48 protein-coding genes and 1 tRNA gene (2 of these 49 cut by a window edge) are annotated in these 57671 nt (G+C 64.5%); 35 read left to right on the forward strand and 14 right to left on the reverse strand.

Annotation, left to right across the window (positions count from 1 at the left end):
• From E3T50_RS04700 to E3T50_RS04710, 3 genes are all read left to right on the forward strand, one after another.
• Window positions 1–1882 carry the 3' portion of an FAD-dependent oxidoreductase gene (locus E3T50_RS04700; protein ID WP_134550812.1) on the forward strand. The gene continues 155 nt to the left of window position 1, outside the view, so only the last 1882 of its 2037 coding nucleotides appear in the window; its start codon lies beyond the left edge, outside the window; its stop codon occupies window positions 1880–1882.
• A gap of 48 nt (window positions 1883–1930) precedes the next feature.
• Complete coding sequence (tatC, locus tag E3T50_RS04705; protein WP_134550918.1) at window positions 1931–2686, forward strand: twin-arginine translocase subunit TatC; 756 nt, start codon at window positions 1931–1933, stop codon at window positions 2684–2686.
• A 217-nt stretch (window positions 2687–2903) separates the two neighbouring features.
• Window positions 2904–3860, forward strand: a complete 957-nt coding sequence (locus E3T50_RS04710) for a ferritin-like domain-containing protein (protein WP_134550813.1) — start codon at window positions 2904–2906, stop codon at window positions 3858–3860.
• Window positions 3861–4061: 201 nt separating this feature from the next.
• Here the strand turns inward: E3T50_RS04710 and E3T50_RS04715 are convergent, their stop codons facing one another.
• Window positions 4062–5648: a molybdopterin-dependent oxidoreductase gene (locus tag E3T50_RS04715; RefSeq protein ID WP_134550814.1), complete on the reverse strand. Its 1587-nt coding sequence runs from the start codon at window positions 5646–5648 to the stop codon at window positions 4062–4064.
• A 111-nt stretch (window positions 5649–5759) separates the two neighbouring features.
• Between E3T50_RS04715 and E3T50_RS04720 the strand changes: the two genes are divergently transcribed.
• Window positions 5760–8258 (forward strand): DEAD/DEAH box helicase, encoded by a 2499-nt coding sequence (locus E3T50_RS04720; protein WP_134550815.1) that lies wholly within the window; start codon window positions 5760–5762, stop codon window positions 8256–8258.
• Between the two features lie 166 nt (window positions 8259–8424).
• On the opposite strand, the gene E3T50_RS04725 is transcribed toward E3T50_RS04720, so the two are convergent.
• The 3 genes from E3T50_RS04725 to E3T50_RS16800 all read right to left on the reverse strand — a co-directional run bounded on the left by E3T50_RS04725 (window position 8425) and on the right by E3T50_RS16800 (window position 10190).
• Window positions 8425–9324, reverse strand: a complete 900-nt coding sequence (locus tag E3T50_RS04725) for a sulfurtransferase (RefSeq protein WP_134550816.1) — start codon at window positions 9322–9324, stop codon at window positions 8425–8427.
• A gap of 103 nt (window positions 9325–9427) precedes the next feature.
• Window positions 9428–9919 carry a LysM peptidoglycan-binding domain-containing protein gene (locus tag E3T50_RS04730; RefSeq protein ID WP_134550817.1) on the reverse strand — a complete coding sequence of 164 codons (492 nt, stop codon included), beginning with the start codon at window positions 9917–9919 and terminating at the stop codon, window positions 9428–9430.
• Between the two features lie 97 nt (window positions 9920–10016).
• Window positions 10017–10190 carry an L-serine ammonia-lyase, iron-sulfur-dependent, subunit alpha gene (locus E3T50_RS16800; RefSeq protein WP_338145341.1) on the reverse strand — a complete coding sequence of 58 codons (174 nt, stop codon included), beginning with the start codon at window positions 10188–10190 and terminating at the stop codon, window positions 10017–10019.
• On the opposite strand from E3T50_RS16800, the gene E3T50_RS16805 reads away from it, so the two are divergent.
• Window positions 10179–10490: a hypothetical protein gene (locus E3T50_RS16805; RefSeq protein ID WP_338145342.1), complete on the forward strand. Its 312-nt coding sequence runs from the start codon at window positions 10179–10181 to the stop codon at window positions 10488–10490. The genes E3T50_RS16800 and E3T50_RS16805 overlap by 12 nt on opposite strands.
• A gap of 358 nt (window positions 10491–10848) precedes the next feature.
• On the opposite strand, the gene E3T50_RS04740 is transcribed toward E3T50_RS16805, so the two are convergent.
• The 6 genes from E3T50_RS04740 to E3T50_RS04765 all read right to left on the reverse strand — a co-directional run bounded on the left by E3T50_RS04740 (window position 10849) and on the right by E3T50_RS04765 (window position 18981).
• Complete coding sequence (locus E3T50_RS04740) at window positions 10849–11430, reverse strand: WxL domain-containing protein (protein ID WP_134550818.1); 582 nt, start codon at window positions 11428–11430, stop codon at window positions 10849–10851.
• Window positions 11431–11678: 248 nt separating this feature from the next.
• Window positions 11679–14111: an ice-binding family protein gene (locus E3T50_RS04745; RefSeq protein WP_134550819.1), complete on the reverse strand. Its 2433-nt coding sequence runs from the start codon at window positions 14109–14111 to the stop codon at window positions 11679–11681.
• A complete protein-coding gene (locus tag E3T50_RS04750) occupies window positions 14108–15253 on the reverse strand; it encodes a WxL protein peptidoglycan domain-containing protein (protein ID WP_134550820.1) in 1146 nt (381 codons plus the stop codon). The genes E3T50_RS04745 and E3T50_RS04750 overlap by 4 nt, the downstream gene beginning before the upstream one ends.
• 126 nt (window positions 15254–15379) lie before the next feature.
• Window positions 15380–15985, reverse strand: coding sequence for a hypothetical protein (locus E3T50_RS04755; RefSeq protein ID WP_134550821.1), 606 nt, complete (start codon window positions 15983–15985; stop codon window positions 15380–15382).
• A 181-nt stretch (window positions 15986–16166) separates the two neighbouring features.
• Window positions 16167–17267: a fatty acid desaturase family protein gene (locus tag E3T50_RS04760; RefSeq protein ID WP_134550822.1), complete on the reverse strand. Its 1101-nt coding sequence runs from the start codon at window positions 17265–17267 to the stop codon at window positions 16167–16169.
• Between the two features lie 157 nt (window positions 17268–17424).
• Window positions 17425–18981 (reverse strand): dolichyl-phosphate-mannose--protein mannosyltransferase, encoded by a 1557-nt coding sequence (locus E3T50_RS04765; protein ID WP_241990759.1) that lies wholly within the window; start codon window positions 18979–18981, stop codon window positions 17425–17427.
• 52 nt (window positions 18982–19033) lie between these two features.
• Here E3T50_RS04765 and rsmI point away from each other — a divergent pair, with 52 nt between their 5' ends.
• From rsmI to E3T50_RS04885, 24 genes are all read left to right on the forward strand, one after another.
• Window positions 19034–19912, forward strand: a complete 879-nt coding sequence (gene rsmI, locus E3T50_RS04770) for a 16S rRNA (cytidine(1402)-2'-O)-methyltransferase (RefSeq protein ID WP_134464300.1) — start codon at window positions 19034–19036, stop codon at window positions 19910–19912.
• Window positions 19913–20028: 116 nt separating this feature from the next.
• Window positions 20029–20976, forward strand: coding sequence for an NADP-dependent oxidoreductase (locus E3T50_RS04775; RefSeq protein ID WP_241990760.1), 948 nt, complete (start codon window positions 20029–20031; stop codon window positions 20974–20976).
• A 39-nt stretch (window positions 20977–21015) separates the two neighbouring features.
• A complete protein-coding gene (metG, locus tag E3T50_RS04780) occupies window positions 21016–22590 on the forward strand; it encodes a methionine--tRNA ligase (RefSeq protein ID WP_134550825.1) in 1575 nt (524 codons plus the stop codon).
• Window positions 22580–23581 (forward strand): TatD family hydrolase, encoded by a 1002-nt coding sequence (locus E3T50_RS04785; protein ID WP_134550826.1) that lies wholly within the window; start codon window positions 22580–22582, stop codon window positions 23579–23581. The genes metG and E3T50_RS04785 overlap by 11 nt, the downstream gene beginning before the upstream one ends.
• Window positions 23582–23790: 209 nt before the next feature.
• Window positions 23791–24588 carry a 16S rRNA (adenine(1518)-N(6)/adenine(1519)-N(6))-dimethyltransferase RsmA gene (rsmA, locus tag E3T50_RS04790; protein ID WP_241990773.1) on the forward strand — a complete coding sequence of 266 codons (798 nt, stop codon included), beginning with the start codon at window positions 23791–23793 and terminating at the stop codon, window positions 24586–24588.
• Between the two features lie 51 nt (window positions 24589–24639).
• On the forward strand, window positions 24640–25566 hold the full coding sequence (locus E3T50_RS04795) for a 4-(cytidine 5'-diphospho)-2-C-methyl-D-erythritol kinase (RefSeq protein ID WP_134464580.1): 927 nt from the start codon (window positions 24640–24642) through the stop codon (window positions 25564–25566).
• A 41-nt stretch (window positions 25567–25607) separates the two neighbouring features.
• Entirely contained in the window at window positions 25608–27401 is a 1794-nt protein-coding gene (locus E3T50_RS04800) for an ABC-F family ATP-binding cassette domain-containing protein (RefSeq protein ID WP_134464292.1), read from the forward strand.
• A gap of 199 nt (window positions 27402–27600) precedes the next feature.
• Window positions 27601–28491 carry a MetQ/NlpA family ABC transporter substrate-binding protein gene (locus E3T50_RS04805; protein ID WP_134550828.1) on the forward strand — a complete coding sequence of 297 codons (891 nt, stop codon included), beginning with the start codon at window positions 27601–27603 and terminating at the stop codon, window positions 28489–28491.
• Between the two features lie 131 nt (window positions 28492–28622).
• Window positions 28623–29651 carry a methionine ABC transporter ATP-binding protein gene (locus E3T50_RS04810; RefSeq protein ID WP_134550829.1) on the forward strand — a complete coding sequence of 343 codons (1029 nt, stop codon included), beginning with the start codon at window positions 28623–28625 and terminating at the stop codon, window positions 29649–29651.
• 1 nt (window position 29652) lies between these two features.
• The gene (locus E3T50_RS04815) at window positions 29653–30312 is read left to right on the forward strand and encodes a methionine ABC transporter permease (RefSeq protein WP_092340641.1); all 660 of its coding nucleotides are present in this window, start codon (window positions 29653–29655) and stop codon (window positions 30310–30312) included.
• Between the two features lie 180 nt (window positions 30313–30492).
• Window positions 30493–31047 (forward strand): hypothetical protein, encoded by a 555-nt coding sequence (locus E3T50_RS04820; RefSeq protein ID WP_134550830.1) that lies wholly within the window; start codon window positions 30493–30495, stop codon window positions 31045–31047.
• 26 nt (window positions 31048–31073) lie between these two features.
• The gene (locus E3T50_RS04825; protein ID WP_134550831.1) at window positions 31074–31841 is read left to right on the forward strand and encodes a lytic transglycosylase domain-containing protein; all 768 of its coding nucleotides are present in this window, start codon (window positions 31074–31076) and stop codon (window positions 31839–31841) included.
• Window positions 31838–33616 carry a protein kinase domain-containing protein gene (locus E3T50_RS04830; RefSeq protein ID WP_134550832.1) on the forward strand — a complete coding sequence of 593 codons (1779 nt, stop codon included), beginning with the start codon at window positions 31838–31840 and terminating at the stop codon, window positions 33614–33616. The genes E3T50_RS04825 and E3T50_RS04830 overlap by 4 nt, the downstream gene beginning before the upstream one ends.
• A 162-nt stretch (window positions 33617–33778) precedes the next feature.
• Window positions 33779–34819 (forward strand): phosphate ABC transporter permease subunit PstC, encoded by a 1041-nt coding sequence (gene pstC / locus E3T50_RS04835; RefSeq protein ID WP_241990761.1) that lies wholly within the window; start codon window positions 33779–33781, stop codon window positions 34817–34819.
• Window positions 34819–36108, forward strand: coding sequence for a phosphate ABC transporter permease PstA (gene pstA, locus E3T50_RS04840; RefSeq protein WP_241990762.1), 1290 nt, complete (start codon window positions 34819–34821; stop codon window positions 36106–36108). Before pstC ends, pstA begins: the two co-directional genes overlap by 1 nt.
• Complete coding sequence (gene pstS / locus E3T50_RS04845) at window positions 36105–37769, forward strand: phosphate ABC transporter substrate-binding protein PstS (protein WP_241990763.1); 1665 nt, start codon at window positions 36105–36107, stop codon at window positions 37767–37769. The genes pstA and pstS overlap by 4 nt, the downstream gene beginning before the upstream one ends.
• Window positions 37766–40480 (forward strand): hypothetical protein, encoded by a 2715-nt coding sequence (locus E3T50_RS04850; protein ID WP_134550833.1) that lies wholly within the window; start codon window positions 37766–37768, stop codon window positions 40478–40480. The genes pstS and E3T50_RS04850 overlap by 4 nt, the downstream gene beginning before the upstream one ends.
• A gap of 113 nt (window positions 40481–40593) precedes the next feature.
• Window positions 40594–41700 (forward strand): hypothetical protein, encoded by a 1107-nt coding sequence (locus tag E3T50_RS04855; protein WP_134550834.1) that lies wholly within the window; start codon window positions 40594–40596, stop codon window positions 41698–41700.
• 38 nt (window positions 41701–41738) lie between these two features.
• Window positions 41739–42824: a hypothetical protein gene (locus E3T50_RS04860; protein WP_134550835.1), complete on the forward strand. Its 1086-nt coding sequence runs from the start codon at window positions 41739–41741 to the stop codon at window positions 42822–42824.
• A gap of 144 nt (window positions 42825–42968) precedes the next feature.
• Complete coding sequence (locus tag E3T50_RS04865) at window positions 42969–44033, forward strand: COG1361 family protein (protein ID WP_166784203.1); 1065 nt, start codon at window positions 42969–42971, stop codon at window positions 44031–44033.
• 64 nt (window positions 44034–44097) lie between these two features.
• Window positions 44098–45078: a hypothetical protein gene (locus E3T50_RS04870; protein WP_134550837.1), complete on the forward strand. Its 981-nt coding sequence runs from the start codon at window positions 44098–44100 to the stop codon at window positions 45076–45078.
• A 380-nt stretch (window positions 45079–45458) separates the two neighbouring features.
• A complete protein-coding gene (locus E3T50_RS04875) occupies window positions 45459–45998 on the forward strand; it encodes a hypothetical protein (RefSeq protein ID WP_134550838.1) in 540 nt (179 codons plus the stop codon).
• Window positions 45995–47026 (forward strand): sortase, encoded by a 1032-nt coding sequence (locus tag E3T50_RS04880; protein ID WP_241990764.1) that lies wholly within the window; start codon window positions 45995–45997, stop codon window positions 47024–47026. Before E3T50_RS04875 ends, E3T50_RS04880 begins: the two co-directional genes overlap by 4 nt.
• A 46-nt stretch (window positions 47027–47072) precedes the next feature.
• Window positions 47073–48056, forward strand: a complete 984-nt coding sequence (locus tag E3T50_RS04885; protein WP_420898715.1) for a phosphate ABC transporter ATP-binding protein — start codon at window positions 47073–47075, stop codon at window positions 48054–48056.
• A 35-nt stretch (window positions 48057–48091) separates the two neighbouring features.
• Here E3T50_RS04885 and E3T50_RS04890 read toward each other — a convergent pair whose 3' ends face one another.
• A complete protein-coding gene (locus E3T50_RS04890; protein WP_134464286.1) occupies window positions 48092–48583 on the reverse strand; it encodes a MarR family winged helix-turn-helix transcriptional regulator in 492 nt (163 codons plus the stop codon).
• A gap of 121 nt (window positions 48584–48704) precedes the next feature.
• Between E3T50_RS04890 and E3T50_RS04895 the strand changes: the two genes are divergently transcribed.
• The 3 genes from E3T50_RS04895 (at window position 48705) to E3T50_RS04905 (ending at window position 51232) form a co-directional block, all read left to right on the forward strand.
• Window positions 48705–48776, forward strand: a tRNA-Gln gene (locus E3T50_RS04895).
• A 35-nt stretch (window positions 48777–48811) separates the two neighbouring features.
• On the forward strand, window positions 48812–50254 hold the full coding sequence (glmU, locus tag E3T50_RS04900; RefSeq protein WP_134550839.1) for a bifunctional UDP-N-acetylglucosamine diphosphorylase/glucosamine-1-phosphate N-acetyltransferase GlmU: 1443 nt from the start codon (window positions 48812–48814) through the stop codon (window positions 50252–50254).
• Window positions 50255–51232 carry a ribose-phosphate diphosphokinase gene (locus E3T50_RS04905; protein WP_134550840.1) on the forward strand — a complete coding sequence of 326 codons (978 nt, stop codon included), beginning with the start codon at window positions 50255–50257 and terminating at the stop codon, window positions 51230–51232.
• A gap of 321 nt (window positions 51233–51553) precedes the next feature.
• Here E3T50_RS04905 and E3T50_RS04910 read toward each other — a convergent pair whose 3' ends face one another.
• The 3 genes from E3T50_RS04910 to E3T50_RS04920 form a co-directional block, all read right to left on the reverse strand.
• Window positions 51554–51919 carry a hypothetical protein gene (locus tag E3T50_RS04910; protein ID WP_134550841.1) on the reverse strand — a complete coding sequence of 122 codons (366 nt, stop codon included), beginning with the start codon at window positions 51917–51919 and terminating at the stop codon, window positions 51554–51556.
• 118 nt (window positions 51920–52037) lie between these two features.
• Window positions 52038–53495, reverse strand: coding sequence for an NADP-dependent phosphogluconate dehydrogenase (gene gndA / locus E3T50_RS04915; protein WP_134550842.1), 1458 nt, complete (start codon window positions 53493–53495; stop codon window positions 52038–52040).
• Between the two features lie 99 nt (window positions 53496–53594).
• Complete coding sequence (locus E3T50_RS04920) at window positions 53595–54377, reverse strand: FadR/GntR family transcriptional regulator (protein WP_134550843.1); 783 nt, start codon at window positions 54375–54377, stop codon at window positions 53595–53597.
• Between the two features lie 138 nt (window positions 54378–54515).
• Between E3T50_RS04920 and E3T50_RS04925 the strand changes: the two genes are divergently transcribed.
• The 3 genes from E3T50_RS04925 to E3T50_RS04935 all read left to right on the forward strand — a co-directional run.
• Window positions 54516–55808: an ABC transporter substrate-binding protein gene (locus E3T50_RS04925; RefSeq protein WP_241990765.1), complete on the forward strand. Its 1293-nt coding sequence runs from the start codon at window positions 54516–54518 to the stop codon at window positions 55806–55808.
• 96 nt (window positions 55809–55904) lie between these two features.
• Window positions 55905–56828, forward strand: coding sequence for a carbohydrate ABC transporter permease (locus E3T50_RS04930; RefSeq protein ID WP_241990766.1), 924 nt, complete (start codon window positions 55905–55907; stop codon window positions 56826–56828).
• Window positions 56825–57671, forward strand: partial view of a carbohydrate ABC transporter permease gene (locus E3T50_RS04935; protein WP_134550845.1) — the 5' portion only. Its footprint extends 35 nt past the window's final position; only the first 847 of its 882 coding nucleotides appear in the window; it begins with the start codon at window positions 56825–56827; its stop codon lies off the right edge, out of view. The genes E3T50_RS04930 and E3T50_RS04935 overlap by 4 nt, the downstream gene beginning before the upstream one ends.

The raw sequence follows: 57671 nt of genomic DNA on the forward strand, positions 1-57671 counted from the left end.
GATCGCCGACTACGCCGTCGGCAACACCGACCGGGAGAGCCTCGAAATCACCGACACGTTCGCCGCCCGCGAGGCCGGCGTGCACCTGCACCGCGGCGTGAGCGTCACGGCCATTCTGCGCAGCCGCCGCGCGGTGTCACTCAGCGACGGCACGCTGCTTTCCTACGACCGGCTCGTGCTCGCCACCGGTGCCCGCGCCAACGTTCCCACGCTCGACGGTGTCACCCGGATGCGCCGCGATCGACAGCTGCCAGCCAGGGACGCCGCCACTCTCGACAGCAACGGCGCCCCGCTTCCGCGCGGGGTCACCGTGCTGCGCGACCTCGACGACGCGAAACGGGTCCTTGCGGCTGTGACTGCCGGAGCCCGCATCGTCGTGCTCGGCGCCGGCGTGCTCGGCATGGAGATCGCCCTTGCCGCGGTCGCCGCCGGAAGCCACGCCTGCGTCGTCTACCACGGAGAAATCCCGATGGCCCGCAACCTTGACCGGGGCGGCTGCAGCGTGCTCGCGCAGAGCGCCAGACGCGCCGGGGTCACCATGGTCAACCACTCTCGGGCTGAAAGTCTGCTCTTTCACCGGGATGACGACGGGGTCGACCGGTTCGACGCCCTCATCTGCGCCGATAACAAGCAGATTCACGGCGACCTGCTGTTGCTCTCCTGCGGGGTCGGCGCGCGCACCGAGCTGGCCCAGCTGGCCAGCCTGCCGGTGTCGACCGGAATCCTGGTCGACACGAACCTGCAGAGCTGGGGCGACCCGCGCATCTACGCGATCGGCGACTGCGCCCATGTGGCACCCGCGCCCCGGGCCAGCGACCTCAGGACGCTGCCGGCCGATGGGCCGAGCGGCCTGATCGGGCCGGGCTGGCGCCAGGCCGACTGGCTCGCCGAGCGCTTCACCGCCGAGGTGCTGGGCCGGGGCGAGACAGCGGAACTCGCGGCATCCGCTTCGGCCGTGGTCATGCTCAAGTCCGAGGGCATCGACGTGGTGTCGGTCGGTAACACCGCAGCCGAACCGTGGGATCTTCCGGCCGAGGATCCTGCCGTGTCTCATCGCTCGGCCGGATGCCCATCCGCTCCACTGCGCGTGTCGCAGTGGAGCGATCCGGAACACGGCCGCCACGTCAAAATGGTCACCCGTGACGGCATTCTCGAAGGCTTCGTGTGCGTCGGTATGCCGCGCACCGCCGCCGAGCTGACCTTGCTATTCGAGCGCGGCAGCGAACTCCCGGCTGACCGCTCGATACTGCTGCGCTACGACGGACCGGATTATGAGCCCTCCACCAGCGGCGCCTTCAACCCAACCGCGACGGTCTGCTGGTGCAACGGCGTCACCGTGGGCGCCATCGCCGACTCAGCCGGGTCCGGTCATACAAGCGTCGCCTGCATCGGCGCGGCCACCCGAGCGGGCACCGGCTGTGGCGGCTGCACACAGCGCATCGGGGAGGTTCTCGAACGTTTTTCGACAATGGTCCGACGCCCTGACAGCGTGAATTCTGCGCTCCGGCTGGGCGAAAATGTTACAGCCGGAGTAAATGATGAGATTTACCCGGTTTTAGTGGTGGTGAGACCGTTACACTGCTGCACGACCGATTCAATCAGAGGGAGAATTCGCATGCTGAATAATCTGACCGGATGGCATTTTCTTATCATTCTCGTCATAGTCCTGCTCTTGTTCGGCGCGCCGAAGCTGCCGGGGCTCGCCCGCAGCCTTGGTCAGTCGATGAAAATTTTCAAGAGTGAGATCACGCCGGAACGCACCGACGATGTCACGCCGAACACTGCAGCCGACAGTGTGCGCGCCGATGGTGCTCGCGCCGACAGTGCTCGCACCGACAGCGCTCGCACCGACCCGAGCGGCACCCCGAACCCGAAGGCCTAGGCCACCGTGGTGGTGGAGGGCGTGCGTACCGCGCCCGCCAAGGGCAGGATGTCACTCGGGGAGCACCTGCGCGAGCTGCGTAAGCGGCTTTTTCTCGCCGCAGCGGGTATCTTGGTTGGCGCCATCGCCGGCTGGCTGCTCTCCAGTTTCGTCTGGGATGGTTTGCGCGAACCGATCTACGCAATCGTGCGTGCCCAGAATCGCAACGCCCAGATCAACTACCCCGATATCACGAGCGCTTTTGACCTCAAATTGCGCATCTCGTTCTACGTCGGATTGATCGTTTCGAGTCCGGTGTGGCTGTATCAGATCTTTGCTTTTCTGATGCCAGGGCTGACCCGCCGGGAGAAGCAGTACTCCTTGGGTTTCTTCTTCACCGCCGTACCCCTGTTTCTCATCGGGTGCGCGGCCGGCTGGTATGTGCTGCCCCATGTGGTTGCACTCATGACGAGTTTTGCGCCGAAGCAGGATGCCGCTCTCATCAATGCGCAGAACTATTTCGACTTCGTGCTCAAGCTCATGATCGCCATTGGGATCGCGTTCGTGCTGCCGGTATTCATCGTGTTGCTGAACTTTGCCGGGGTGATCAGCGCCCGTTCGATCATCAAATCCTGGCGCCTGGCTATCTTGGTGATCATCCTGTTCACGGCCATTGCGACGCCGGCGGCCGATGTCGTGTCGATGTTCCTGCTCGCCGTGCCCATGGTGATGCTCTATTTCGCCGCCTACGGGATCGCCGTGCTTCACGATCGCCGGGTTGCCCGCCGGGTAGCTCCCGTGGGCGTCGACGGTCTGCTGATCTAAGGCTGTCGCTCGCGTTCATCCGGTGCGGCTGGTGATGTGCCGAGAAAGTTCGTGCAGTTCGTGCAGGCCGCAACACGCAAAGCCCCAAAGGTGAGACATTTTCTTATCGTTTGCTTACGTCTCGTGTCTAGTCATTCATGAGATTACTTTCAGCGGGTACATTTCCGTTGTTAGTTGAACCGGACCCGGTACTTTCATATACGTCAGGAGAACAAGGATGTTTGATCAGGGTTTCATTACCAACGCCATCAACCGCAGCGCAGAAAATCCATCGGACCGCCGAAACTTTCTACGCGCGGCCGGCGTGGCCGGCTTCGGTGTTGGAGCAGCGATGCTCGCCACCGGCGGGCCAGCACTGGCCGCAGAGGCGGAAACGGCGCCGGCTGGCGCACCGAGCGACGCGGCTATTTTGAACTTCGCCCTCAACCTCGAGTACCTCGAGGCCGAGTTCTACTTGCGTGCCACGACCGGCAGCGGACTACCCGAGAGCATGACGACGGGAACCGGCACCCGCGGCGGCGTGACCGGCGGTCGCATGGTGCACTTCAAGACCTCCATCATCAAGAAGTACGCCGACGAAATTGCCGCTGACGAGAAGGCGCACGTTGCGTTCCTGCGTTCCGCCCTGGGCAGTGTTGCTGTGTCCCGCCCCAAGATCAACCTGGACGCGAGCTTCACCGCTGCTGCGCAGGCGGCCGGTCTGGTCAAGCCCGGCCAGAAATTCGACGTGTACGCCAACGAGGCGAACTTCCTGTTCGGGGCGTTCATCTTCGAGGACGTCGGAGTCACCGCGTACAAGGGTGCCGCTCCGTTGATCACGAACAAGACCTTCCTCGAAGCGGCTGCGGGGCTGCTCGCGGTCGAGGCGTACCACGCTGGTGTCATCCGCAGCACGCTGTACGCGCTGGGAATTGCACTGCCTTCGGTGTACGTGACCGCGCAGAAGATCTCCGACCTACGAGACGCCGTCGATGGCCCGACCGACCTCGATCAGGGCATTGGCAACGCGTCGAAGGCGAACCTCGTGCCGACCGACGCCAACGGCCTGGTCTACAGCCGCAGCGCCGCCCAGGTGCTGAACATCACCTATCTCAACGCGGCGCCGGTGAAGTCGGGCGGGTTCTTCCCGGCCGGTGTGAACGGTGTCATCAACACCAGCGGAGCCAACGGCTAGCTCGCACGAGATGACCGCAGGTTGGCCCGCCGGCCGCACGTTCTATCGTGCGCCCGGCGGGCCAAGTTGCGCCCAGCCGCCTTCACGCGGCGATCCAGCAGCGCGCATCCACTCGAATACTGGGCGCAGGCTTGGTGGCGAGGCTCAGGTTTGAACGTGCGCCCAGCTGGGGAACCTGCACCCGGGTAGCCGCCTGGCTGGTTAGGAGACGGACAAGGAGATTTCGTGTAGTCCGGTTGATCCGTTGGGAGCAACGTCGGCGGTGGCCGATGTTTGCACGAGGCCAGCAGCATCCGTGGCCCGCACCTTGATTCGGTGGTCGCCAGCGGTTGCGTCGGTCCAGGTGTAGGCCCACTGGCGCCAGGTGTCGACCGAGATCGCGTCGGCGAGCATCGCCTCATGCCATGGACCGTCATCGATCTGCACGGCGACGGCGCTGACGCCCACGTGCTGGGACCAAGCGACGCCGGCGATGACGATGGAGCCAGCGGATACCGGTGTTCCGGCGCGCGGTACGTCGACGCGGGAGGAGAGCTTGACGGGTCCGAGTTCGGACCAGCCGCGGGGGGTCCAGTAGCCCTGCTCCTGGTCGAAGCGGGTGAGCTTGAGTTCGACGACCCATTTGGTGGCCGAGACGTAGCCATACAGCCCGGGCACGACCATGCGCACCGGGTAACCGTGCTCGAGTGGCAGGGGTTCACCATTCATGCCGACCGCGAGAATAGCGTTACGCTCGTCGGTCAGCGCCTCTATCGGCGTGCCAGCAGTGAAGCCGTCGTGGCTCCGGGACAGCACCATGTCGGCACCGTTCGTTGGCTTGGCGCGGGCCAGCAGCTCACGAATCGGGTAGCCGAGCCAGGTGGCGTTACCGATCAGGTCCCCGCCGACGTAGTTCGACACGCAGGCCAGGGTGGTCGTGCTCTCTTCGAGCGGCAGTGCGAGCAGCTCGGCAAAGTCGATCTCCACCTCGGTTTCGACCATGCCGGTGATCTTGAGACGCCAGGTGGTCGGGTCGATGCGCGGAACGCTCAGGGCGGTGTCGATGCGGTAGAAATCGGCGTTCGGGGTGATCAGCGGCGTGATTCCGGCCACGTCCAGGCTCGCCCCGGCCGGAATCGCGGCGGCCCGAACGGATGCAGCGGGCAGCGTGAACAGGGCGCGAGCGGCGTCCGCTGCGCGGGTGGCCGCTGCGCTGAGCTGGCCGCCGGCGAGGGCGAGCAGCCCGATGCCCGCGGTTATGCCGGTGTAGACGAGGAAGCGGCGCCGGTCAGGACCGGGCAGGGTGTCAGCGGTCGCCGGTGTCGATCGACTCGCCGGCAGTCGGGTGGTGAGAAAGGTCAGAACGATGGCGGCGACGCCCATGGCGACGACCGCGGGTACGGCGTCGAGAGTGGAGGCACTGGAACGAGAAAGCGCCGCGAACAGCGCGATCGCGCCGATGAGCACGACGAGCAGGCGGCCGAACGGCGGGCGCCTGCTCTCGAGGATACCGGCGAGGGAAGCGAGCACGATCAGCACGAGCACGATGGTCAGGATGAGCGCGAACTTGTCATTGCTGCCGAACAGGCCGATCACGAGATCCTTGACGCTGGCCGGAACAATGTCGATGACCAGCGCGCCGACAGTGAGCACCGGGCTGGCGCCGGGGAATAGCCAGGCGGCGGTCAACTCGGCCAGGCCCAGGCCGGCCAGGGCAGCAGCGAGGCCGGCGCCCGCCGGTCGCCAGAACCGCTCCGCCATGGACGCGCGCGGCCGGGTCAGAGTGTTCGATATGTCGGGGGTGGCCATGCCGTCAGCCTAGAACGAGCGGCTGTGATTAGCACCCTGCGGGGGCGTGTGGGCGTTTTCGTCAGACATCCGTCACATCTTGACCTCGCGGTAGTGCAGTCTTGATGGACTATGTCTCTGCTTGCGCGCCTCGAAAATGAAACCGACCCCGACGCTCTCTTCGAGGCCTTCGAAAGCTGGGCGACCGAGCAGGGCCTCACGCTCTACCCCGCGCAGGAGGAAGCGGTCATCGAGATCGTCTCGGGTGCCAACCTCATCCTGAGCACACCGACCGGAACCGGCAAATCCCTCGTGGCCGTCGGCGCGCACTTCGCGGCGCTCTCGGCCGGCAAACGAAGCTTCTACACCGCGCCGATCAAGGCCCTCGTGAGTGAGAAGTTCTTCGCGCTGGTCGAAACTTTCGGCGCCGAGAACGTCGGCATGATGACCGGCGACTCGAGCGTCAACGCCGACGCCCCGATCATCTGTTGCACCGCCGAGATTCTCGCCAACCTCGCGCTGCGGAACGGCGAAGATACCGAGGTCGACCTCGTCGTGATGGATGAGTTTCACTTCTACGGCGATCCGGAACGCGGCTGGGCCTGGCAGGTGCCACTGCTGCTGCTGCCGCGCGTGCAGTTCATTCTCATGTCGGCCACTCTCGGCGACGTGAAGTTCATCAGCGATGACCTGAGCCGGCGAACCGGGCGGGCCACGGCCGTCGTCACCGGTGTGGAACGACCGGTCCCGCTCAGCTACTACTACGAGCAGACCCCCGTGCACGAAACGGTCGAAGAGCTGCTGCACACCGACAAAGCGCCGGTGTATATCGTGCACTTTTCCCAGGCGGCCGCCCTCGAACGCGCCCAGGCGCTCGCGAGCGCCAAGGTGGCCACCCGCGAACAGCGTGATGTGATTGCCGAGCTGATTGGCGAGTTCCGATTCACCACGAGCTTTGGCAAGACCCTGTCGCGACTCATTCGCATGGGAATCGGCGTGCACCATGCCGGCATGCTGCCGAAATATCGCCGGCTGGTGGAACAACTCGCCCAGCGCGGCTACCTGCGCGTGATCTGCGGCACCGACACCCTCGGCGTCGGCATCAACGTGCCCATCCGCACCGTGCTCTTCACCGCCCTCACCAAATATGACGGCGTGAAAATGCGCCAGGTGAACGTGCGCGAGTTTCACCAGATCGCCGGGCGGGCCGGGCGGGCCGGTTATGACACGGCGGGCACCGTTGTGATCCAGGCGCCGGAGCACGAGACCGACAACCTCAAAGCCATCGAGAAGGCCGGAGACGACCCGAAGAAGAAACGTAAAATCGTGCGTAAGAAGGCGCCGGACGGCTTCGTGTCCTGGGGCGAACCGAGCTTTCGCCGGTTGGTCGACGCCGAGCCCGAAACCCTGTCGCCCTCCATGCAGATGACCGCGGCGATGCTCATCAACGTGATCGGACGCGGCGGCGACGCTTTTAGCCACGTGCACTCGCTCGTCTTTGACAACCATGAACCGTGGCGGCGCCAGCTGGTGTTGGCCCGACGGGCCCTCGGGATCTACAAGACCCTGCGCGAAGCCGGCATTGTGGAGCAGAGCGTGAGCGGCAACATCCGCTTGACCGTTGACTTGCAGGCGAACTTTGCGCTCAACCAGCCGCTGTCACCGTTTGCCCTGGCCGCCTTTGAACTGCTCGACCCCGAATCGCCCACCTACTCGCTCGACATGATCTCAATTCTGGAATCGACCCTCGACGACCCGCGGCCGGTGCTCATGGGGCAGCAATTCGCAGCACGCGGTGAGGCCGTGAACGCGATGAAACGGGAGGGCATCGAATACGACGAGCGGATGGCGCTGCTCGAGGAGATCACGCACCCCAAGCCGCTCGAAGAACTGCTGAATTACACTTTCGACACCTACAAGGCCTCCCAGCCGTGGATCGCCGACTTCGAGCTCAGGCCCAAGGCCGTCGTGCGTGACATGTACGAGCGGGCAATGTCATTTGGCGAGTTCATTGCGTTCTACAAACTCGCCCGCAGCGAGGGCGTGGTGTTGCGCTACCTGTCCGACGCCTACCGCGCTGCGCGTCAGACCATTCCCGACGAAGCCAAGAACGACGATCTGCTCGATCTCATCGAGTGGCTCGGTGAGCTCGTGCGCCAGGTGGACTCGAGCCTGCTCGATGAGTGGGAAGAACTGCTGCATCCCGATCTCGCCGCGCACGAGGCCGGCTCAAACGCCATTTTGCCGCCGCCGCCGCGCCGGCTCACCACCAATGTGCGCGCATTTCGCATTCTCGTACGCAACGAGTTATTCCGCCGGGTGCAGCTGGCCGCGTTGGAGCACTACGACGAGCTCGGTGAGCTCGACCGAGAGCACGGGTACTCCGCCGATGTTTGGGCCGAAGCGATGGACGGCTACTTTGCCGAGCACGATGAGGTACTCACCGGCGGCGACGCGCGCAGTTCGGACCTGCTGCTGATCGACGAGGGCGCCGAGGAGTGGACCGTGCGCCAGATTCTCGATGATCCGGCCGGCGACCACGACTGGGGCATCAGCGCGAGCGTGAACCTTGCTGATTCCGACGAGCTCGGGGCCGCGGTCGTGCGTGTGACCGGCGTCAACCGGTTGTAACCGGTCGCGGCCGAGTGTCCGCGCCCGGTTTCGGTAGCCGCAACGGTAACCGGCGTAGCGGCTGCCCACATCGGGCGCGATCATCCGCTGTTGGTGTATTGCGTGGTGCCGGGAGATAGAGGGGCGCACGCGCCGGACTCACTCACCGGTCCCCGCGTCTTGGTCGTTACGCGCCAGGAGCGCTCAGCGGCGCGGCCGCGTCGGCCGTCCATTCGTTGAGCGAACCGTCGTAGATCGAGACGTGCTCGTAGCCGGCGCGGATGAGCGCGAGAGCGCTGGCCGCAGCGGCGATACCGCCGCCGCAGTAGGTCACGAGTTGAGCGCTCAAGGTCACGGTCGGCGCGAGGGTCGCCTTGAGCGCGTCACCGCGGAGGAAGGCGTTCGTGCTGGGGTCGACGAGCGTCGCAGCGGGCAGGCTGATGCTGCCGGGAATGTGCCCGGCGCACGGGCGTGTTCCGGCCGTGCCGGCAAACTCCGCCGGCGGCAGGGAGCAGACGAGGGCGGCATCCGTTTTGCCGTCGACTACCGATTCGACGAAGCTTTTGTCGACCCAGAGCTCGGGACGCGGCGTTGCGGTGAAGCCGCCGGCGACCCGCGGGCGCACTTCACCGGTGGCGTACGGGCGCGTTTCGGCGTGCCACTTGGTCAGTCCGCCGTCGAGCACGGCAACATCGTCGTAACCGAAGGCTCGAAACAGCCACCAGATGCGCGCTGCCCACTGGCCGACCACGGCGTCGTAGACGATGACGGTCGTGTCGTTGTCAATGCCGACGGACGCTGCGGCCACTTCAAAGAGTTCGGCGCTCGGCCGGGAGAAAACGAATTCGTTGGTCGGGTCGGAGAAAATGTCAAACAGGTCGGCGAACACGGCGCCTGGGATGTGCCCCTTGGTCAGGTAGTCCTCGCGTCCGCTGAGGTAGCGCGGCCCGTCCGGGGTGACGGGGGCCAGGGCGAACACGGTGGCATCGAGAATAACCAGGTTGTCGGAACCGAGGTGGTCGGCCAGCCATTGCGTGGATACGACGGGGCCGGACACGACGGGCGAGGATGGTGCTGGTGAACTCATGACTCAAGGCTAGCTGGGGCCACCGACACCGGCCAGAATCGGTGCGGGTGCGAGTCATCCGGCGACATACTGGTCACCGCCACCGCCACCGCCAGTACTGCAGCTACAGCGTCGCGGTCCAGTCCAGGTTGATGGTCTGCTTGATGTAGATGTTCTCGCCGAGCCCGGGCACGGACGGATTCATCGTGAGCAGCAACTGCACCGGAATGTTGAATCGTTGGGCGATATCGAAGAACGCGTCGCCCGCGATGACCGTGTAGGTGAGTAAGGCCCCGCTACCGTCTGACATGGTGGTGCCGCGCGCACCGGGGGTGCTACCGAGGTCGACGGCCGGCCCCTGGGGCAGAGGCACGGGTTCAGCGTTGGGTACGAGATCGGGTACTTCCGGGTTTGGAATCAGGGCCGCTTCCTCCGTGGGCGTCGGAGTGGGCGTCGGCGTCGGTGTCGGTGTCGGTGCGACGCTGGGCGTGATGGTCACCGTCACCGCGGGAGCCGGTTCACCGGCGCAGCCGACCAGAGCAACGAGCAGGATGGCAGCGACGGTGATGCCCGGTGGGCGACGTGCGAAAACGGTGCGAATGGTGGAACCCTTCAAAGAGAGACGGTGCGGCCCGGCAGACCCACGCGTTCAGCCAGCTTAAGGGGAGACCGAGCCGGTGAACCAGACCGAACTACCCCCATTCGGGGATTGTCTACGGCGCTCGGTCACGTTCACCGGGAGGCCACCCTCGCTGGTTTCCCGGTAATTCGCCAGCAGGCCGGGCCGCCGATGCGGCCGTCGACCAGGCGATGGCGTGCCGTTCGCTGCAGGGTACCTGAACCAGGCCGCCGACCGGCTCTAGGGTCAGCCAGAGGTGATGCTCCATGACGATTTCGGCCGCATCTTCGAACCCGGTGTGGTCTCTCACCGAGCACTAGCACAGGCGGCACCGACCGCGGCCTGGCAGCCGCGCCGAGCACGGGAGATCGACACGTTGGCCTTCACCAGCGAACCGATGGCGATCCCAGATGGCACGCAGCTGCGCGCTGAAATCGTAGGGGAGTGGCTGAGTGAGGCGCGACTGGGCGCTCGAGCGTTCGGTATCCCGGTGGATGAACCAGCCACCGATCGAATAGAAGGTCTCTTGAAGGAGGGGACGGCATCGGCCCTATTGTCGGTCGCTTAGACGGACAGCGTGAGCCATCGGGTGCCCAGGCAGGCGCGTGCGGGGCTCCAAGTGCGTCGCTGCTGCGGACAGGAAGGCTGAGCCCGCCCCGAGCAGGGTCAGGTCGGAACCGTCTTCGATACTGGACCAGGCAGCGCGGATTATCGGGCCTACCGTACGGAAACTACGATGGGCCCATTCGAATGGAAAACAGGTCCCGTACTGAGACGTTCGCTGTCACGGTTTTCCTCGTCCGGCACACAGACGTGGTGGACGGGGGCGGTCCGGAATTCCAACACGGATGAACTCAAAAACGCCCCGAACCGTAAAGTTCGAGGCGTTACCCGAGAGGTCCAGCCGGATCCGGCGAGAACGGTAGCTAGGCGATCGTGAACGTGATGGTCGACACGTAGGGGTTGACGGCGGTGGTGCCGACCGCGCCCGAGAAGTTGGAGCGGAAGGTGTTTGCCGGAACGCTCAAGTCAAAGGTCGGGGCGAGGGTGAAGGTGCCCTTGCCGAGAGTCGTGGTGTAGACGAGCGACTGGGCGACATTGCTCATGGTGACGGCCTTGACGGTCGGCGCCGCGTCGGAACCGATGCCGGCGGTGATGGTGCCCGGCGTGATGACGAGGTTGGAGGCCGGCAGGGTGCGGGCGTCCTTGTCGACGGTGCCCGCCGCGCTGACGAAGTTGGTAGCGCTGGCCGACAACGACCAGGCGCTGTTCGTGCCGCGGGCGTTGGTGATGGTCCACAGGGGCGCGGTTCCGGTGGATGCCTGCGCGTTGACTCCGTCGAGAACGACGGCGCTCATCGCGTCGGGCGCGGTCGGGTCGGCGGTAAGGCTGCCGCCGCTGATGGTCGCGTTTACGGTGTCAGTGTCGGCCTGGGCCGGGGAGAGTGCCACACCGAACAGGATGCCGGTGGCGACGATGATTCCGGCGGTCTTGGTGAGAGTGCGCATGGTGTGTCCTCTGGGTTGCTACTGGTGGTGCGGGCACGCCAAGTAGCGTGTCCACGAAAGTGGGGGAGAAACGGATATCGCAGGGTGTGAACCGAACTCGTTATCCGTTGTAAACGAGTTCCTGCGGCGATAAAACAATCCTCACACGGGGGCCGCGCAAATTGGTGGTTCGTCGCGCAGGGTTGAATCAGCGTTAGCTCAAGGTTGGCGCAATGCCCAGGAGGGGGTTTAGCCCAGGCCGCGAGGCTCTACGAAATGGTGAAAGTGAGAACCGTCACGTAGGGGTTCATTGGCGAGTCTTCGATGGCGCCCGAGTAGTTCGACCGGTACGCGTTGGAGGGAATAATCAGGCTGTACGTCGGCGTCAGCAGGTAGGTGCCCTCGTGTGGGCCGGTTGTAGCAATCAGGGTCTGCGGGCTGGTCGACAGCGCAAGCGTCGGTGCCGTGATATCGGTCGCGGCATCGGTATTGGGGCCGGTAGTGATGGTGCCCGGGGCGATGCTCAGGTTGTTCACGGGAAGGACTCGGTCTTGGGTTTCGACCGTGCCGGCGGCGCTGGTCGGCGTGGTGGCGCTCACCGAGAGGGTCCACGCAGCTCCGGTGCCACGCGCATCGATGATGGTCCATAGGCTCGAGACACCCGTGGCGACCTGCGGTTGGGTGCCGAGAAGGGTCACCGCTGAAAGCGTCGCGCCCGCGGTGGTCGCGGTGAGGTCACCGACGGTTGGCGCGGGATTGGTGAAGCTCACCGTGCCCACACTGACGGCGCCGTTAGCGGTTAATGCCCGTCCGAGGTTGCTGACGCCGAGTCCGATCGAGATCGCCGCCATGCCGATGATCGTTCCGGTAAACGCGGATGCCGCCCCCAGCGACACAGCCCCGGCCACCTGCCAATAGACCCGCGACGCTTGTGCCCCGTTGGTCAGGATGACGCTGCTGCTGGCAGCCGTGTTGAAGGCGGCATTCACCTGAATGATGAAGATGGCGTTCGGGTTGCCCTGTCCATCGAGGGTGAGCGTGGTGCTGATGGCGAGGGCGGCAGTAGCCCTATAGACCCCGGAGGTGAGTGTGCGGCCAGCCAGATCGCCGACGAGGGTGGCGCTCGCTGGCCTCGCCGCGGCATCTTTGTACGCTGTAGCGAGGTCGACCTGCGCAGCGGCCGCAGCAGCATCGCCGCCGTGGATGGTGCCCGTGACTACGTCGGGCGGAAACCCGGTGACCGACGTTCCCGGGCTTACGCCGATGTCCCCGTCGAACGACGATTCTCCGGTGTTGGTGATCGAGGTGGTCGCGAGGATCGCGTAGGTGCTAGCGCGTCCGAGATCGACCTCCGGATCCGTCGTGAATGTGTTGCTGCCAAGCGTGACGGACCCGTTGCGGGTGAGGGCTCGGCCGGTAAAACGCGAATTGGTGCCCACGTTGATGGCGTCCTGGCCGAGAATGATGCCCGAGATCGACGATGACGAACCGAGCCGCACCACGCCATCGACCTGCCAGAACACCCGAGACGGCTGCGCGCCGTTGATCAGGCGTACGCTGCTGCCAGCGCTCGTGGTGAGGGTGCTGTCGAGCTGGAAGATGAAGACGGCGTTCGGGTTGCCCTGCCCGTTCAGGGTCACCGACGAACTGAGAGTCAGAGGGCCAGGTGCGGCGTAAACGCCGGCGTTGTAGGTTTGACCGCTCAGATTGCCGCTCAGCGCGGTGGTGGGCTGGCGGGCGCTGGCATCGTCAATGGCGGACTGCAGATCGAGCTGGGCTTGGGCGCTCTCGGCCGTTCCTCGTTGAGTGCTACCGGTGACCAGGCCGGGCGGGAAGCCGGTCACGCCCGTGCCCGGGCTCACTCCGAGGTTACCGCTGAGGGTCGTTCCTCCGGAATTCAGAACGGATATCCCGGCCAGCACCGAATAACTGCCGGCAGTGCGCAGGTTGAGCGGTGGTTCGGTCATGAAGATGTTTCTGGCCATCGTGATGGCACCGTTTGAGGTCAATGCTCGGCCGACGAAGGTCGTGCCAGCCCCGATGGTTATAGCGCCGAATCCGAGTATGTTTCCGCTGAACGAGGAGGCCGCGCCGAGTGTTACCGCGCCGACAACCTGCCAAAACACGTTCGAAGCCTGGGCGCCGTTGGCGAGTACGATGCGGCTGGCCGCCGCAGTGTCGAACGCCGCGTCGATTTGAAAGATGAACACCGCGGTGGGGTCATTCTGGGCGTCGAGGGTGAGGGTGGTACTCACGGCGAGGGCGGCGGTGGATTTATAGACGCCAGCGGTGAGAGTGCGGTCGGTGAGATCTCCGGAGAGGGTGCTGGTTGGCCCGCGGCCCGCAGCATCAGAGTAGGCCTGGGCGAGGTCGACCTGGGCTGCCATCGCGTGGCCGTCGCCCGCGTGGATGCTGCCGGCTAGGATTCCGGGCGGAAACCCGGTGATCGCTGTACCGGGGCTGGTTCCGGCATTGCCGCTCAGTGCGGTGTTGCCGGTGCTCGCAATGGCGTCGGTGGCGAGCACGGAGTAGCTGCCGGCCGTTTTGAGGTCAATCGATGCTGTGGCGGCCTGCGCCGGGGGCTGTGACTCGAGCAAGCCGGAGAGCAGCAGCAGAATCGTGAGCGCCGGGAGGGCGATGAGGTGTGTTCGGCGACCTCCGGCGCGTGGTGAGCGGCGACGGAGTGAAGGGGCGGCGGTCATCGCCGTGGTCGACGCAGGGGTGCGTCGGCGTCTGAATCTGCGGGAACGGCAGTGTTGTTCCCTGCGTGGTCTCCCAGGTCCTTCGAAGCGGCGGGCACGGCCCTTGCAACCTGGGCGAGCGCGCGACGCGCGCGTCCTACGAACAGGGTCACGCGCCAGACGGCGAACGCAATCGCCAGCACGAGCAGCAGAATGATAACGATGATCCACCACGGCACGTAGTTGAAGGAGGCGCTGATCTGCTGGGTACCGGCGTCGGAGACCAGCTGGGCGTCGGCACTGCCGAGTTGAATGAACGCAGCCTGGGGCAGCGTCGCCTCGAGGTTGAGGGTGGAACCGGGGAGGATGCTCTCTGGCGTCCCGAATTGCAGCTCGGTCGTGGCGCCGATCACGCTGTGCAGGCTCAGTCCGGCAGCGGGATAAAGGATGGTGTTGCCGGTGTTCTGGATGGGGAGGGTGAACGTTACCGCGTCGCCCGAGCGCTCCCAGCTCAGGGCGCCGTGGCTGAGCTGGGTCATCGCGGTACCGGCCACGGTGAGGTAGATCCGCACGCCTTGACGCTGGATCACATCCAATCGCAGTGCCGCATCGCCGTCGGACGTAGTCGTATCACCCTGGATGGGCGGGCTCTGGATGATGATTCCACCGGCATAGTCACCGGGCGTGGCGGTCAGGGGAACGCTTAGCCGAAACGGCACGGTGAGGTCGGAGTCCGCCGGGATGGTGATCGAATCGGCACCGAGGGTGACCCAACTGCCCACCGCCGTCTGCGCGTCGGCCTGCGCGGCAAGGGCGAAGGCACCTTGCTCAGTGCTCTGCCCGTCGACCGCGTAGTTCAGAAGCGTGACTGGGGCATCCGTGTGGTTGCTGACGATCGCGTTGGCCTCGATTGCGGCACCGGGTGCGAGATTGATGTGAAAGAAGTCTGATTCCAGTTCTGGGCGGATGCCGAGGGTTCCGTCGTCGATAGCGACCGCCGGCGCAGCAACGACGAGGGTTGTCAGAACCGGGGCGAGCACTGCGACGGTCGCGAGGAGCGCGAGGCGCAGCAGCAGCCGGGCGCGCGCCGGCCGGAGGTTCGACGAAGATGCGGCCGGATCGGCGTTCGTTGGGCGACGTTCGGTGGTGGAGCGGTGTGGCATGGGGTGGACCTTTTTTGGTTTCGGGCGTGACCCCCGAAAGAGGCGATACCGCTATTCTCACACGGGGACTGAAGCTAGTGGCGAGCGAGTGAGTCAGTATTGCCTCAAGGTTGGCGCAGGACCGCGTCAGGCGATCGTGAAGGTCAGAATCGAGACGAAGGGATTCACTACGGATCCGTCGATGGCACCCGAAAAATTGGACCGGTAGGCGTTGAGGGGAACACTGAGGCTGAACTCGGGCGTCAGGGTGAAGGTGCCCTTGCCGAGCGTGCTAGTCCAGACCAGTGCTTGCGGCAGGCCGGAGACGGTGACCGGCTCGGTCGTGGGTGCGGCATCGGCACCCTCACTCGTGTGGGCGGTGACGATTCCCGGCGTGATGGTCAGGTTTTTGACGGCGACGGTGCGCTCGACGGTATCGAGTGTTCCCGGTGCGCTGATGAAGTCCGTGGCGCTCACGGACAGGCTCCAGGCGGCACTAGAACCGCGACCGTTTGTGATCGTCCACACGGCCGGGCGGCCGATGGAGGCATGGCTGGAGCGGCCATCGAGGATGACGGGGGACATCTGGGTCGGTGCGGAGACGACGGCCGAGAGTGCTCCGCCGAGAATTGTCGAGCTGATCGTGTCCGAGGTGGTGTCGGCGCGCGCCGACGGCGAGGGACCGACGACCAGCCCGACCACGAGGGCAATACTCGTTAATCCGATCAGACCGAGCTCGGTGCTTCGTGCCACGCAAATCCCCAATGATTGCCGACGGTTTCGACGCTAGTGATACCTATTGGCACTTACCATGCGAGTCGATGAAATCTCATAGTACCGACTTCACGTCGCCGTGGGTACCAATACCCGAATACCCATCAAAAAAAACAGGCCGTCTCCCCGAGGGAGACGGCCTGTTGACTCTTACGTTGGCTCAGTGCGTGCGGAATCGCGCGGTCATCGGGCAGTCGAACGGATCGCGAGCGGCCAGGCCCACCTTGTTGAGGTAGGCAATCACGATGCCGTAGCTTTCGAAGACGCCGGTTTCCGTGTACTTCACATCGTGTGACAGACAGTACGCTTTGGCGATCACCTGCGCCTTACGCAAGTGCGGGCGGGCCATGTTCGGAAACAGGTGGTGCTCGATCTGGTAGTTGAGACCGCCCATGTAGTGGTCGATGAAGGTGCCACCGCGAATGTTGCGACTGGTTAGCACCTGGCGTCGAAGGAAATCGACCCGGCTTTCGGCCGGAAGCTGCGGCATTCCCTTGTGGTTGGGTGCGAACGTCGCGCCCATGTACACCCCGAATACGGCCATTTGCACGCCGACGAAGGCGAACGCCATGCCGAGCGGAAGAAAGTAGAAGATCACGGCGAAATAGAGTGAGAGGCGCGTGACGAGCATGGTGATCTCGACCCAGCGCTCGCTGACTTTGTTCTTGCCGAAGACAGTCTTGAAACCCTGGATGTGCAGGTTGATGCCTTCGAGCATCAAGAGCGGGAAGAACAGGTAACCCTGCTTGCGGGTGACAAAGGAGGTGAGCCAGTTGACCTGCTTCGCGTCATTCTCGGTGAACACGATGAAGTCGGGCTCAATGTCGGGGTCCTTGCCAATAACGTTGGGCTGCGCGTGGTGACGACTGTGCTTGGTCATCCACCAGGCATAGCTGATGCCGACGAAAAGGTTGGCGAGAATGCGGCCGGCGCGGTCATTAGCCTTGCCGGAGGTGAACACGGCACGGTGCGATGCCTCGTGGGCGAGAAAGGCGAACTGGGTGAAGATGAGGCCGAGTGCGGCCGCGACGATCAGCTGATACCAGGTGTCACCGAGCAGAACGAACCCGGCCGCGGCGCCGAGGGTGGCCACCACGAGAACGGAGAAGAGCATCCAGTAGAAGCCGGTACGTCGGCCGAGGAGGCCGAGATTGCGCACGGTGTGCAAGAGAGCCGAGTATTCGGTTGTGGGGTTCTGCGTGTCTCCACCCGGCCGGGTCCTGATGATGCGGACCGAGGGTGCGGCTAGTGTTTCCGACATGAGGCCTTAGTGGTTCGGGGGACTTCTCAGTCGAGACGGGAGCGAATGCTCGTGGATCAGATAGCCATCAGTCTACGTTCGCAGAGCCCACGCAAGGGCCTAATTCACATGCGTTTCCCAGTCATCATATGCCAAAAATGGAATGTATACAAGTGGTCTATCGCCAACTTGGCATCCATATGTGGAGCTGCCAAAACGCGAACGGAGTCTGCATCCCGGTCCACACAGGGAAGAAGAATGCGGTGAGCAAAAGTGCGACCCCAAGGCTGGCGGTAACGGCTGCCAGGGCGCCGGTGCGCGGTTGGGGGTCATATTCGTACGCCTGCGAATGTGCTGAACGCCGTCGGTGTGGCCGGGCTTGATCGGGAATCCGCTTGAGGACCATCCCTATGACGAAGGTGAGGCCGAGCAGCAGGTAGGGCTCAAAGGCGATGGTGTAGAACTGAAAGACCGTGCGGTTGAGATACATCAGCCACGGTAGGTAACCCGCGACCATCCCCATCAGGATGAAACCGACCCGCCACTCCCGATACCGGGCCAGCCGATAGACCAGGTAGAACAACGCGCCCGTAGCCGCCCACCAGATCAGCGGGTTGCCGACCGAGGTGATGGCCTCCGAGCAGTTTTGAAACTGGCAGCCGAGTTCGCCCTGGCTGGAACCGCGGTAGTACATGCTGGTCGGTCGGGTCATGAACAGCCAGGTCAGCGGATTTGCCTGATAGGGATGCGGAGTGGCCAGCCCGACGTGATACGTATACGCGGCCGATTGGTAGTGCCAGAAACTCTGCACCGCGTGCGGCACCCAGGAAAGCGGCCCGGTCCAAGCAGCGCCCGCGCCGTCGGCCCAGTCCCGGTAGTACCCGCCGCGGGTGAAAAACCAGCCCGACCAGGAGACCAGGAACGTGGCTGCGGCCACGGGGACCAGAAGCAGAAACGTAGCCACCGCCTGCTTCAAGATGGCGGCACTGAGCCAGAAAGACACACCGCCCCGCCGTCTTGCGAGCGCATCGACAACGACGAGGTAGATGCCGAAAGCGGCCAGAAAATACAGCCCCGACCACTTGACCGAACTGGTGAGTCCGAAGGCGAGTCCCGCGGCGAGCAGCCAGGGGCGCCACCACAGAGTGGGACCCCAGCTGCAGTCGCCCATGGTCGCCAGCCGGGTAGCGAGTCGCGTGGCATGCCACTGGCGGTCCATCAGGATTGCGCCGAAGCCGAGCAGCGCGAAGAACATAACGAAGTTGTCGAGCAGGGCCACGCGGCTCATGACGATGGCGTGGCCGTCAATGGCGAGAAGAAAGCCGGCGATCACCGCCAGCAGGCGGGATTGAAACAGTTTTCCGGCTATGAGCATGATCAGCACGACCGCGAGTACTCCCACCACCACGGTCGCCAGGCGCCAGCCCCACGGATTGCCGGGACCGAGCAGATTCATGCCCAGGGCGATGAGCCACTTGCCGAGCGGCGGATGCACCACGAACGACGGGTCAGTAGTGAAGATATCGGTGTGCCCGGCCTCGAACTGGGGATTGGCGTCGGCCGGCCAGGTGGACTCGTAGCCGTTGTTGAAGAGCGTCCAGGCGTCCTTGACATAAAAGGTCTCGTCGAAGACGAGCGCGTGGGGCACCCCGAGGTTCCACAGGCGCAGCGCGGCGGCCAGCAGGACCACTGCGAGGTAGCCGCCCCAGCGAACCCATCTACTAGTTGCGAGCACCTGACCATCGTATAGAGCGCTGGTCGACCGCACAGGCTGCGAGAATTACAGCATGATCATTCTTGCTGCCACCCCGATCGGAAATCTCGGCGACGCTTCCCGGCGCCTGATCGAGACCCTGAATACCATCACCATCGTGGCGGCCGAGGATACCCGCGTCACCGTACACCTGCTGAAAGCCCTTGGAATCGAGAACCGGCCCAGACTCATCGCCCTGCACGACCACAACGAACGCGGTAAGGCAGCCGAGCTCGTCGAACTGGCCCGCGATGTCGACATTCTGGTGTTGAGCGACGCCGGAATGCCCACCGTTTCCGACCCCGGCTTTCATTTGGTGGATGCCGCGGTCGCGGCTGGCGTGCAGGTCACGGCTTTGCCCGGCCCGTCCGCCGTACTGACCGCGCTCGCCGTCTCGGGGCTTCCGACGGACCGGTTCACCTTTGAGGGGTTTCTGCCGCGCAAGCACGGCGAGCGGGTCAAACTGCTGCGTGACCTCGCTGCCGAACGTCGCACCATGGTGTTCTTCGAATCGCCCAACCGCCTCGCCGGTTCGTTGCTCGACCTCGCGTCGACGCTCGGCCTTGACCGCCGGGTCGTGGTCTGCCGCGAATTGACCAAGTTCTTCGAGGAGGTCAAGCGCGGCACGGCGAGCGAACTGGCCGAGTGGGCGGCGGCGGGGGTGCGCGGCGAAATCTGTATCGTCGTGGCTGGCGCGGAAGTGCGGGTTTTGGACCTGGCCATGGGCGTGGCCGAGGTTCTCGACCTGGTGGCTGGCGGCATCCGTTTGAAAGACGCGGCGGCCGACGTATCCGCGGCCAGCGGGCTGAGCAAGCGCGAACTCTACGAGCACGCGCTGCAGGCCAAGGCAGGACCCGGTTTGAATGGCGCGTCCGTGAAAAAACCGGAATACCCGAGTCTTCCTCAGCGTTAACGCGAATAGGCGCAAATCGTGCGGACGCGATAGCGAGGTTCTGTCGGGAGGTTCATATGTGGCACTCGGTGCAATTCTCCCGCTATGGGGGCCCGGAAGTACTTGATATGGTCGAGATGACCACCCCCGTTCCCGGTTCTGGTGAGGTGGTCGTCGAGGTCATGGCTGCCGGCCTGAACCCGGGCGAGTCCAGTATTCGGGAAGGTCATGTGGACAAGGAGTGGCCGGCTCGCTTCCCGGCAGGGCAGGGGAGCGACTTCGCCGGCTTCATCGCGCGTATCGGAGCGGGCGTCACCGGTTGGAAAACAGGCGACGCCGTGCTCGGCCACACAGTGCGCGGTGCGCAGGCAAATTTTGTCACCGTCCCGGCGGGGAATGTGATCGCCAAGCCCGAGCGCCTGGCTTGGGAGATCGCTGGCAGCCTCTACGTCGCTGCAGCGACCGCCTGGCAGGCAGTCCAAGGTGCCAACCCCGGCCCGGGTCGCACAGTGCTGGTCCATGCAGCGCACGGCGGTGTCGGCGTCATCGCAGGGCAGCTGGCCAAACGACGCGGATCGCGGGTGATCGGCACCGCCAGCCTGGACAGTTTTGACTACCTGCGCCAGATCGGCGTGATTCCGGTGGAATACGGCCCAGGATTCGAGGAGAGATTGCGCCGCATCGCACCCGAGGGCATCGATGCCGAGCTGAATCGTCTCGGTGACAACGTGCTGATGAATGTCGACTCGACCGACACCACCGTGCTGCAGAAAATCGCAGGCCTGGTCGCCGACCGCCAGATCGCCATCCCGGTGGCCGCGATTTACGAATTTGCGCGGGTACGGGACGCGTATCGGGAGCTGGAAGCCGGGCACGCGCACGGCAAAATCGTGCTCTGCATGATGCCGGTCAGGTATGCGCACCAAAAGGTGCACGGCATCGACCTGCGCGCGAGTGAGGCCACGAAGGATGCCCCGAATCGGCCACCGGTTCCACCCAACCACGAGGCACTTCCGCCGGTGATCGGGCATCGACACCGACATCCGGTCGCCAGCCCAGCGGCAGATCGCTCCCACGCCGAGTGACGAAACGTGGGGTGCCGCCCGCCCGCATAAGATGAACGCATGTCCGCAGGCTCTTTCTACATCACCACGCCCATTTTCTACGTGAATGATGTGCCGCACATCGGGCACGCCTACACCGAGGTGGCCGCCGACGTGCTCGCGCGCTGGCACCGGCAGTCAGGCGATGACGCCTGGCTGCTCACCGGGACCGACGAACACGGCCAGAAGATTCTGCGCACCGCGACCGCCAATGGCGTCACGCCGAAGGAATGGGCCGACCGCCTGGTGGAGACCGCGTGGAAGCCGCTACTGGAGACCGTCAACATTGCCAACGACGACTTCATCCGCACCACCGACGAACGCCATGAGGTAAACGCGCAGAAGTTTCTGAAACACCTGCACGACGAAGGTCACATCTACACCGGCGAGTACGAGGGCTACTACTGCGTCGGCTGTGAGGAATACAAGCAGACCACCGACCTCGTCGACGGCGCCGGCGAGTACGCCGGCCAGCTCGTCTGTGCGATCCACTCCAAACCGGTCGAACTGCTGCACGAGAAGAATTACTTCTTCAAAATGAGCGCCTTCGCCGACCGACTGCTGGCACTCTACGAACAGAACCCCAACTTCGTGCAGCCGGAAGCGGCCCGCAACGAGGTCATGTCCTTCGTCAAGCGCGGACTGAGCGACCTGTCGATCTCCAGGTCGAGCTTCGACTGGGGAATCAAGGTGCCGTGGGATGAATCGCACGTTGTCTACGTCTGGTTCGACGCGCTGCTGAACTACATCACCGCGGCCGGTTACGGCCAGAACGATGAGGAGTTTGCGAGCCGCTGGCCCGCGACGCACATCGTCGGTAAGGACATTCTGCGTTTTCACGCCGTCATCTGGCCGGCCATGCTCATGGCCGCCGGCATCGAGGTGCCCAAGCAGGTCTTCGGCCATGGTTGGCTGTTGGTCGGCGGCGAGAAGATGAGCAAGTCGAAGCTCACCGGCATCGCCCCGAGCCAAATCACCGATACCTTCGGCTCCGACGCCTTTCGCTACTACTTCATGCGAGCCATCAGCTTCGGCCAGGACGGCTCGTTCAGCTGGGAAGACCTCTCGGCCCGCTACCAGTCCGAACTGGCCAATGGTTTCGGCAACCTCGCGTCCCGCGTGATCGCGATGGTCGTGCGCTACTGCGACGGCGTCGTGCCGGCCGCTGGCGCGTTCACGGCCGACGATCTCGCGATCCAGGCCACCGAAAAGCGGGTGACGGATGCCGCGGCGGCCGCCATCGACCAGCTCGCCATTCACGACGCCCTTGCCACCGTGTGGGAACTCGTCGACGAGCTCAACGGCTACATCACCCTGCAGGAACCGTGGGCGCTCGCCAAGAAACCGGAAAGCCGCGAACGCCTCGGCACGGTGCTGCACACCGCAGTGCGCGGCCTCGGTACCCTCGCAGTGCTGCTGTCCCCGGTCATCCCGGTCGCGACCGGCAAGCTGTGGAGCGCCCTCGGCGGCGACGGCGCCCTCGTCGACCAGCGCGTCGACCTGGCCTGGGAATGGACCGGCGGCGCACAGGTGACCGCCCTCGAACCACTATTCCCACGCATCGAATCGATCGTGGAGCCGACCGATGGTCAGTGACTCGCCCGTCGACGGATACGGCAGTGCTATTCGCCGCCGCGAGAACACCACGGGCCGCGATCTGAGCTACCCGCCGCTACCTGAGTCGCTCACGGTGCCCGTCTACGACAACCACACGCACCTCGAAATAGCCGACGGGGAACATCCGCTCGGCTACCGGGAACAGCTCGACCGCGCCTCGAGTGTTGGCGTGCGCGGAGTGATCCAGGTCGGCGGTGACGTCGAAACCTCGCGCTGGTCGGCTGCGGCAGCGCTGATCGAGCCGCGCATGCTCGCCGCCGTCGCGATTCACCCCAATGAGGCGCCCGCGCTGGCAGCGGCTGGAACCCTCGACGACGCTCTCGCGGTGATCAACGAACTTGCCGGGCAACCCCGCGTGGTCGCAATCGGCGAGACCGGCCTCGACTTCTTTCGCACCCCCGAAGAAGGCCGCGCCGCCCAGTTTCGCTCCTTCGAGGCGCACATTCGCATTGCCAAGGAGCACAACCTCGCCCTGCAAATTCACGACCGCGACGCCCACGAGGCCGTGATTGAAACCCTGCTGCGGGTCGGCGCCCCCGAACGCACCGTTTTTCACTGCTTCTCCGGAGACTCCGACATGGCCAGATTCTGCGCCGCCCAAGGCTGGTACATGTCGTTCGCCGGCAACGTGACGTTCAAAAACGCCGACAACCTGCGGGCTGCCCTGTCCGCCGCCCCCCGCAACCTGCTGCTGGTTGAAACGGATGCTCCCTTCCTCACCCCGCTGCCCTACCGCGGCCGGCCGAATGCGCCCTATCTGCTGCCCAACACGCTGCGCGGCATGGCCGCTCACCTCGAGACGGATGTCTCCCTGCTCTCCGCCCAAATCACCGCCAACACCGAACTGGTCTACGGTCGCTGGGACGCCGAACCCGTCACCGCCGCCTTCGCTGCCCCTTCTGGTGGTTCAAGTACCGGTCCCGGCGACGAGCAGCGGGCCACCCAAACACCCCGAGGAGGCCTCGCATGACCGGCCGTCACTCCCCGGAGCACATCCCGCAGGCCCCGTCCGTGCCCGCCGCGACGGCCGCTGAGAGTACCAAAGCAGCTCCCCAAGACGCACCCGTCCTGCCGGTCGAACCGGCCGAGATCGCCATACCGACGCCGCAACGGCCGACGGACCCGGCCAGGTCCACGAAGACCCTCCTCGGCCCGGCCGAGATTCGCGACCTCGCCGAGATGCTCGGTGTCAATCCGACCAAGAAGCTCGGCCAGAACTTCGTCATCGACGCCAACACAGTGCGGCGCATCGTCAAGGTCGCCGCCGTCGCGGCCGGCGATACCGTCGTCGAGGTGGGCCCCGGCCTCGGCTCGCTCACCCTCGGCATGCTCGAAATCGGCGCACGTGTCGTCGCCGTCGAAATCGATGACCGCCTCGCCGAGCAGCTGCCGCTCACCGTCGAACTGATGCAGCCGGATGCCCGACTCACGGTGATCCGCGCCGACGCCCTGAAAATCACCGAGCTGCCGGGCGACCCCACCCGACTCGTCGCCAACCTGCCCTACAACGTCTCGGTGCCGGTGCTGCTCTACCTGCTCGAACACTTCGCATCCATTCGGGCCGGCGTCGTCATGGTGCAGGCCGAGGTCGGCGAGCGCCTTGCCGCCCCGCCCGGCAACAAGATCTATGGCAGCCCGAGTGTCAAAGCCGCCTGGTACGGCGACTTCCGCACCGCCGGCAAGGTGAGCCGCCAGGTTTTCTGGCCGGTCCCGAACGTCGACTCGATCCTGATCGCCTTCGAACGCCGCACGGCGCCGCTGGAATCCGAAGAACTACGACTCAAGACTTTCGCGCTCGTCGACGCGGCTTTTCAGCAGCGCCGCAAGATGCTGCGCCAGTCGCTGTCGGTCGTTCTCGGAGACTCGGCGGCGGCATCCACTGTCATGACGGCGGCCGGAATCGACCCGACAACCCGCGGCGAGCAGCTCACCGTGCACGACTTCCTCGCGATCGCGCGCGTCTGGATGCCCGCGTAGCCGCAGGGGCGGTCCGTGCGGGTCGACAGGCTGGGCTAAGTTAAAAGCATGATGACGTCCGCCGGCACCAGCGTTGTGCACGCGCGGGCACCCGGCAAAATCAACGTCTTCCTCAAGGTTGGCGCCGTTCTTGAAGACGGCTACCACGACCTCGCGACCGCCTACCAGGCCGTCTCCCTGTTCGAGGAAGTGCGGGCCACCCCGGCCAGCGACTTCTCGGTGGAATTCAGCGGCAGCATCGACACCTCCGGTCTCGCGACCGACGGGAGCAACCTGGCTATCAAAGCGGCCAGGGCCCTGGCCCGCAAGACCGGCTATCGCGGCGGTGTTCACCTCGAGATCGAGAAGAACGTGCCAATCGCCGGCGGTATGGGCGGCGGCTCGGCCGATGCCGCGGCCACCCTCCTCGCCTGCGACGCCCTCTGGGCTACCGGCGCTACCAAAGATGAACTTCTCGCCATCGCGGCGGAGCTTGGCGCCGACGTGCCGTTCTCCTTCACCGGCGGGACCGCCATCGGAACCGGGCGCGGCGATCGGCTCAGCCCAGCCCTGGCCAAGGGCAAATTTCAGTGGGTACTCGCCCTCGCCGACTTCGGCATGTCCACGCCGGGCGTCTTCCAGGAGCTTGATCGGCACCGCGATCGCCATGCACAGGACATCTATCCGGCTCAGCATCAGCCCTCCGTCGACGCCAACGTGCTGCAGGCGCTGCGAGCGGGCGACCCGCACATGCTCGCCGACGCGCTGCACAACGACCTGCAGGCACCCGCCCTGCACCTCGCGCCCGGCCTCGGCAAGGTGCTGCAGCTCGGCGAAGAGAACGGCGCCCTCGCTGGCATCCTCTCCGGTTCCGGCCCGACCGTGGCTTTTCTGGTGGCGGATGCCGACAGCGCGCTCGAACTGCAGGTCGCGCTCTCCGCCTCCCGCCTGCGCGTCGTGCGCGCCACTGGACCGGTGCACGGCGCCCGCCTCATCTAGCCCGGAATCGTGCGTCCCGGCGTGCCGTAAACTGGGAGGCTATGGCACATCTTCTCGGGGCTGAGTCCCTGCACCTCGAATTTCCCACCCGCGTCATCTTTGACAGCGTCACCGCCGGCCTCAACGAGGGCGACCGCATCGGCGTCGTCGGCAAGAACGGCGACGGCAAGTCCACCCTCATGCGCCTACTGGCCGGCCGTATGGAGCCCGACGAGGGCCGCGTTACTCGGCGGCGCGGCGTCACCATCGGCATGCTCGACCAGTCCGACGACCTCGCCTCCGGCCAGACGGTCGGCCACACCATCGTCGGCCGCATCGAAGAACACGTCTGGGCCGGCGATGCCAAGGTGCGCGATGTCATCGGCGGACTCGTACGCGATATCCCTTGGGACGCCCTCGTCGACGACCTCTCCGGTGGGCAGCGCCGCCGGGTTGCCCTGGCCGCCGTGCTCATCGGCGACTACGACGTGATCTTTCTCGATGAGCCCACCAACCACCTCGACGTGGAGGGCATCTCCTGGCTCGCCGGTCACCTCAAGACCCGCTGGGCCGCGCAGAGCGGCGGACTCGTGGTCGTCACCCACGACCGATGGTTCCTCGACGAGGTCTGCAACATTACCTGGGAGGTGCACGACCGCCTGATCGAACCTTTCGAGGGGGGCTACGCCGCCTACATCCTGCAGCGCGTCGAGCGCGATCGCATGAGCTCGGTGGTCGAATCCAAGCGTCAGAACCTGATGAAGAAGGAACTGGCCTGGCTGCGCCGCGGCGCCCCGGCCCGCACGGCGAAGCCCAAGTTCCGCATCGATGCTGCGAACGTGCTGATCGAGAACGAGCCGCCGCCCCGCGATACCGTGTCGATGCAGTCCATGGCCATGCAGCGCCTCGGCAAGGACGTCGTCGACCTCATCGACATCGGCGTGAAGTTCGGTGACAAAACCGTGCTGAACGACATCACCTGGCGCATCGCGCCGGGGGAGCGCACCGGCATCATGGGCGTCAATGGTGCAGGCAAGTCCACCCTGCTCAACCTGGTCGCCGGCACCCTGCAGCCCACGACCGGCCACGTGAAGCGCGGCAAGACCATCAAGGTCGCTGTGCTCACCCAGCAGCTGTTCGAACTCGACGAGATTCGCAACGATCGCGTGAGCGACGTCATCGGCCGCCAGAAGACGAGCTACATGGCAGGCGGTAAGGAGATCACACCGGGCCAGATGCTCGAACGTATGGGCTTTCTGAGCGCCCAGCTCACCACCCAGGTGAAGGACCTCTCCGGTGGGCAGAAGCGCCGCCTGCAGCTGCTGCTGATCGTGCTCGACGAGCCCAACGTACTCATCCTCGACGAGCCCACCAACGACCTCGACACTGACATGCTCGCCGCCATGGAAGACCTGCTCGACTCCTTTCCCGGCACCCTGCTCGTCGTTTCGCACGACCGGTACCTGATCGAGCGTGTCACCGATAATCAGTACGCGGTCATGGACGGCGGTTTTAGGCACCTGCCGGGCGGCGTCGACCAGTACCTCGAGGTGCGCCGCAAGGCCGTCGCCGGCCCGGCCTCCGGAACACCCGCGGATGCCTCTGGCTCGGCGAAGAAGATCCCCACCCTCGGCGGGGCTGAACTGCGTAACGCGCAGAAGGAGCTCGGGTCGATCGACCGCAAGGTGGTCAAATTGCAGGAGCGCATCGCGCAGGCGCACGAGAATCTGGCCGTGCACGACCAGTCCGACTTTGCCGGTTTGGGCGCGCTCGGCGTGAAGCTGACCGAACTCGAGGAGACCATCGTCACGCTCGAAACCCGCTGGGTCGAACTTACCGAGTTGATCGAAAGCTAACGTCGCAGAAACTGTGACGCAGTGTGTCCGGGAGGGCCACGCGTCGCAGTTTCGGCGCGTATCGTTATTGAGTGCCTCGCAGAGCTGCGGCACAGACCCCCACCCCTAATACCCGGGGTTGATCTGTGCCCAAATAATCGCTGTGCCCATAATCGCCATCGGCGCTCTCGGGGAATTCACACAGCGAAAGAGACCCTCCATGAAAAAGCCACGTTCCTTCAAGAAGTCCGCACTGGCCGCACTCGCGATTCTGCCGCTTGCGGCACTGCTGGCCGGGTGCGCAGGCGCTGCTGGTGGTGAAGATGTCGTGAAGATCGGTGTCGTCGACGAGAGCGAACCGTACTGGGGCGTCTTCAAGGAAGCCGCAGCCGACGCAGGGATCACGGTCGACCTGGTCAACTTCGCCACCTACGAGCAGCCGAACCCTGCCCTGACCGCCGGCGAAATCGACCTCAATCAATTCCAGACCATCGTCTACCTCGCAAACTACAACGTGGCGAGTAGCCAGGACCTCTCGGCGATTGGCGCCACCGCAATCTACCCGCTGGGTCTCTATTCCACGCAGTACACCAGCGTCGATGAGATTCAGAAGGGCGACACGGTCGCCGTGCCCAATGACCAGAGCAACATGGCCCGCGCCCTCGTCGTACTCCAGTCAGCCGGTTTGATCGAGCTCACCGACGGCGGCACGATTTCGTCGTCACTCGACGACATCGACTCCGCCGCCTCGCGGGTGAAAGTGACGGCTCTCGACGCGTCGCTCACGACGACCTCGCTGCCCGACGTCGCCGCCGCGATCGTCAACAACGAGTTTGTTGGAAAGGCCGGGCTCAGTTTCTCGGATGCGATCGCCCAGGACGATCCGGCCGACCCCAAGTCCGTGCCCTATGCGAACGTCTTTGCCGCGCGCGCCGAGGACAAAGACAACGCGACGTACCAGAAGCTCGTCGAGATCTACCAGACCACGAAGGCCGTTCAGGATGGCGTTCGCGAAGCGTCCGGCGACACGGCAGTGCTGTTGACGACCCCGGTTTCCGAGCTTGAAGCGTCGCGCGTCGCGGTCGAGGCCGACACCAAGGCTCAGAAGTAAGCATCAGCTTTACCGCGTGAGCAGTTTCGGTTCTTTGTGAGATTCACGGCCACAAGCCGAGACTGCTCATTCGTGTTCCCGGTGCGACATCACGACACATCAGCAACAAGAAGGTTTTTGAGGAACAACGGATGGCTCTAGTAAGCCTGAGGAATGTCAGCAAGGTGTACCCGCCCGCGAGCAAGGGTGCACCGAGTGTCACGGCGATCGACTCGGTCAGTCTCGACGTGGAGGCCGGGGACATCTACGGGATCATCGGATACTCCGGTGCCGGTAAGAGCACCCTTGTGCGACTCGTGAATGCTCTCGAACATTCAACGAGCGGCGAGATCATCGTCGACGGGCAGGATATCGCCGTGCTGTCGGAGCGCGAGCTGCGCAAGGTGCGCCTGGGCATCGGCATGATCTTTCAACAGTTCAACCTGCTCGGCTCTCGCACGGTAGCGCGCAACGTGGCCTACCCGCTCGAAGTGGCCGGGCATCCCAAGGAGCAGCGCGCCGCCCGGGTGGCTGAACTGCTCGACTTCGTCGGCCTCGCCGACAAGGCCGGGTCCTTCCCCGACCAGCTTTCCGGCGGTCAGAAGCAGCGCGTGGGTATCGCTCGCGCCCTCGCCACCCAGCCGAGCATCCTGCTCGCTGACGAGGCCACGAGCGCGCTCGACCCGGAAACCACGCACGAGGTACTCGCTCTGCTGAAACGGGTGAATGCGGAATTCGGAGTCACCATCATCGTGATCACCCACGAAATGGACGTCATCCAGACCATCGCGACCAAGGTTGCCGTGATGGACCAAGGCCGGGTCATCGAGCGCGGGCCCGTCTTTGACGTGTTCTCGAACCCGCAAGCCGCGGCATCCGCTCGCTTCGTCTCGACCGTGGTCAAGGGGGTGCCGTCTGCGGCCGAACTCGCCGTGCTGCGCGAGCGGCACACGGGCCGCATCGTGACGCTCGCCTTCCGCGACAGCGCGGTTGACCAGACGGCCGTTTTCGGTGAGCTCGCACGGGCCGGAGTGGCGTTCGAGGTCGTTTACGGCGGCATCAATGAGATCCAGGGGCGCCCGTTCGGGCATCTCACGCTCGCGCTTTCCGGCGCCGACCCGGTCATCGACCAGGTACTCGCCCACATTCGAACGCTCACGACCGTCACGGAGGTGCGCTGATATGGATGCACTCATCGACCTGCTGCCCGAACTGTGGACGGCCACCTACGAGACTCTCTATATTGTCGCGCTCACCCTGTTCTTCGGCGGCCTCGGCGGCCTGCTGGTCGGCCTCGGGCTCTACCTCACCCGCGCGGGCAGCATCCTTGAGAACAAGCCGCTTTTTTTCGTGCTCAACCTGCTGGTCAACTTCATACGCCCGATTCCATTCATCATTTTTCTCGCCGCGGCGCAACCGCTCGCCCGGGCCGTCACCGGCAGCGGCATCGGCAACAATGCGATCATCTTCACGATCGCCCTCGCGGCGTCCTTCGCCATGGCCCGCATTGTGGAGCAGAACCTGCTCACCGTGACGCCCGGTGTGATCGACGCCGCCCGAAGCGTCGGCGCCGGGCCGATTCGCATCATCTTCACGGTATTGTTGCCGGAGGCCCTGGGCCCCCTCATTCTGGGGTATACATTTATTTTCGTGGCGTTGGTGGATATGTCGGCCGTCGCCGGTTACGTCGGTGGCGGGGGCCTGGGTAATTTCGCGCTGCTCTATGGCTATCGTCAGTTCAACCCCATCGTGACCTGGGCGGCCGTGCTGCTTATCATCGTGCTGGTGCAGTTCGTGCAGTTCTTTGGAAATTATCTAGCCCGGAAGGCCCTGCGCCGTTAAATGAGGTAAATCCTCACGATCCATTCAGCGTTTGTATACCGCTCGTTTACCTGGCAGATCACTGACGGACACCTCATGCCACGACTGTTCTGCTGAGGCCGGTGTTTCGGTTGTTGTGAACGCTGACGCGCCAAATGCGAAAGTCCTCAAACCCAATTCCTGAAGGTTTCGAGGAGTACCGTGTCGACGAGCGCCAGCGTCGTTTTTTCCGCCTTTATCTCGGCTACCGACCCGCGACTGCAGGGTTGGCTCTCGCACCGAGGCAATCTGCAAGCAAATGAGTACGCTTCCGATCGCGTGGTGCGTTCCCCGAGCAGCCGCGATTCCCGCGGCGAAACGGCCAACGATCGCGGCCACGCTCCCCAAGCGGGCATCTGGCGCCTCCTCGCGCCGAATGGCCGTGAGATCGGCCGCAGTTCATCTGTGTACGGCGCTTTCACCGTGGCGCAAACTCACGTGCTTGACTTGCAAACTCGGGTGGACCGGATGGTGGCAACGACCGTCACAGGCCCGTCAGCGGGCACCCACGGTTGGGTCATGTCCGTCGACGACATTTCGGTGATGACCAGTGGCCGATGGTACGGCACGACCTCAACGACCAAAGATGCCTGTGCGGGCGCCCGGGAGGCGTTCCGAAACGCCTTGGTGATGGCCGACGCCCGTCGTTTGATGCCGTCGGGCGCACGCCGACCTCGCCTTCCGAGCAGCACTCCCCACCTCGCCGGTAGCTGGTAATGCCACGGGTAGCGTGGGTGGAGTGGGTGCCCCTGTGCTTGGTGCTGGCACTGGCGGCGTGGCTCGCGGGCGAAGCTGTCAGCACTGCTCAACCGGAGTCGACCCGGTCCGGGGCGTCGACGGAGGCCCACCGGGTCGCCGAGCAGCCTGCACTCGTGCTTCCCGCGCCGCCACCCACCGGATCGCCTCTGACAAGTGAACCGCCCTCGGCGACGGCTGGCCTAAGTTCCACGGCGGCCATGGTCTCGAAGGAATGGGCCGCCTCGGCGGCGGCGGCAACCGGCATACCGCTCCGCGCGCTGCTCGGGTACGCCGGTGCGGAGCTGCGGCTGGCACGGGAACAGCCAGGGTGCGGGCTCGGCTGGGCCACCCTGGCGGCGCTCGGCTCGATCGAGTCCGATCACGGCAGGAACAGGGGCTCCGCGATCGATGCCGGCGGCACTACGGTGCCGGGAGTTTTCGGTCCGGTCCTCGACGGCACGACCTACGCAGCCTTCCGCGACACCGACACGGGGACACTGGACGGCAACCCGCGGTGGGACCGGGCTGTGGGACCCCTGCAATTCATCCCGGCGACCTGGGCCATCTGGGGTGCCGATGGAAACGCAGACGGTGTTGCCGACCCCCAACAGATCGACGACGCTGCACTCGCAGCCGGACGGTATCTTTGTGACACGGGCGATCTCTCGACGGCGTCATCGTGGCGTTTAGCCATCTACTCCTACAACCATGTCGACAGCTACGTAGATCTGGTGGCTGCCACGGCAAACAGCTACACCGAGCGGATGCCATGAGCGCCCCGGTCGCCGGCCTCATCTCCGCGCGGTTCCGGCTGGGCGCGCTGCTCGGAACCGGGGGATCGGCGTCGGTCTTCTCAGCCATCGACATCCGCTCTGGTGATGCCGTTGCCCTCAAAGTACTTCACCCTGAACTGTCACACTCCCCGCGACTTCGAGAAGCATTCTTTCGAGAGGCTCGGGCGGTCGAACGTGTGCGGCATGCGAACATCGTCGCGGTGTTGGGCGTCGGCATGCACGACGAAGAGGGGGAGCCACTCGCCTGGATCGCGCTCGAGCTTGCCCCGGGCGAGACTCTGGCCGAGTATGTCGGGCACCACGGTCCGCTTTCGGTAGCGAACGCCCTCACCCTGGCCACCGCCGTGCTGCGAGGCCTCGCAGCGACCCATAACGTCGGCCTGATCCACCGCGATGTGTCCCCGGCTAACATCATGATCGCCGTAGCGGCCGATGGCGCTTTGAATGTGGCCGGGGTGCGCCTTCTGGATTTCGGCCTGGCCGACACCGCCGGGCGGGCCGCGACCGGTTCGAATGTTCTCCGTAGCGAGCCCGCTGGGACGGGGGAGGCTGCCGGCGTGCTCGGGAGCGTGAACTACATGTCGCCGGAACAAGCGGCCGGGATCCCCGTCGATGAGAGAGGAGACCTATACCAGCTCGGAGGGGTGCTGTACTTCGCGCTGACAGCCCGCGCGCCGTTCCCGCGCGACTCAGCGGGCGCCGTCACTCGGGCTCATTCGATCACTCCACCGCCGGTACCCTCGGTCACACGGCGGGGAATTCCGAAGGGAGTGGACCGGATCGTCGTGCGAGCGCTCCTTAAAAACCGCGAGGATCGCTTTGCTTCCGCCGCCGAGATGCAGGACGCGATTTTCCTTCTCGATGCAACACCCGAACCGTGGGATACCGGCGCCCTGCTCGGGGACGATTTCACGCGCCGGTTCGACGCGCGCACCGCCCCGAGCGGAGACGGTGAAGCGGATGACCGCACCACCGTACTGCCCGCTGCAGCGCGGCCCAGCACCATGCTGCCCCTCATTCCCCGCGTTCCGACGGTGTCCACGGCGCCCGTGCCGGCAAGGCGTCGAGCCCGCACCGGTCCGGCAGACGGCTGGCTGGCGCTAGCACTGGTTGTCGGAGTCGTGGCGGCTGGGTGGGTGGCCGCCGCTGGCGCGAGCGCCGGGTCATCCATCGCCGTGCGCAGTACTCCGTCGCCCGCGGTCAGCCCTGTGCCGACTCCGAGCACGAAATCGCCCAAACCGCATCCGACGCCCGTCGACGTTGTCGACACTGCCGTGCTGGTACCCGAGCTCAGCATGATGTCCCTCGGCGAGGCCCGGGTCGCTCTTGAAAAGATCGGCTTGCGGCTCGGCGCTCTGACAACGCTGGAGTCGGTGCGCCTGGGCGACACCGTTCTCACCCTCCAGCCCAGTCCCGGGTCGTGGCTGGCGCCGGGCGACGCCGTTGACCTGATCGTGGCCTCCGGCTCCAACCGCGTTCCCGCGACGACGGGTCTGACCCAGGCTGAAGGCGTGGCCGCCGTGCAAAACGCGGGCTTCGTGGTGGTCGTCGATATTCGTGCTGATGCTTCCGCGGTGCCGGGTACGGTACTGGCCAGCCTGCCAGGGGAGACCGCGGTGCTGCGCCTCGGCACGACCGTATCGATCACTGTGGCCGGAGCAGCAGCCGCGCCGCCAACGAGTACTCCGTCGGCTGTTCCGGGACCAACCGATACTCCCCAACCCACCCCAGCACCGACCGCCGCTACTAAATAGGGGTAGACCCCAGATTTTACGCCAAGCTGACAGGTCGCGTCCACGCCTTGGTCGCCAAATCGACACCACGAATTCACTTAGCAACTCAAATATGTGACAGGTGTGTGAGCCGTCACCGCGGTTCTGCCCTTTCGTTTTCCGTCTCGTATCAAGGATCAACTCATGCCACATACCACGTTCGCCTCGATGTCCTCGCGCTCGGCGCCGGACGCCGAGACGCTTCCCGTCGAGACGGAGACTCGGCGCTCGCTGATTTCCCGACCGTCGGTGTCGGACAGGGTGTTCCGCTCCGTGGCATTCACTGCGGGACTCATCACGGTCGCCATCATGCTCGCTGTGGGAGTTTTCCTTTCCTTCAGAGCCTCGGATGCACTCGGAGTCGCCGGTCTCTCGTTTCTCACGGAGCAGGATTGGGCTCCGGAGTCGCAGACCTTCGGCATCGCCGCCGTGCTTTTTGGTACCATTACCATCGCCCTGATCGCGATGTGCGTGGCCGTGCCGCTCGCCGTCGGGACCGCCTTGCTCATCTCCGAAGTTGCTCAAGGGCGGCTGCGCGCCACTCTGGTCACGCTGGTGGACTTGATGGCAGCCGTGCCCAGCGTGGTTTTCGGACTCTGGGGTGTCTTCTTTTTGCAGGCCAACGTCATCCCGGTGGCCCGGTGGATCTCCACCTACTTCGACTGGATCCCGTTTTTTCGAGTTCAGGACGCGACCGGCCACGCTCTCACCGAAGCCAGTGCCTTCACGTCCTCTGCGCTCATCGCCGGTATCGTCGTGGGACTCATGGTCGTCCCCACCCAAACTTCGGTCATGCGGGAGGCTTTCTCACAGGCCCCAATCGGTGAGCGTGAAGCGGCCTTCGCTCTCGGCTCCACTCGTTGGGGAATGATCGGGGCCGTGGTGTTGCCCTTTGGTCGTGGCGGTATTATCGGCGGCACGATGCTTGGCCTCGGCCGTGCTCTCGGTGAGACCATCGCGGTTTACATGATCATTTCGCCGATCTTCACCATCAATTGGGAGGTGTTGAAGACCGGCACGAACTCCGTCTCCGCACTCATCGCCCTGCGTTATGGCGAGTCCAGCTCGTTTGGCCTTTCGGCGCTGATGGCGGCCGGGCTCGTCCTGTTCCTGATCACGCTCGTGATCAACTTCACGGCCTCGTCGATTGTGGCGCGATCCCGATCCGGGGCGGAGAGCAACTGATGACCATTCTTCTCGACTCCATTGGCATGGATAGCCCGGACCCCAGCGACACGATCGACCCCCAAACCCACACCACGACGATCCCGTCGTCAGCGGGCATTCCCGTCGGACCGCGACGCCGCGTGCGCGGCGCACGTCTTGATGACCGGTTCAACGTGCTCGGCGCAGCGGCCGCAGGCATCGCGGTCGCGGTACTGCTCTTTGGGTGGTTCACTCCGCTTTCCGGCGGAGTCGGGTGGCTGCTCGTGGCGTACCTGACCTTCATCGGCTTCTATGCCCTGCTGGTGAGTTTCGCCAGCGATTGGCAGGAGGTCAAGGACCGGGTGATGGCGGTACTGCTCGCGAGTGCCGGGGTGCTGCTCTTCGGCGCGCTTGTCTTCGTCGTCGCGTTCACCCTCGTGCGCGGCCAGGAGGCATTGCCCCACCTGAACTTCTTCACCCAGAGCATGGAGCTCGCCGGCCCGCTGGACGGGCTGGACGTCGGCGGTATCGTGCACGCGATTCTGGGAACGCTCATGCAGATTTCGATGGCCCTCGCCGTCACGATCCCGCTGGGAATCATGACGGCGCTTTTCCTCAACGAGGTTGGTGGCAAGTTCGCTCGCTTTGTGCGCACCATTTCGGATGCGATGACCGCTCTCCCGTCCATCGTTGCCGGACTCTTCGTCTACTCCGCGATCATTGTGCTGATCACTCACCAGCGATCGGGTTTCGCCGCGGCTATGGCGATCACGGTGATGATGCTGCCCATTGTCATCCGGGCATCCGATATCGTGCTTCGACTCGTCGCGGGCAATCTTCGCGAGGCCGCCTACGCCCTCGGGTCGACCCGGTGGCGCACGGTGTGGCACGTCGTGCTGCCCACCGCTCGACCGGGGCTGGCCACGGCCGTGATTCTCGGTACCGCGCGCGGGATCGGCGAGACCAGCCCGGTGCTGCTGACTTCCGGGGTGACGGCTGTCGTGAACTGGAACCCGTTCGAGGGTCCAATGATCTCCCTGCCCCTGCAGGTTTTCGATTTCATCAAGTCCCCGGAACCCAACATGATCGCCCGAGGCTTCGGATCAGCGGCCGTCTTGATCCTGTTGGTGCTGGCCCTGTTTGCCATCGCGCGGGTCATCGGAGGAAAGGGCCCTGGCCAGCTGGGCCGCCGGCAGCAGCAGCGGGTTGTTGCGGCATCCGCTCGCGACCTGCAACGCATCACCGTCAACGGCGTTCGCCGAGCCCGCCTCCATGTACCCCCATCTCTACCACCATCAGACCTCAACGCGAAGGAGACGTCTTCGTGACGCGCCATTCCCGCCGGATTCCCGCCATCCGCGCCCTTATTGCCCTCACCATTGTGATGACCAGCGTGCTCGGCGCCGTGCCAGCCCAGGCCGTGAGCTATGACCCCATCACCGGCACCGGTTCCACCTGGTCGCAGAACGCGCTCGACCAGTGGCGTAAGAACGTAGCTTCCAACTATGGGATGACCGTCAACTATTCGGGGGTCGGTTCGTCGGCCGGCCGACGAGACTTCGTCGCTGGCAGTGTCGACTTCGCCGTGAGTGAGATTCCGTTCCAAATTAAGCCGGAAGACAACTCGGCCCCCGAGGTTCCCTCTCGGGGTTACGCGTACATGCCGATCGTCGCCGGTGGCTCCTCGTTTATGTACAACCTCAAGATCGGCGGGACGCGCGTGTCGAACCTGCGTCTGAGTGGCGAGGTCATCACCAAGATCTTCACGGGTGTCATCACCAAGTGGAACGATCCGGCGATCCAGACCGACAACCCCGGCCTGGCGATGCCCGGCAAAGGAATCGTGCCCGTGGTGCGCTCCGACGGTTCCGGCTCGACCGCCCAGTTCAGCCTCTGGATGTCGAAGCAGCATCCCGCCCTGTGGAACGCCTTCTGCAAATCGGTGGGCCGGGCAACGCCCTGCGGGCTGACCTCGCAATTCCCGACTTTTGGCAACGCCAAGGCCCAAAGTGGATCTTCCGGCGTGGCCGGCTACGTCAGCCAGGACTATGGCGAAGGAGCCATCACCTACGTGGAGTACTCTTACGCCCTCGAAGCCGGTTTTCCGGTGGCCAAGGTTCTCAACTCGGCAGGCTACTACGTGGAGCCCACCGCCGACTCGGTCGCCGTCGCCCTGCTGCAGGCGAAGATCAAGACGGATGTCCCCAACACCAGCCCCGACTACCTGACCCAGATCCTCGATGGCGTCTACAACAACCCCGACGCCCGCAGCTACCCGCTGTCGAGCTATTCGTACATGATCGTGCCAACAGCGGTCGGTGGTGTCTTCACCGAGAAGAAGGGCCTCACCCTCGGAGCCTTCGCAAACTACATGCTCTGCGAGGGGCAGCAACAAGCCGAGGCGCTCGGCTACTCTCCGCTGCCGATGAACCTCGTCGCTGCCGGGTTTGATCAGATCAAACGCGTGCCCGGGGCGGACGTCTCGGGTGTGGATATCAACAAGTGCAACAACCCCACATTCAAACCCGGTGACTCACTATCCAGCAACCAGCTTGCCGTGACAGCCGCACAACCGGCCGAGTGCGACAAGGTCGGCACCAGCCAGTGCACGACCGGCACCGCTGGCGCGATCGCTGACACTCCCACGTCCGGCACCGGCACCGGCGGCTCCGCCACGGGCGGCAGCCCTGCTGCTGGGGAAGCAGTTTCCGGACCCGTGGGAGCTGCTGCGCCCGGCAGCGAAGCGGGTGCCGTAGCCGCCGTGTACGACGAAAACGGTGCCCTGGTCTCCGGCGGCACCGCCGCCGGCGCCGGCTCCAGCTTCGCGGGAACAGCAGTGGCCGCACCATTCACGCTCCCCGACAACGGTTGGGGGGCCCAGCAATCCATCATGCTTTTTGCCGGAATTCTTTTGGTCGGTTTGGCCGTGCTGCCGCCGGTGCTCGGGCAGCGGCTGAAACCGCTCGTCGCGAAAGCAGGCAAAAAATGACGCGCCGTATATTCGCCACGGATTCGATCTGGGCCCGCGCAGGCGCCAGCGGAATCGTCGTTGGACTCGTCGTAGGAATCGGCGTGTCCGTGCTGGCTTCGTTCGCCCCGTCGGCGGCATCCGCCGACACGTCGAGCGCCGTGACGGTGAATGCATCCAGCGCCATCACGCCGGCTGGGTCTCCGTTTCCTGACCTAGCTGTGACGGTCTCGAAGACGACGGACCTTACTTCAGAGGGAGTGCTCGTCAGCTGGACGGGTGCGGGCAACAAGAAGTCCACGCGCCCGCAGGGCAATGTGGGCGGCGAGAACTTTTTGCAGATCGCGCAGTGCTGGGGCGAGGACCAAGACAATCCGGGTCACCCCGACCGTACGACCTGCCAGTATGGCGCGTTCGCAAATGCTGGCCGCGACTCCGGAGTTCTGCCCAACATTGACCCCGAAGACGCCGATGCGGTCGAGGCAGCCAAGGGGCTGGCACCGAACATCGCTTCAGAGGACGAAAAGTACACCACCCCAAACTACGGACTGTCGGCAAGTCCGTTCACTGCCATCCCGTTCAAGGCAGCCAGCGGCGAGCTCATCTCCGCGGTCTTCAAGAACCCGGGCTCTTCGGTGCTGACTCATTACATTAGTGACAAGGCGGGCAAGGTGCAGACCGCCCGCGGGGACCCGACGCCCGAAGGTGTTCCCCTGCCCAGCGGCATCGTCGGCGTTGACCTGGCATCGAACCAGTACTACACCCAGTTCACCTCGAATGAAGTCAAGTGGGCCGGGTCTGATGACAGCGGTACAGGTTCGGCCAAGTTCGAGATGCAGACATCGATGCAATCGCCCGGCCTCGGCTGTGGCCAACCGGTCATCGTCACTGGCCAGCCCACTGTGGGCCAGTCATGCTGGCTCGTGATCATCCCCCGTGGCACGGGTGATTCTGGCGTCACCCAGATCATCCGCCCAGGCCTGTTTTGGGATGCGTGGCAGCACAGCATCGCTGTCAAGCTCGATTTCAAGACCGTCGGAATACGCTGTGAGATTGGTAGCTCCGAAGTGCAATTGAGCGGCAGCGAGCTCATTGCCGGAGCGGTGTCGTCCTGGCAACCAGAATTGTGCGCCGGCGCAAGCGGTTCGGCCTTCGTGCTGTCAACCGGTAGCGAGGCAGACTCGCTCGCCTCGGCCGTGCAGAAGCTCCCGGGACCACTTGCCTTCACCTCAAGGCCCTACAGCACCACCACCGCAGATCCCCTGCAGTACGCTCCAGTGGGCATTGCCGGAATCGCGGTGAGTTTTGCCATTGATAGACGTGTGACGCCATCGGGCACTGTTCCGCAGTCCTACATCGACGCCGAGACTCAACCCTTTGAGACGGTGAATCTCACGCCGCGCCTGCTCGCTAAACTGCTCACCGCATCGTACGTCGGGTCCCTGCCGCCCGGCGCCGACCTCAACCACGTGGGCTACGCGAGTTTCACCGATCAGGGCAAGAACGCCGCCAATATCACCCGCGATCCGGAGTTCCTCAAAATCAACGACCCGGAGTGGGCCTATCAGGATCTGAACAGCATTTCGCTCTCTGACGTACTCGCGCCCTCCGGACGCTCCGACCTGGCTACCCAGGTGTGGCGCTACATTCTGGCGGATGCCGAGGCGGTCGCCTTCCTGAATGGCACTCCCGACGAGTCGGGCATGATCGTCAACCCGTACTATTCCACCAGCGCCACTGTAAACCCGACCCGCTCGGGTCTTTCCCTGCCCAAAGACAGTTTTCCCAAGGCCGACCCCGTCGAGACAGTCAGGGGAACCTCTGCATCATCACCGGGTCCGATCAACCTCGTGACCTGGCGCCCCTTTGCTTCCGACTGGGAAAGCGGCGCCTATTTGACCCTGCGCGGCGACGGTCTGGCCCTTGGTGAATGGGATCTCAACGCCACACCGCACAAGTACCAGAAGGCCGTGCGCAGTCTCGCGGGCGACCAGGGTGTGCTCGGCCTTACCACGACGGCGTCTGCGGCTCGGTATCAGAATGTCACCGCGTCGCTGGAAAACGCAGCGGGTAAGTTTGTCGCGCCGACGTCCTCTTCGATGCTGGCAGCGGCGAGCGCTATGACACCGACGGCCACTCAGGCCAAGGTGTTGGAGTACGACCCAGCCTCATCGAAGGCGATCGCAGCACCCACTGCTTATCCCCTGACGATGCCCGTCTACGCCGCACTCAACCCGCTGCAGACCGACGCTTCACTGCGAGCCAAGTACGCCAACCTCATCACCTACGCCGCTTCGCGGGGCCAAGTGCCCGGCACGGCCCTCGGGCAACTTCCCGCGGGCTACGCGCCGATGCCGCAGTCCTGGATCGATCAAGCGCTGCTTGCGGCGACGGCGATCAAGGACGGTATTAGCCCGATTGCGCAACCGGTGCCCACAACCGGCTCCAGGGCGGCACCCATCTACGTGGATGTGCAAGCGCCCACCAATACCACTGCCGCGGCAGCGATTGTATCGGCCACGGCCGCGGTGGCTGCGGCTGCCGGGCCGGTCAGCGCGGCCGCGGCCGATCCAGTGGCAACGGGGTCCGCGGCGGGACCGCTCGTCGGCAAGCCAACCCCGGATGACCCCCCAATGGGCCCGGTCTCGGCCGCGCTTCCCGCCGGACTTCTGGCCGGCCTCCTCTCGGCCGGCGCTTTCCCCATGATTTCGCGCTTCAGGAGACGATTCTGATGCCGCGTCCCCACTTGACGACTCGACTCGGGGCTTCGCGCCTCAGAACGATCGCCCAAGACCGGCGTGCCCGACCGGGCCCGTCTCTTGCACCACATCCGAAAGGCATCAAAGTGATTTCGAAGAAGACTCTTGCGCTCTGCGCAACGGTTGGCGTTGTCCTCTCCGGCTTTGCAGTTGCTTCACCGGCCACGGCCGACCCCGTCTCCAACAGTTACAGCATTGCGGGCTCTGACACGCTCGAAGACGTCGTCAACGCCCTCGCCAATGGCACCTCGATCACCGGCTCCGGTGTTCGCACGGTCGTCAACGGTGGCACAATCGGATCGTTCGATGCGACCGGTTCCCCTTACATCACCGCTAAGTCTGGCGGAGTTCGCTTCGGCCGTCCCAACGGATCCGGCGATGGCGTGAAAGCCCTCAGCCGCTCCATCGATGGAGCAGCCTATACCTCCGGCACGGTCGGCAGCCCGGTCAACGTCGTCATCACCGACCAGGTGGACATTGCTCGCTCCTCCAGCGCTGGCACCGCGAACGCCGCGGGCGAGCTTCTCTACGTGCCGTTCGGTCGCGACGCCATCGCATACGCGTACAAGGGCACCGCGACGGGCATCGACGCGATGACGACCGCGCAGATGAAGAGCCTCTACGAGTGCTCCCCGGGCTTTCAGATCGGTGGCGTTACCCTCACGCCGATCATCCCGCAGGCTGGTTCGGGAACCCGCAAGGACTTCCTGATCAAGATCGGCTCCACGGAAACCCTCATGAAGACAATCGCCGAGGGCGGCTGCGTCGTCGAAGGCCAGGAGCATGACGCGACGACATTGACAGCTGAGTCGGTCATGCCCATGGCCGTGTCCCGTTGGGTCGCCATGAACACCGGTGCTTCCTACGACAAGCGCGGCACCGGCACGCTCGGTTCCCTCGTTTCGGGTGTCCTGCCCGTCACCGGCACCGGCACCACCATGGTTCCGAACGCCGCGTACTACGCCGACACCACCTGGGGTCGCGACACCTACCTCGTCGTCGAGAACGCTCGCGTCGACTCTGCGAACGCCAAGTACGACGCCGGCCTGTTCGCGCTGGTTGACGCTACCCAGCCGCAGTCGCTAGCCAACTCGTCAGGCATCGTCTCCCGCTCCGGCGCTGTCAAGAAGAAGTTCGGCTTCCTCGCTCCCACCGCTGGTCTCACCGCCTTCCGCGTTGCCAAGACTGCCTAGTCACCGCCTAACCGACTCTGAATAGGAATATAAAACTCATGATGCTGAGCAAGAACACCAAGTTCATCGCTATCGGCGCCGTCACGATCGCGCTCGTCTCCGGTGCTGGCGTCTCCTCTTCATACGCCGTCGTTGCCCAGGCCAACGGCTCGGACGCACCCCTGTACGTCTACGATGCCAACGTGGCCCTCGTCACGGACCCGGCGGTCGTCTTCACCTGGGCTGGCGACAACCTGGGTGCTGGCACCGATGCGGGTTACGACACGCCGAGCTACTGCCCGGCCGGAACCACCGGCGCGTCGACGTTCCTCGCGACCGTCGGCAACGAGCGCACCGTCGGGAACTTCGCGGCCAAGTCGGTCGCACTCTTCAACCCGAACCCCGCCGTCGCGGGAACCAAGGAACTTATCGCCGTCAACCTAACGCCCCAGAACATGACGGCCGGAACGCCGGGCCAGGCTGCGGTCAAGGCTGCGGGTGGAAAGTACAACCTCGGTTTTGCCTGCACCACCAATAGCGGCGTGACCGTTGTCAAGTCGACTTACCGCACGATCAACATCACTCCCGGTACCGGTAATTACACGATCGAGGCACTGACGGCGGAAGCCCCGGCTCCGGCCCCGGCTCCGGCAGGCACGTCGGGAGATGTTGCTCTCGCTCCAACCACGACCGCTGCCAGCAACGGTGTACTCGCTCTCACGGTTCCGGCCGGCGCTGCGGCGTCGTTCGGCACTCCCTCGCTGGTGAACAACAAGTCGACCACGATCGGTACCCTCGGCAACATCACCGTCAATGACGGCCGGGGTGTCACGCGTGAAGGTTGGAACCTGAGCGCGACCGTCGCTGACTTCAAGAACAACGCCGACCCGACGAACATCATCAGCAAGTCGCAGCTGGGTGTTGCCCCGAAGTTGGTTGCTGCTGGAACCTCCGCCACCGGCGTCACCGCAGCAGCGGCTCAGGTAGCCGGTGCCGCTTTGGGCACCTATGCCTTCGCCTTGGGCTCGGCCGCCAACACGGTCGGTGACACCGTTTTGAACGCCGACCTGACCTTTGTCGCCCCTCAGGACAAGGCCGCTGGCACGTACACCTCGACGATGACCCTCACGGTCGTCTCGAAGTAATAGGCGTCACCAGTTGAAAGGGGGGAGGAGGGGCATTCGTGTCGTTCCTCCCCTTATTCCCGCAACACCGCAACACCGCAACACCGCAACACCGCAACACTCAAGCACTATTTCAGTCAGCCCCTAGAAATGAGAACGTCGATCGTGAGTCTTCGCCCCCCCGCAGCACGCCTGCTGCTCGCCCTGACCGCCGGCGTGCTGGTCACCTTAGGAATGACCGTGAGCCTCGGCGTCTCGGGAGCTTGGGCAGAAGATTCTGACGGCATCGCTGGTGCTCCTGCGGCCAACGGGGGCGTTGACCAGTCCCGCAGCCGGTTCAGCTATCAGGTTGAACCCGGCCAGACGCTTCAGGACGAGTACCTCGTGCAAAACACCGGCACCACCGTTCAGACCGTCACCGTATACGCCACGGACGCCTTCAACGCCGAGGACGGCAGTTTTGCCCTGCTTGAGGGGGGCGCGGTTGCCGTGGACGCCGGGCACTGGATCACCTTTGACAATGGCACCAACAGCATGCAGGTTGCCCTCGACCCGGGTTCCCAACGGGTGCTGCCGTTCACCATGACTACGCCGATCGACGCTAGCCCGGGCGACCACTCCGGCGGCATGATTGTTTCGGCCCTGTCGCCAGCCGGGCAGGTCTCGGTCGACCGGCGGGTGGGCATCCGTTTGTATGTGCGTGTGAAGGGCCTCTTGCAGCCGGGCCTGACGATCAGCAGCATTGAGTCGTCGTACCAGCCGAGCATCAACCCGTTCGCTGGCGAAACCACCATGAAGATGAGTTTGTCGAATACAGGAAACGTCTCGCTGAGCGCTGACACCGTCGCGCAGGTGCGCGGTTTCTTTGGGATTCCCCTCAGCGGACTCGTCGACCAGCAAATTCCGGAAATGTTGCCCGGCACGTCCCGCGTCGTGACCATAGTCGTGCCGGGCGTGGGCCCGTGGGTTTACCTCAACCCTCGGGTGTCCCTCGCCGCGACCATCGATGACGACGCATTGAACGCCGGTGTGCTTCCGTCGGGCGCGCGCAGCAGCGACCTTTTCGTGGTCCCGTGGGCGTTCCTGCTGCTGGTGCTTGTCGTCGGAGGAACGTGGCTCGCGGCGCGCTCTAGTCGAAAGCGCAACTCCGCGCAGGCCGCGGCTTGGATCGACTACACCGAAGCCGAGGCGCGTCGCAAGGCGCGGGAGGAAGAAGTTCTCGTCGGGTAGGCACGCGCAGGGCACCGAAGTTGCATCGCACAGAAATAACCAGGGGGAACAATGTTCCATAAATATGCACGTACTCGCGTACTCGCGTACTCGCGTACTCGCGTACTCGCGTACTCGCGTACTCGCGTACTCGCGTACTCGCGTACTCGCGTACTCGCGTACTCGCGTACCCGCTGTCACGATGGCCGTCGCACTGGCGTTGGGATCGAGTTCAGCGGCAGTCAGCGCGTCGGCGGATGACGCTGAGGCCATCGACGTGAACGTATCCGTCGTCGAGGGGCTGCCCACCGGACCGGTCGACGTCGGAGTGACCCTGCCGCTGGGGGCGCACGCAGACTCCGCACCGGTGATCATTCGGGTGCATGGCCTCGAGCCCTTTTCCGATGTTGAGGTGTGGGTACACTCGATGCCTTTCTTGTTTGACAGTGGCATAGCTGATGCCGAAGGCTACTTCGAGGCCAGCGGCACTCTGCCCGCCAACCTGGAAATCGGCGGCCACACGATCACCGTGGAGGGAACGAGCGCCGATGGTAATGCGTTTATCCAGGTGGTCGCATCGTTCGCGATCATCGAAGGTGGCACGATCGATTCGGCCACTACGAGCGACAGCAACGGTGCACTCGGCCTTGTCGTGTCGGGGACGGCCGTCGCCACCTTTGGTGGCCCCACCCTCGTCAACGGTCGCTCGACCACGAGCAGATCGCTCGGCCGCGTCGTCATCTCTGACGGTCGCACCCAAACCCGTGAGGGCTGGACGCTGTCGGCGAGCGTCGCGGACTTCGTCAATGCCGCCAACGGCTCCGTGATCGGCAGCTCGCAGCTCGGGATCGTGCCGCAACTCGTCAGCACCGACGCCCAGGGAATCGGACTCTTTCCCGGCCAGGCCGCCGGATCGGTGAGCTATCCGATGAACCTGGCCTCGGGCTCTCCGGCGCAGGCAGTGGGCTTTACGGTCCTCGATGCCGGACTGACCTTTGTCGCGCCGCCGGAGAAGACCGTGGGCACCTACGAGTCAACGCTGTCGCTGACGCTCGTGTCGCAGTAGCCGTGGGGCGAATTCTGCGGTCGATCAAGCGTCCGGGCGATACCGCGCCCGGCCGTGTTTACCTCTCGTTAGCCCTACCGTCAGCATGCCGAAACCTTGGCCGTGCTTACTGGAGTGTGTTTAAATTACGTGCCGAACGTCGGCCTTCCACAGCGGCCCTCATCGCGCTGCTAGCGCTGACGGGCGTCGCCTGCGTCGCTGTGAACCCTGGCGTTCCGCGCGCCTTCGCTTCGACCTTCACCGCGGCGACCGATGATTCTCACGGCGTTGACCTCCACGTGACTGTGTTAGGACCGGCGGCTAGCCCCTCGCCGACACCGGCACCGTCGCAATCCCTCTTCGTGCCCTCGCGTTCATCGTCAACGGGACAGGCTTCCGTCGTGCCCGGAATCACCCAGACCACGGCAACAGGGTCCGCTGAGGCCACGCACGATCTGGGCACCAGCCCCACCGACATTGACGGTGTTTTTTATGTCAGCGGGGTCACCGCTGCTCCCGTGACTGACTTCGGGCCCGGCGGCGGCGACATCGTGCTCGCCTTCACCCTAAAGAACGTCACGACTGCCCCCGTCACGTCGCATCTCAAGTTCTGGGTTACAAACGTTTTCGGTATGCAGCTGGCAGCCATCGACGACGTTGCGGTCACCGACCTCGCCCCGGCGGAGACCCGGACCGTGACGGCCACACTCGAGGGTGTTGGCCAATGGACAGTGTTCACGGGTCACGTGCTGCTGACCCCGCCGAGCGAGGTGCGCGGAACGGGTCTGGAACCGGTATCTAGGGATTCGCTGATCGTGATTCCCCCGTACTTCCTGCTCGTGGTCCTAGCCTCCGGTGGTGCGCTGGCACTCGTCCTGCGCGCCACGCGCATTCTCCGCAGGGCTCGCCCAACGGTAAACATGGCGGGAGTGGCATCATGACCATCGTGAAGCCACCCCGTCAACAGAGGGCCCCCGATGTGGCCGGGCTGCTGGGACGGGTGACATCCGGTTTGAGCTCAACGCGGCAGATGCCGCCGAAAGCTCCCGGGGCGATGAAACCGCCGAAGATTCCCACGCCGCCACGACGGATGCCGACGCCGCCACGACCGCCAGCCGACCTCACGCCGCGGGACCAGGCCATCCGTTCGACCCTGGCGATACTCTCGGTGCTGATACTCGGCCTGCTGGGCACCATCACCGTGCTCGGTCACCTTCAGCACTTGGTAAGTCAACAGCAGCTCACCAACGCGTTCCGCTTCGAGCTGGCTGAGGGTACCGCCCCGGTGAGCGAGGGCACCGTCGACAAGGTTCTACTCACCGCGGGTACACCCGTCGCGCTCCTAACCATCCCCTCGATCGGTGTGAACGAGATCGTGGTTGAGGGCACTGACTCTGGCACGCTACGGGCGGGGCCCGGCCATCGCCGCGACACGATGCTTCCGGGGCAAGCCGGGTACAGCGTGATCATGGGCAGGGCAGCGGCCTACGGCGGTCCGTTCGCCCGCATTCAAGAATTGCGACCGGGGCAGAAATTCACGGTAACCACCGGTCAGGGCGAACACACTTACGCCGTCCTCGGCTTGCGGTATGCCGGCGATCCGACGCCGCCGGCGCTACCAGCCGGTAAAGGCCGACTGGTACTGGTGACGGCACGTGGGCCGGCCTTTGTGCCCAGCGGCATCGCCCGCGTCGATGCCGAGCTCGTTTCGGAGACGAAGCCCGCCGGCGCTCGGCAGACCACCTATAACTCCTTGCCGCTGGCCGACCAGGAAATGGCCACGGATACGTCGACGGTCTGGGCGCTTGTCTTCGCGCTTCAGTTCCTTCTTATTGTCGAACTTGCCGCGGTCTGGGCATTCCGGCGGGTTGGCCTCCGAAAGGCTTGGACCGTGTTTGTTCCCGTGGTCACTGTTGGTGGACTCTTCGTAGCCGACCAGCTTGTGCGACTGCTTCCGAATCTGCTCTAGCAACCCGAAACGAATAGTCATGAAAGAGAACGTGTACGACGACGAGATGACACAGGTGCTTCCCGCCGCGCAGCCCTCGCCCGCTACGGAGTACCTTCCGCAGCCGGCGCAGCGTGACCGAAAGCTCCGCCTGCCGGCCAGGACCCCGCTCTCGAGCGGGCGTACGCGCCTGGCCCCGCCGTGGGGGAAACGCTGGCCGGGCCCCGATCAAGTCGTGGACGCAAACTTCTCTCCGCCAGCACGCACCCTCGCCCCCCTGGCCACCCTCGAAGGACGCAACGTGTCGGCGTGGTTTGGCGACCGCCAGGTGCTGGATCGGGTCAATCTGACGATGCCCGCCGGCATCATTACCGCCCTAATTGGTCCATCCGGGTGCGGCAAGTCGACCTTCCTGCGCATTCTCAACCGCATGCATGAGCTGGTACCCTCGGCGAGCCTGGCCGGTGAAGTCCTGCTCGACGGAGAGGACATTTACGACCCCGAGCGCAAGCTCGTCGACGCTCGCAAGCACATCGGCATGGTCTTCCAGAAGCCCAACCCGTTTCCGGCCATGTCGATCTACGACAACGTCGTGGCCGGTCTCACCCTCACCGGACGCCGTGCTTCCAATGACGAAAAAGATCTTCTGGTTGAGAGCTGCCTGACTAAGGCAGGACTGTGGAAAGAGGTCCAGGACCGGTTGCGCGCTCCTGGCGGTGGACTCTCAGGGGGACAGCAGCAGCGCCTGTGCATTGCCCGATCGCTCGCGGTCACCCCGCGCATTCTGCTCATGGATGAGCCGTGTTCCGCACTCGATCCCACCTCGACCCGGGTAATCGAAGAGACTATGCTCGAGCTCGCCCACGAGGTCACGATCGTCATCGTCACGCACAATATGCAGCAGGCGCAGCGCGTGTCGCAGAACTGCGCTTTCTTTCTGGCAGCGCAAGGCACACCCGGTGGCATCGTGGAACACGGTCCCACCGACGCCATGTTTGGTAACCCGATTGATAGCCGCACCGCTGACTACGTCAATGGTCGCTTCGGCTAGCGGCCCTGTGGTGAGCGCCGAAGCCAGGAGCGCGGTCAGTCGAAGTCGAGGCTGAGCTTGCGCAGCAGCGCCGCCAGGCGTTCCTGGTCGGTCGCTGAGAGGGTGTCGAGCAGGTCGGCTTCCGCGTCGACCAGCCGGGTGATGGCGGCATCCACTCGGCTGAGCCCGGCGGGCGTCATACCCACCAGAATGCCGCGACCGTCGTTCGGTGCGGAGCGGCGCGTCACCAGCCCGCGGTCGACCAGCCCGTCGATGCGGTTTGTCATGGTGCCGCTCGAGACGAGTGTCTGCTGCAATAGGGCTTTCGGACTGAGCTCGTAGGGTGTGCCGGCCCGGCGCAGGGCCGAGAGCACATCGAACTCCCACGAGGCGAGTTCCGAGCGGGAGAACGCGGTGCGGCGGGCCCGATCGAGGTGTTTCGCTAGGCGCGCGACCCGGCTGAGCACCTGCAACGGCGCGAAATCAAGATCCGGGCGTTCGCGCAGCCACGAATCGACGATCCGATCGACTTCATCATGGCCAGGCATTTCTCCATTATCCTGCTTGTCCGGGGGTTTCCTCGCCGGAGGGTCGTTTGGGGGCCGGGTGTGCGCCGCGAGGCGTGAGAGTCTGGCAGACTTGACTAGTTGCTGGTCTCGGTCGGCATGGTCCGCCATAGTGTAACGGCAGCACGGCAGCCTTTGGAGCTGTTCGGTCCAGGTTCGAATCCTGGTGGCGGAGCACTTAATTTCTCTCATCACTGCGTTAGGAATACTGTGACAGACGCCCGCCTCGCCATCATCGTGTTGGCCGCCGGCCAGGGCACGCGCATGAAGTCCAGTTTGCCCAAGCTGCTGCATCCGCTCGCCGGAGTTCCCATCGTGAGCCACGTGCTGGCCACCGCGCGTGCCCTCGATGCGGCCCACGTCATTACCGTTGTGCGGCACGAACGCGACCTGCTGGCCGCCGTCGTGGCCGAAGACCTGCCGGGCAGCACGATCGTCGACCAGGACGAAATCCCCGGCACCGGCCGGGCCGTCGAGCAGGCCGTCGCCGCATTGCCGGCCGATTTCGATGGCGACGTGCTCATCATCAACGGTGACGTGCCGCTGCTGAACGCCGCCACGCTCGCTTCGTTCATCGCCTCCCACCGTCAGGGTGCAGCCGCGGGTACCGTGCTCTCCGCCTACCCGGACGATGCGACCGGCTATGGCCGCATCATCCGCTCGGTCGAAGGCGCTTTCGATCGCATCGTCGAGCAGAAAGATGCGACGGATGCTGAATTGGCCGTGGCCGAGATCAACGCGGGCGTCTACCTGTTCGGCCTGGCCGCGCTGCGCGAGCAGCTCGACCAGCTCACGACGGCCAACGCGCAGGGCGAGAAATACCTCACCGATGTGATCGAACTGCTGCGCCGGGCTGGCTCCGAGGTGAGCGCCGTTCCCGTCGCCGACGCCTGGATCGTGGCCGGCATCAATGATCGGGCCCAGCTCGGCGATACCGCGCAGAAACTCAACGCGCTCATCGTACGTGGTTGGCAGCTCGCCGGCGTGACCGTGCAAGACCCGGCTACCACCTGGATCGACCTCAAGGCCGTGCTCGCGGCGGACGTCACCCTGCTGCCCGGTACCCAGATTGTCGGGGCCACCGTGGTGGCTTCCGGCGCGATCATCGGCCCGGATACCACCCTGCGCGACTGCGAAATCGGCGAGGATGCCCGCGTGAATCGCACCGACGCGACCCTGGCGGTCATCGAGGCCGGGGCATCCGTCGGCCCGTTTTCGTACCTACGGCCGAATACCGTGCTCGGTCCCGACGGCAAGATCGGCGCCTTCGTCGAGACTAAGAACGCCCAGATCGGCGCCGGGAGCAAGGTGCCGCACCTGAGTTATGTGGGCGACGCCACCGTCGGTGCGCAGTCGAATATCGGTGCTGGAACAATCTTCGCCAACTACGACGGCGTCGCCAAACACCGCTCGACGATCGGGTCGCACGTGCGCACCGGGTCGCACAACGTGTTCGTCGCGCCGATTACAATTGGGGACGGAGCGTACACGGGGGCAGGTACGGTCGTCCGCAAGAATGTGCCTGCCGGGGCGCTGGCCATTACGGTGGCTCCCCAGCGCAATATGGATGGCTGGGTCGAGACCAACCGTGCAGGCACTGCTGCGGCCACAGCTGCCGCAGCGAGCAGCAGCACCACAGAGACTGGAGAATAAGTGTCGGAAATCAAGACCAGCGGCGAAAAACGTTTAGTACTGGTTACGGGGCGAGCGCACCCGCAACTCGCGCTCGATATTGCCACGGAGCTTGGTTCTGAATTGCTCCATACCGACGCGCGCACCTTCGCCAACGGCGAACTATACGCCCGATTCGATGAGAGCGTGCGCGGGTCGGATGCCTTCGTCATTCAGTCCCACACGGCGCCGATCAATGAATGGCTGATGGAACAGCTCATCATGGTGGACGCGCTCAAGCGCGCTTCGGCCAAGCGCATCACCGTCGTCGCCCCGTTCTACCCCTACGCCAGGCAAGACAAGAAGGGGCGCGGCCGCGAGCCGATCTCGGCGCGCCTCGTCGCCGACCTGTTCAAGGTTGCCGGCGCCGATCGCATCATGTCGATCGATCTGCATGCTGCCCAGATCCAGGGTTTCTTCGACGGTCCCGTCGACCACCTGTTCGCGATGCCGGTGCTGCTTGAGCACTTCCGCGAGAAGCTCGACCCCGCCACCCTTACCGTAGTCTCGCCCGACATGGGCCGCGTGCGCGTCGCCGACATCTGGAGCGACCGTCTTGGAGTGCCGCTGGCGATTATCCATAAGCGCCGCGACCCGCTCGTGCCCAACCGGGTCTCCGTGCACGAAATCGTCGGCCAGGTCGAGGGCCGCGTCTGCCTGCTCGTTGACGACATGATCGACACCGGTCGCACGATCGCCCTGGCGGCCGAAGCCCTGCGCGAGGCTGGCGCCATCGGCGTCGTCGTCGCTGCCACGCACGCCGTGTTCAGCGACCCGGCTGTGGACATGTTGCAGAACCCGGCCATCAGCGCCGTGGTCGTCACCGACACCCTGCCGATCCCGCCGGAAAAGCGCTTTCCGACCCTGACGGTGCTGCCGATCGCCCCGCTGTTGGCCCGCGCCATTCATGAGGTCTTCGACGAGGGGTCGGTCACCTCGATGTTCGACGGCGCCGCGTAGCGGTCGGTCATCCGGCCGCAGGAGTGGCTAGTTTCGGGAGGCGGTGGCTGCGGCCACCGCCTCTCGTTCGTTAACCGCGCGCCACACTGGGTGCGCCAGGAATGCTTGCTTCTACCCGTATCGCGAACATTCGCGCTTTCGCGCCGCCCCACCACGAGCGTTGGGCTGTGCTCAGGTCTGAAAAGTGCCGACCGGTGGAACTCACCTCGCCGAGCCGTGAGTTTCGGCTCGTGTGAGTCGATTTTGGGGCCGAAAGTCACGGCTGAGCGGGGTGGACGCAACCAAGCTCACGGCTCATGGTGCCGCAGCGCCCCGGGGCCGCTAGGTGGGGGTGCCGGGAGATAGCTGGCGAGGCGCAGAGGGGATGATCCCGAGCGGCGTCACGAAGGTGGCGCGCTCGTTGTCGTCGATGGCATAGCACTGCCAACCGAACCCGCCGGGTCCGGCAAGGTCGAAGCGGGCGTCGAAGTCGACCGCCGAGGGATAGTACTGGACGACGGCGGTCGCACAGGTGTTGGCGGCGGTGTCGGAGGCGACCCGCACGGTCGTGAGCACGCCCGGCACGACCAGGGCGATGAGCCCGAACACGACGACGACCCGCATAACGGTCGCGAAGTGCTTGCCGCGCAAGGGGCGGTAGTTATCGTTCGGCTCGTAGCCGGAGAGTTCAGGGTGATTGTCAGTCATGGAGCCCCCAGTCTCTCAGAGCTTGGTGTGAAGCTGCCGGTGAGAAAGAACTGGCCGGAGGCATCCGCTCAAACCCTAGGGTAGGAGCGGATGCCGCCGGCCGGCCACGCTGCTGCTGTCAGTGTGTAGACGCCTCAGTGACGATCTCGGTGCGGTCGCCAGACCACAGGGTGTGGAAGGTACCGGGCATGTCGACGCGGTGATAGGTGTGCGCCCCGAAGAAGTCGCGCTGTCCCTGCACCAGGGCGGCTGGCAGACGTTCGCTCGCGAGCGAGTCGAAGTAGCTCAGGCTGGCACCGAAACCGGGAACCGGGATGCCCGACAGCGCGGCGGTCGAAACCACGCGGCGCCAGGCGGCCTCGCCGGCGGCAACGGCCTCGGCGAAGTACGGGTCAACGAGCAGGCTCGGGATGGACGGGTCGTTGGCGTACGCGTCCACGATCCGGTTGAGGAACTGGGCGCGGATGATGCAACCGCCGCGCCAGATGGTAGCGATGGCGCCCTTGTCGATGTTCCACTTGTACTTGGCCGCACCGGCGATGATCGCGTCGAAACCCTGAGCGTAGGCGACGATCTTCGAGGCATAGAGCGCCTGGCGCACGTCTTCCTGAAAGGTGTGGCCGACGACGGCGAGCTCGGGTCGGGCAGTGATGCTGGCACGCACCGGTCCGCGCTGCTCCGGGTGGCTCGAGACGGCACGGGCGAAAACCGCCTCGGCGATGCCGCCGACCGGAACGCCGAGGTCGAGGGCGTTCTGCACGGTCCAGACGCCGGTTCCCTTGGAGCCGGCCTCGTCGAGTACGACGTCGATGAACGGCTCACCGGTCTTGGCATCGACCTGGCGCAGAATCTCGGCGGTGATTTCGATCAGGTAGCTGTTGAGCTCCCCGCCGTTCCAATCGGTGAAGACGTCGGCGATGGCCTCGGGGGAGTGCCCGCTGACCTTGCGCAGCAGGTCGTAGGCCTCAGCGATGAGCTGCATGTCGGCGTATTCGATGCCGTTGTGGATCATCTTGACGAAGTGGCCGGCGCCATCGGTGCCGATGTGCGTGACGCACGGCACGCCGTCGACGACGGCGGCGATGGATTCGAGAATGGGTCCGAGGGTCTTGTACGCCTCTACCGAGCCGCCCGGCATGATGCTCGGGCCGTTGAGGGCGCCCTCTTCGCCACCGGAGATGCCGGCGCCGACGAAGTTGAGGCCCTTGGCGCTTTGCTCCTTTTCACGACGGATGGTGTCGGTGAAGTCGGCGTTGCCGCCGTCGACGATGATGTCGCCGGGTTCGAACAGCTCAGAGAGCTGAGAGATGACGGCGTCGGTTCCGCGGCCGGCCTGCACCATGATGATCGCGGTGCGCGGGCGGGTCAGCGAGGCGACGAAATCGGCGATGTTCTCAGAGGCCACGAAATTCGCCTCGGGGTGCTCGGTCGTGAGCAGGCGGGTGCGCTCGGGGGAGCGGTTGTAGACCGCGACAGTGTTTCCCTCGCGGCCAGCGAGGTTGCGGGCGAGGTTGGAGCCCATCACCGCCAGACCGACGACACCGATATTTGCCTGTGCTGAACCGGACTCTGACACGTTTTCTCCTTTGGGGCTGAGATCAACAGACCATTTTCAAGGGTACTCCACGTGGCCATGCGGTCGCACATTCATGGATTAGCACGCGCGTGATCGGGCTCAGTGCGTCGGATTGCCGTCCCAGATGCTACTCATCTCGTTGAAGGCGCGTTCCATAATGCCGAGCATGGCTTCGTAGGCTGCCTCGGGATTGCCTCGCTGAATGGCGCTGGCGACATCGACGTGAAGTTGCAGCGCTTCGTTGTGTGGATGCCGCGGCATCAGCCCGTAGTTCGTTCGACCGGTCAGTACCTCGGCAACCAGGGTGTTGAGTTTGGCGAACATCTCATTGCCCGAGCTGGCCAGCACCAGGCGGTGAAACTCGATGTCGAGCACGAGAAAGGCTTCGGGGTCGTCGGCCTGGCCGGCGGCCCACAGCTTGCCGGCCAGCCCCATCAGCTCGCTGGCATCCGCTAGTGGAGCGCGGATGGCGGCGAGCCGGGCGGCCTGCGGTTCAATAGCGGTGCGCAGCTCGGTCAGTGAGCGCAACTGGGCGATTCGGGCCGGCGAGGCAAGCCTCCAGCGGATGACCTGTGGGTCATACAGGTTCCACGCTGACGCTGGCAGAATTTGTACGCCGACGCGGCGGCGGGAGGCGAGCATGCCCATGGAGGCGAGCACGCGGATGGCTTCGCGAACCACCGATCGCGAGACGCCGTATCGTTCCTCGAGCTCTTCGATGCGGAAGACCGACTTGCTCGCCAGTTCTCCGGCGCAGATGGCCAGGCCGAGCAGATCGACCACGCGCGCGTGCAGGCTGGTCGAGGGGGTGCCGTCGTCAAGGCTCGGGGGCGAATCGACGAGCGAGTCGGCGCCGGGCCCGGTCGTCACATTGTGCGTCATGCGCTTGATCATATCGTTACCGCTAAAAACTTGTATAAGTATGCTTTATTTGGTAAAGTTTTCTTTCGAGACAGATGTAAAGATGCATTTTGTTGGGAACCGTGGCTCAAAGCGCCGGTTCTGCGAATGGGAGACACAGTGAAGCGTCATTCAGTTGTTCGCGTTGCGGCCATCGTCGCAGCGACATTCCTCGCGGCGGGCACACTCACCGCATGCAGTGCCGGTGCCGGTGACGACGGGGGCGCGAAGACTCTTCGGGTCACCCTCGCCAACCATGTCTGGACCGACACGATCAAGAGCAAACTGCCCGAGTTCGAGGCGGCAACGGGCCTGAAGGTCGAGCTCAGCCAATACGGCGAAGATCAGCTCTCCGATCAGTACAACGTGAAGCTCAATGCGGGCACCGACGAGATCGACGTCATGATGTATCGCCCGCTTCAGGAAGGCAAGCTGTTCGCGAAGAACGGCTATCTCGCCGATCTGAGCGACGACGTGGAGTCGAACGCTGACTGGAACTGGAGCGACTTCCAGTCCGGACCGGTCGAGTCGACCACCTATGACGGCAACGTCGTCGGGGTACCGATCATCACCGAGCAGGAAGTGCTCTACTACCGCAAGGACCTCCTCGCCAAGGCCGGACTCGAGGTACCGACCACGATGGACGAACTCGAAGCTGCGGCTCAGGCGATCAAGGAACAGAACCCCGGCGTGGCCGGTTTCGTTGCCCGCACCGGCAAATCCGCCGCCGTCACCCAGTTCTCCAGCTTTCTCTACAGCTTCGGCGGTGACTTCATCGACGAAGACGGAAATTCAGCTATCAATAGCCCGGAAGCCAAGGAAGCCTATGCGTTCTATGGCGGACTAATCCGCGACTACGGTCCCGAGAATGTCAGCACCGACATGAGCTGGCCGGAAGCCATGGCCATCTTCACCCAGGGCCAGGCCGGACTGTACACCGAGGCCGACAGCCTCTACAAGAACGCGACCGACCCCGCGACGTCCAAGGTGTCCGACACGGTCGGCTTCGCGCCGATGCCGGCTGGCCCCGGCGGCTCCGTCGCCTACAACGTGCCGTCCTGGGCACTCGGCGTCAACGCCGAATCTGCCTACTCAGCCGAAGCCTGGTCGTTCATCGAATGGGCGACGAGTGCGAAACTGACCCTGGAGGTGCAGCAGGACGGCGTTCCCGGTGCGCGCCAGTCGGTTTGGGAAGACCCCGAGGGCACATCGACCTACCCGGCTGACCTCGCCGCTGCGATCGCCACGAGCACGAAGAATGGCGTCGGTCATGACCGCCCCCGCGTCATCAAGGTGCCCGAAGCTCGGGAGATCGTGGGAGATCCGATCGTTATCGCCATCACCGGCGGCGACTCCGATGCAGCAGCGGATGCCGCGAGCGATGCTTTCCAGGGCATCCTCGACGACGAATAGCCCGCACCACTGAGCCGGGGCGGATGATCGAGCGCGGTCATCCGCCCTGCCAGCCCCCGTCATCCTGTACGTGCAACACCAAGTGTGAGGTGAACGATGACCACAATGGTCACCACTAAGCCCTCAATGTGGAAGAACTATTCCACCTGGGCAAACCGTCATCGCAAGTGGCTCTTCGCCTCTCCAGCAATGATCTTCGTCGGACTGCTCATCGCGGTGCCGCTGGGCTGGACCCTGTATCTCAGCGTGACCGACTCCGAAGGTTCGGTTCGCGCTGCATCCAACCTGGTCGGGCTCAGCAACTACCTCGAGGTTCTCACCGACACCGAACGGTTCTGGCCCGCCGTGATGCGCACGTTCGTCTTCACCGGCGGAGCGCTCGCCATCGAGCTTGTGCTGGGAATGTGTATCGCCCTGCTGCTCTGGCGTCCGTTCCGCGGCGAGAAATGGGTTCGCGTCGCGATCCTGCTGCCGCTGGTGGCCACCCCGGTCGCCGTGGGCATGATGTGGCGCCTCATCTTCGACCCGAACATCGGCTTCGCCAACCAGGTGCTCAGCTGGATCGGCATTCCCGCCCAGCCGTGGCTATCCGGTCAATACACGGCGCTGCCGACGCTCATGTTCGTCGACATCTGGCAGTGGACGCCGATGGTCGTACTGATGCTGCTGGCCGGTCTCACCTCACTCTCCGACGAACCCGACGAAGCGGCACGCATCGACGGCGCCAACTCCTGGCAGCGCTTCTGGTTCGTCACACTGCCGCTGCTGCGCGCCACCGTCATCGTCACTATCGTGCTGCGGGGAATCGACGCCCTGAAAACCTTTGACATCCTCTATGCCACCAAGGGCAAGGGCGGCGGGTCATTCCACGAGGTAGAGACGCTCAACATCTACGCCTTCGGCCTGAGCTTCGACTACAACGACTACGGCATCGCCTCCACCGTGCTGATCCTGTTCTTCCTGCTCATCATCGCGATCATGTGGGTGCTCACGTACCGCAGAAAGGCGAACCGGTCATGACCACGACCCTGCCAGCCCGTCCCGTCATCGAGACACCGCGCCCGGTCGCGATCGCACCACGGCGTCGCAAACCGCGAGCGTACAAGATCTTTCGTGTCGTAGCCCTGACCCTCACGGTACTGCTGTTCATCGCTCCGCTGGTATGGATGTTCGTCGCGTCGCTCAAGACCAATGTCGACATCTACGACGCCAGCAAGACCGTGTTCTTCACACCGACCCTCAGCAACTACGACAATGTGCTCAGTCGCAACAACTATTTCGGATTCATCTTCAACAGCTTTTGGGTGGCGCTGCTGTCTACCCTCTTCTCCCTGCTTATCGGAGTTCCGGCCGCCTATGCGATGAGTCGCTTTGCGATGCACCGGTCCGCGCTGGTCGTGCTCATGGCGCGCATCATCCCCGGCGTCAGCCTGCTCGTGCCGTGGTACTTCATCTTCGCCAACATGCGCATGGTCGGCGGCTTCGGTGTATTGATCCTGTCGCACATGTTCGTCGCCCTGCCGCTCATCGTCTACATCATGATCAGCTACTTCGACTCGACCCCGCTCGAGTTGGAGGAGCAGGCGCAGGTGGACGGCCTCACCCACATCGGCGCATTCCTGCGGATCACACTGCCGTTGTCGGTTCCCGGTCTTGCAACCGCCGGCATCCTCTCCTTTATCTTTTCGTGGAACAACTTCATGTTCGCGCTCGTACTCTCCGGAGCCAATACCAAAACCCTTCCGGTGGCGATCTTCAACTTCGTCTCGTATGCCAGCATCGACTGGGGGAGCCTGATGGCGGCAGCCGTCGTCGTCACCGTTCCGATCATGGTGATCGCGCTCTTCACCCAGAAATACATCG

This window comes from Cryobacterium gelidum (genome assembly GCF_004403985.1).
Lineage (GTDB): Bacteria > Actinomycetota > Actinomycetes > Actinomycetales > Microbacteriaceae > Cryobacterium > Cryobacterium gelidum.

Coding starts and splice junctions, on each gene's coding strand:
- tatC (WP_134550918.1), top strand. CDS start 1,931: ATGTCACTCGGGGAGCACCTGCGCGAGCTGCGTAAGCGGCTTTTTCTC.
- E3T50_RS04710 (WP_134550813.1), top strand. CDS start 2,904: ATGTTTGATCAGGGTTTCATTACCAACGCCATCAACCGCAGCGCAGAA.
- E3T50_RS04715 (WP_134550814.1), bottom strand. CDS start 5,648: ATGGCCACCCCCGACATATCGAACACTCTGACCCGGCCGCGCGCGTCC.
- E3T50_RS04720 (WP_134550815.1), top strand. CDS start 5,760: ATGTCTCTGCTTGCGCGCCTCGAAAATGAAACCGACCCCGACGCTCTC.
- E3T50_RS04725 (WP_134550816.1), bottom strand. CDS start 9,324: ATGAGTTCACCAGCACCATCCTCGCCCGTCGTGTCCGGCCCCGTCGTA.
- E3T50_RS16800 (WP_338145341.1), bottom strand. CDS start 10,190: ATGGAGCATCACCTCTGGCTGACCCTAGAGCCGGTCGGCGGCCTGGTT.
- E3T50_RS04740 (WP_134550818.1), bottom strand. CDS start 11,430: ATGCGCACTCTCACCAAGACCGCCGGAATCATCGTCGCCACCGGCATC.
- E3T50_RS04745 (WP_134550819.1), bottom strand. CDS start 14,111: ATGACCGCCGCCCCTTCACTCCGTCGCCGCTCACCACGCGCCGGAGGT.
- E3T50_RS04750 (WP_134550820.1), bottom strand. CDS start 15,253: ATGCCACACCGCTCCACCACCGAACGTCGCCCAACGAACGCCGATCCG.
- E3T50_RS04760 (WP_134550822.1), bottom strand. CDS start 17,267: ATGTCGGAAACACTAGCCGCACCCTCGGTCCGCATCATCAGGACCCGG.
- rsmI (WP_134464300.1), top strand. CDS start 19,034: ATGATCATTCTTGCTGCCACCCCGATCGGAAATCTCGGCGACGCTTCC.
- E3T50_RS04775 (WP_241990760.1), top strand. CDS start 20,029: ATGACCACCCCCGTTCCCGGTTCTGGTGAGGTGGTCGTCGAGGTCATG.
- metG (WP_134550825.1), top strand. CDS start 21,016: ATGTCCGCAGGCTCTTTCTACATCACCACGCCCATTTTCTACGTGAAT.
- E3T50_RS04785 (WP_134550826.1), top strand. CDS start 22,580: ATGGTCAGTGACTCGCCCGTCGACGGATACGGCAGTGCTATTCGCCGC.
- rsmA (WP_241990773.1), top strand. CDS start 23,791: ATGCTCGGTGTCAATCCGACCAAGAAGCTCGGCCAGAACTTCGTCATC.
- E3T50_RS04795 (WP_134464580.1), top strand. CDS start 24,640: ATGACGTCCGCCGGCACCAGCGTTGTGCACGCGCGGGCACCCGGCAAA.
- E3T50_RS04800 (WP_134464292.1), top strand. CDS start 25,608: ATGGCACATCTTCTCGGGGCTGAGTCCCTGCACCTCGAATTTCCCACC.
- E3T50_RS04805 (WP_134550828.1), top strand. CDS start 27,601: ATGAAAAAGCCACGTTCCTTCAAGAAGTCCGCACTGGCCGCACTCGCG.
- E3T50_RS04810 (WP_134550829.1), top strand. CDS start 28,623: ATGGCTCTAGTAAGCCTGAGGAATGTCAGCAAGGTGTACCCGCCCGCG.
- E3T50_RS04815 (WP_092340641.1), top strand. CDS start 29,653: ATGGATGCACTCATCGACCTGCTGCCCGAACTGTGGACGGCCACCTAC.
- E3T50_RS04830 (WP_134550832.1), top strand. CDS start 31,838: ATGAGCGCCCCGGTCGCCGGCCTCATCTCCGCGCGGTTCCGGCTGGGC.
- pstC (WP_241990761.1), top strand. CDS start 33,779: ATGCCACATACCACGTTCGCCTCGATGTCCTCGCGCTCGGCGCCGGAC.
- pstA (WP_241990762.1), top strand. CDS start 34,819: ATGACCATTCTTCTCGACTCCATTGGCATGGATAGCCCGGACCCCAGC.
- E3T50_RS04850 (WP_134550833.1), top strand. CDS start 37,766: ATGACGCGCCGTATATTCGCCACGGATTCGATCTGGGCCCGCGCAGGC.
- E3T50_RS04860 (WP_134550835.1), top strand. CDS start 41,739: ATGATGCTGAGCAAGAACACCAAGTTCATCGCTATCGGCGCCGTCACG.
- E3T50_RS04870 (WP_134550837.1), top strand. CDS start 44,098: ATGCACGTACTCGCGTACTCGCGTACTCGCGTACTCGCGTACTCGCGT.
- E3T50_RS04880 (WP_241990764.1), top strand. CDS start 45,995: ATGACCATCGTGAAGCCACCCCGTCAACAGAGGGCCCCCGATGTGGCC.
- E3T50_RS04885 (WP_420898715.1), top strand. CDS start 47,073: ATGACACAGGTGCTTCCCGCCGCGCAGCCCTCGCCCGCTACGGAGTAC.
- E3T50_RS04890 (WP_134464286.1), bottom strand. CDS start 48,583: ATGCCTGGCCATGATGAAGTCGATCGGATCGTCGATTCGTGGCTGCGC.
- E3T50_RS04910 (WP_134550841.1), bottom strand. CDS start 51,919: ATGACTGACAATCACCCTGAACTCTCCGGCTACGAGCCGAACGATAAC.
- E3T50_RS04920 (WP_134550843.1), bottom strand. CDS start 54,377: ATGACGCACAATGTGACGACCGGGCCCGGCGCCGACTCGCTCGTCGAT.
- E3T50_RS04930 (WP_241990766.1), top strand. CDS start 55,905: ATGACCACAATGGTCACCACTAAGCCCTCAATGTGGAAGAACTATTCC.